Below are 56492 nucleotides of genomic sequence, written 5' to 3' on the forward strand. Positions count from 1 at the left end.
CTCGGTGCCATCGACGATCGGCTGGATCAGAACGGCGTCATAGTATTTCATCACCCTACGGCGGCGAATTTACGCCGCAGCAGCCGCCGTCACCACCTGCGCCAGCAGGGCCTCGCGCTTGGCTTGCGTGCGATAGCCTTTCATCGTCGCGGCAAAGCGCTCGAGGATCCCGTCTTCGAACGCGGTGACGATGGTGTCGTGGACATAGCTCTTGCGGCAGATCGCCGGCGTGTTCGAGAGTTCGTCAGCCGCCGCGCGCACGGCTTCGAGCACCTGCTTCTTGCGGCCGCGGGCGCTCGCCGCCGGTGAAACCCGCGACAATGATTCCAGCACCACGGCCGATGCCATCAGCGTGCGGAAATCCTTCAGCGAAATCTTGATACCGGCGATCTCGCGCAGGAACGCATTTACGGCCGTGGTCGAGGCGGCGCGCACGACGCCAGACCTGTCGCGGTACTGGAACATGCGCTTGCCTGGCACGGTGCGCAGGATGCCGATCGCGCGCACCAGCTTGGCGGCGTCGCATTCCTTGCGCACCGCCTTGCCGCCCTTGGCCTTGAAAGTCAGGACGAGGCAATCGTCTTCCAGCGTGACGTTCGATTTCAGCAGCGTGGTAGCGCCGCGGGTGCCGTTGAGACGAGCATATGACTCGTTGCCGGGACGGATCGCGGTACGCGCGATCAACTCGATCACGGCCGAGAGCGCAAACTCCCGCGTCGGCTCCTCGCCCGACAGAAACGCAGAGACCTTCCGCCGGATCTTGGGCAGCGCCGCGACGAGTTTGGCCAGGCGATGCGCCTTGCGGTGCTCGCGGACCTTTTCCCAATCGGCGTGGTAGCGGTATTGCAACCGGCCAGCGGCATCAAAGCCGACCGCCTGCAGATGCGAATTCGGATCGGCCGAATAGCGAACGTCGCGATAGGCCGGCGGCACCGCCATCGAATGCAGGCGCCGGATCGTTCCGGCGTGACGGATCTGCGTGCCATTGGCGCGAATGAACGAATAGCTTTTTCCGCGCTTGATGCGGCGGATGGTCAGGCCGTTTTGATCGCCGAGTTTGAGGCCAAGTTCCTGTGCCAGCGCTTCGACGGTGATGTGCGGCTTTGCCGCGGACGAGTTGGCAGGTTCCTTCGGCAGTTGCCCGAGCGCTTCGGCCAATGCGACGGCAGGATCGGCGGAAACGGGCCGCGTAGCCTCGAAATTCTGCTGATCCATCATGTCCGTTGTCGCCTTGCTCCGCCTGTTTCGCCGGTAATGCCGTTTGTTATGGCTTGTTCCGGGAGGCCGCCGGCCCCGGGGAGGCCATTTAGGGGGTAACGAACCACTTTGCGAGTCCCGATTCCGTCATTGAAGGTTATTAGATACCATTCATGGGTGCCATTCCGCCGATAGCGTTGATTTGCCCTGAGCGGAACCCGCAAAAAACGGCCTGACTTTGATCCGCGACAAGGCCGGAGACCGGCTGGCCGACCAAGGTCGCAGACGTTCCGCCTTGTCCGGGCATCGTCCCGCGACGCATAATCGCTTCAACAATCAGGGACGACTTGTGGCCGCCGAGCATCCGGCCGCGATGAGTGGGAGGGTAAATATGTCCGAGAAGATCTACGACGTATCCACCGATTGGGCCAAACGCGCCTATATCGATGACGCCAAGTACCGCGAAATGTACGCCCGCTCGGTCTCGGACCCCAATGGTTTCTGGGCCGAGCAAGCCAAGCGCATCGACTGGATCAAGCCCTTCCACAAGGTCGAAAACGTCTCCTTCGCCCCCGGCAACATCTCGATCAAATGGTTCGAGGATGGCGTCCTGAACGCCGCCTGGAACTGCATCGACCGGCATCTCGACAAGCGCGGCAACCAGACCGCCATCATCTGGGAGGGCGACGATCCCTCTCAGTCCACGCACATCACCTATCGCCAGTTGCACGACGAAGTCTGCAAGATGGCCAACATCCTGCGCACGCGGAACGTCAAGAAGGGCGACCGCGTCACGATCTATCTGCCGATGATCCCGGAAGCCGCCTACGCGATACTGGCCTGCGCGCGGATCGGCGCCATTCATTCGGTGGTGTTCGCCGGCTTCTCACCGGACAGCCTCGCCCAACGCATCACCGACTGCCAGTCCAAGGTGATCATCACCGCCGACGAAGGACTGCGCGGCGGCAAGAAGGTGCCGCTGAAGGCCAATGTCGATGCGGCGATCGAGAAAGCCGGCGGCGTCGATTGGGTTGTCGTCGTGAAGCACACCGGCGCGGCCGTCGACATGAATCCAACGCGCGATTTCTGGCACCACGAAGTGGCCAAGCTGGTGACGACGGAATGTCCGTGCGAGCACATGCACGCGGAAGACCCGCTGTTCATCCTTTACACGTCAGGCTCCACCGGCCAGCCCAAGGGAGTGCTGCACACCACCGGCGGCTATCTCGTATTCGCGTCGATGACGCATCAATACGTGTTCGACTATCACGACGGCGACATCTACTGGTGCACCGCCGACGTCGGCTGGGTCACCGGCCACAGCTACATTCTCTATGGCCCGCTGGCGAACGGCGCCACCACGCTGATGTTCGAAGGCGTGCCGAACTATCCGGATAATTCACGATTCTGGAACGTCATCGACAAGCACAACGTCAACATCTTCTACACCGCGCCGACCGCAATCCGCGCGCTGATGCAAAGCGGCGACGAGCCGGTGAAGAAGACCTCCCGCAAGAGCCTGCGCCTGCTTGGCTCGGTCGGCGAGCCGATCAATCCGGAAGCATGGGAATGGTATCACCGCGTGGTCGGCGACGGCCGCTGCCCGATCGTCGATACCTGGTGGCAGACCGAGACCGGCGGCATCCTCATCACGCCGCTGCCGGGCGCGACAAAACTAAAGCCGGGTTCGGCGACGCGGCCGTTCTTCGGCGTGGTGCCCGAAATCGTCGATGCCGACGGCAAGGTGCTCGAAGGCGAGTGCACTGGCAATCTCTGCCTGGCCAAATCCTGGCCGGGGCAGATGCGCACGGTCTACGGCGACCACGCGCGGTTCGAGCAGACCTATTTCTCGACCTACAAAGGCAAGTATTTCACCGGCGACGGCTGCCGCCGCGACGCCGACGGCTATTACTGGATCACCGGCCGCGTCGACGACGTCATCAACGTTTCCGGCCACCGCATGGGCACCGCCGAGGTCGAAAGCTCGTTGGTGGCGCATGCCAAGGTGTCGGAAGCGGCCGTGGTCGGCTATCCCCACGACATCAAGGGCCAGGGCATCTACGCCTATGTGACGTTGATGGCCGGTACCGAGCCGACCGAGGAGTTGCGGAAGGAGCTGGTCGCCTGGGTGCGCAAGGACATCGGCCCGATCGCGTCCCCCGACCAGATCCAGTTCGCGCCAGGCCTGCCGAAAACCCGCTCCGGCAAGATCATGCGCCGCATCCTGCGCAAGATCGCCGAGGATGAGCCCTCCAGCCTCGGCGACACCTCGACGCTCGCCGACCCCGCTGTGGTCGACGACCTCGTGAAGAACCGGCAGAACAAGAAGGGCGCACCGGTGTAAGGCGCCGCCTGGCACAAGCATCTCGTCCCGGGACCCGGGACGAGATGATGCCGAATTTTGCGGCAATCCCATCGCTCACGCGTTTGTCAGTGGCGAGCCTCACCGGGCTTGTCGCCGCTGCGTGGTGTTACGGTCATTTTACTTTGTTTCGAACATTCCCTTGGTTGCCCCATCGAGAATAATCTCGAAGGCTGGCGTTGAAACCAGCCGGTCAGTTCGCGCGACTAAACTGAAAACGCGTGGACGAGACAGCGGGCCGTCAGGCTTGAAAGGACATTTGAGGGCCCCCGAGAGGGGCGAGCAAAAGCGGAGCTGGGGAATGTCGAAGAGGATTGCGGTGGCGTTGGCCGCCACCTTGGCTGCGGGCACTATGATGTCGTCGCAGGCACAAGCGAGGCCGGAACTGGTCGATGTCAGCGGCGAGTACGCGCCGGGCACGATCGTGGTGAAGACCGGCGAGCGACGTCTCTATCTCATTCTCGAGTCCGGCCGCGCCATGCGCTATCCGGTCGGCGTCGGCAAGGCCGGCAAGCAATGGTCGGGCACCACAAAGATAGACGGCAAGTATCTCAACCCGGCCTGGTCGCCCCCGAGCGAGGTCAGGCGCGACAAGCCCTATATGCCCGACGTGATTCCCGGCGGCTCGCCGCGCAACCCGATGGGCGTCGCGGCGATGACGCTGGCTGGCGGGGAGTATGCCATTCACGGCACCAACGTGCCGGGCTCGGTCGGCGGCTTCGTCTCCTACGGTTGTATCCGCATGCTCAACGACGACATCTCCGATCTCTATCAACGCGTGCCGGTCGGAACGACGGTGACTGTCATGCACTGACTTTCGGATTGAATTGAATGCAAAGGCCGCGCGATCGCGCGGCCTTTTCAGTTCGGCAGTGCCTGGCCCGCGTTCGCACACCAGCCGTTGCGGTGCCCGCCGCCATAGTTTCGCGCATGACCTGCCGCGAGCATCGCCGCCGAAACATTTCCGGTGCGTCGCGTCGCGGCCTCCGCCACGACCCGGCCGTTATATTTGTCCGGTCCAATGTTGAAGATCGTGACGCCGCCTTCGCCGAGCAGCGCGCGCAGGGCACCGGTCGCGGCCTCCGCCATCTGCAATTCCCCAGGGCACGATGCCTTCAATTCGGGCGCGTCGATGCCGCGCAGGCGTATGCGCGTGGTCGGCTCAACGCCGGGCGACAAATGCACCCGCGCCTCAAACGTGTCACCATCGATCGTCCGGATGACATCGACGGGATGGCGCACGTCAGGACTTCCAGCGCGCTTCCAGACCATCTCGGCATCGCGCGCCGCTTGGCTGTCGGCGAAGTCAGGCAACGACCGGCGTACCCAGTCGCGGACCGGCAGCATCGTCGCCGCAGCGACGCAAAGCACGAACATCCACGGCAAGGCCGCCGCAAACCAGCGGCGCCGCGGACCCCGGCGCGAGGTCCGGTAAGCAGTTATCTTCTCGTATGGAGGCATATTCCCGACTAAGGGCTGAGTCGGGCCGTCCGGCAAGAGCCGGTGCCGTCAAAAATCCGAAGCGATCCCTTTGCGCTCCCAATCGCCGTAGCGAGTCGGTTCCGGGCCCTTCGGGCCCTGGAATTCTTTCTGCTGCGGCATGGCGCAGGCGTCAGTGGCCTTGCGGCGCGCTTCGGCCTCGGCAAGCGCGCGCTCGGCTGCGGGCGTCAGCTTCTTGCGTTCCGCAACCGGCGCGGGGGATGAAGAATTGTCGGTCATCGCAACTCTCCCATAGCACGGGATGAGCGCACAGATGACATCACAATCGGGAAATTGTCTGTGGCGATTCTTACATTTGGCATATTCGCATGCCAAATGAGTGTTTCATTTCATTGGCATGAGCCGAACCCTTTCCGCCTTCCGAGATATTCCTGCTTCATGCCCTCTTCAAGATTCGCAGTACCTTCAGAAGTGCCCGGCCTCGCGGCGCGGCGGATCGCGGCTGATATTCTCGACGGCGTGCTGCACAAGCATCGCACCCTCGACGACCAGCTCGACGGCGCAGGCGCCCATCCCGGACTGAAGGCGCTCGCCGATCGCGACCGCGCACTGATGCGGCGGCTGGTAGCGACGATTTTGCGGCGGCTCGGCACGCTCGGCCATTTGCTGTCGCGCCTGCTCGATCGCGGCATTCCGACGGATGCGCCGCGGGCACAGAGCGCGCTTCTGATCGGCGCTGCGCAGATTCTCTGGATGGATGTGCCTGATCACGCCGCTGTCGACCTTTCGGTGCGGCTGGTGCAATCGGACCGACGCGCCGCAAAGTATGCCGGCCTAGTCAACGCCGTGCTGCGCCGCTGCGCCCGCGAGGGACAGCCGCTGATCGAGGAAGTCAAGTCGCAGACGCTTGATGTTCCGCCGTGGCTGTTGACGCGCTGGATCGGCGCCTATGGCGAGACCACCGCGCGGGAGATGGCGCGCGCCATCGGCCACGAACCGTCCCTCGACATCACCGTGAAGACGGACGCGGCGCAATGGGCGAGCCGCCTGCATGGCGAAACCTTGCCGACCGGAACCGTGCGCACGCTGCTGCAGGGTTCGGTGACCATGCTGCCCGGCTTTTCCGAGGGACAGTGGTGGGTGCAGGACGCCGCCGCCGCACTGCCGGCGCGCCTGTTCGGCGATGTTGCCGGCAAGAGCATCGTCGACCTCTGCGCCGCGCCCGGCGGCAAGACCGCGCAGCTCGCGCACGCCGGCGCGCGCGTCACCGCGGTCGATCGCTCGCCGGCGCGCATGGCACGGCTGCGCGAAAATCTGGCCCGGCTTTCGCTGCAGGCCGATGACGTGGTGACTGATGCGGCCGAATGGCAAGGCAGCGGCAATGGCGGTTACGACGGCGTGCTGGTGGATGCGCCCTGCACCTCCACCGGCACCATCCGCCGTCACCCCGATGTCGCCTGGCTGCGTCAGGAAGCCGACATTGCGGCGCTGTCCGCGCTACAGAAACGGTTGCTGCAAAAGGCGGTCGCCCTACTCAAGCCGGGCGGAACGCTGGTCTATTGTACCTGTTCGCTGGAGCCCGAGGAAGGCGAACAGGCGGTCGCGTCCCTGCTCGCTACCGAACCGGGCATGCGCCGTGTCCCGGTCGAGGTGGACGAGGTCGCAGGCCTCAGCGAAATCGTGACCGCAAGCGGCGATTTACGCACCCTTCCCTGCCATTTGCCCCATGACGACCCCCGGCTCGGCGGGCTGGATGGATTTTACTCGGCGCGGCTGGTTAAAACCTGATTTTAGACCGGAATCACCCTGCCTTTGGGTGATTCGTCGATTTTCAAGATGGTGTCTTACCGGCGTTTCCGGATTAAAAGGATTCGCCAGAATACCCCTCCCTCCCTAAGCCCAAGGCACGGCGTGTCGGTCGCTCAACGCAGACGCATCTCGACGCTTATCATGAGCCGCTCGGCGCGGACCGTGATCGCGCGCGCGACCGGCGCCACGGTGGCGGTATCGCGGCTGTGGCCGGGCCGCGCCGACCGGCTGATCATCGCCCCGCACGATCTGCGCACCGCCGACGCCACCCGCGCCGCGGAAATCTATGCCGGCCGCTTCGTGTTCGCCGGCAAAATCGTCACCTGCCACGGCCGCTCGATCTTCGATCTCGAGCCGCCGTCGGAAGATTGGGAAGTCGCGCTGCTCGGCTTCGGCTGGCTGCGGCACCTGCGCGCCGCCGACACCGCGCTGACCCGCGCCAATGCCCGCTCGCTGGTCGACGACTGGATCTCGAATCCGGCGCGCAAGCGGCCGCTCGAACGCCGCCCCGACGTGCTGGCCCGCCGCGTGATCTCGCTGTTGTCGCAGGCGCCGCTGGTGCTCGGCGACACCGACGGAAAATTCTATCGCAAATATCTGCGCGGGCTGACCCGCGAAATTCGATATCTTCGCTACACGATGCTCGACATCGCCGACGGTGTGCCGCGGCTGCAGGTCCTGATCGCGCTGTGCTACGCCTCGCTGTGCCTGGCCAATCAGGCGCGACACATCCGCTCCGCCACGCGACGGCTTTCCGACGAATTGCAGCGCCAGATCCAGCCCGACGGCGGGCATATTTCGCGCAACCCCGGTGCGCTGGTCGAATTGCTCAGCGACCTCCTGCCCCTGCGACAGACCTTTGCCGCCCGTAATATCGCGCCGCCGCCCGCGCTGTTGAATGCGATCGACCGCATGATGCCGATGCTGCGCTTCTTCCGTCATGGCGACGGCAGCTTCGCGCTCTTCAACGGCATGAGCAACGCGCCCTCGGACCTGGTGGCGACACTGCTTGCTTATGACGACACGCACGGCGTGCCGATGGCGAACATGCCGCATACCGGCTTCCAGCGTCTCGACGCCGGCACGACGACCGTCATCATCGACACCGGCCCACCGCCGCCGCCGAATGTCAGCCAAGAAGCGCACGCCGGATGTCTCTCGTTCGAACTGTCTTCGGGGCCGAGCCGGATCGTGGTCAATTGCGGGATGCCCGCGACCGGCAGGGATAACTGGCGCACCTTTGCCCGCAGCACCGCGGCGCATTCGACCCTGACCTATCACGAGGCGTCCTCGTGCCAGTTCGTCGAATTGTCGGCGATGAAGCGCCTGCTGCAGGGCGCGCCGGTCGTCAGCGGTCCGGCCAACGTGGAAAGCTACCGCGAGGCCGTGGCCGACGGCGATCTCCTGACCACCTCGCATGACGGCTATCTCGCACGCTTCGGCGTCGTGCATCGCCGGGTGCTGATGATCTCCCATGACGGCGCAAGGCTCGACGGCGAAGACACCGTGTCGCCGGCGCCGGGGACGCGCATCAAGGGCGCCGAGACCGATTATGCGCTGCGGTTTCATCTTCATCCCGCGGTGAAGGCCAGCCGCCTCAGCGATGCGCGCGGCGTCATGCTGGTATTGCCCAACCGCGACGTCTGGACCTTCGAGGCGCTCGACGACAAGGTCGATCTCGAGGACAGCGTGTTTTTGGCGGGCAATGACGGCCCGCGCCGCACCGCCCAGATCGTGATCCGCCAGGATTCCCGCCACGCCTCCTCGATCCGCTGGAGCTTTGTCCGCTCGAGCACGTCGGCGGGCGCCACCAACGCCCGGCGCACTGCGCGGCGCGAGCCGGAATTGCCGCTCTGAGCCCTTCCCGGCCAGATTTCCACACCCGGATTTGGCGCCTTCTGGCGGTTTCATGACCGGTCAATCCATGCTACCGGGCTGGCCTTAACAGCCAGGAATCCAGCCATGACCGACCATCCGCGCCGCGTGACCCGCGCTCTGTTGTCCGTTTCCGACAAGACCGGCCTGATCGAATTTGCCCAGGCGCTGGCGGGACATGGCGTCGAACTGGTCTCGACCGGCGGCACGGCGAAGGCAATCGCCGGCGCGGGGCTGAAAGTCAAGGACGTCTCCGAACTCACCGGCTTCCCCGAAATGATGGATGGCCGGGTCAAGACTCTGCATCCGAAGGTGCATGGCGGCCTGCTCGCGATCCGCGACAACAAGGAGCACGCCGACGCCATGAAGGCGCACGGCATCGCGCCGATCGACCTGCTCGTCGTCAATCTCTATCCGCTCGAGGCGACCGTCGACAAAGGCGCCGCTTACGAAGACTGCATCGAGAATATCGATATCGGCGGGCCCGCGATGATCCGGGCGGCCGCCAAAAACCACGACGATGTCGCCGTCGTCGTCGAGGCGCAGGACTATCAGGCCGTGCTCGACGAACTCGCCGCCAACAAGGGCGCGACGACGCTCGGGCTGCGCCGCCGCCTCGCCGCAAAAGCCTATGCGCGCACTGCCGCCTATGACGCCGCGATCTCGAACTGGTTTGCTACGCAGCTCAAGGATAACGCGCCGGATTTCCGCGCCTTCGGCGGCCGGCTGATCCAGTCCTTGCGCTATGGCGAGAACCCGCACCAGACCGCGGCGTTTTATGCGACGCCCGACAAGCGGCCCGGCGTCTCCACCGCGCGGCAATTGCAGGGCAAGGAGCTGTCCTACAACAACATCAACGATACCGATGCGGCTTACGAATGCGTCGGTGAATTCGATCCGAAGCGCACCGCGGCGTGCGTCATCGTGAAACATGCAAACCCCTGCGGCGTCGCGGAGGGACCTGATCTCGTCACCGCCTATCGCCGCGCGCTCGCCTGCGACTCGACGTCGGCCTATGGCGGCATCATCGCGGTCAACCGCACGCTGGATGCGGAGGCCGCGCGCGCCATCATCGGCATTTTCACTGAAGTGATCATCGCCCCCGACGCCACCGAAGAGGCCATCTCGATCATCGGCAGCCGGCGCAATTTGCGCCTGTTGCTCGCGGGCGGCCTGCCCGACCCGCGCACGGTCGGCCTGACCGCCAAGACGGTTGCCGGCGGCTTGCTGGTGCAGAGCCGCGACAATGCGGTGGTTGAGGACATGGACATCAAGGTCGCAACCAAACGCGCGCCGACCGACGCCGAACTGCGCGATCTCAAATTCGCCTTCCGCGTCGCCAAGCACGTCAAGTCGAACACCATCATCTACGCCAAGGATCTCGCCACTGTGGGCATCGGCGCCGGCCAGATGAGCCGGGTCGATTCGGCGCGTATTGCCGCCCGCAAAGCACAGGATGCTGCGGCCGAAATGAAGCTCGCTGAACCGCTGACCAAAGGCTCCGTCGTCGCATCCGATGCGTTCTTCCCCTTCGCCGACGGCATGCTGGCCTGCATCGAAGCCGGCGCAACGGCGGTGATCCAGCCCGGCGGTTCGATGCGCGATGAAGAGGTCATCAAGGCCGCCGACGACCACGGCATCGCCATGGTGTTCACCGGCGTCAGGCATTTCCGGCACTGATGCGCGTCGTCCCTGCGAACGCAGGGAGCCATAACCACAGGCTTGCGTTGTTGACGGAGGCCGTCTACTCGCGCGCGAAATAATATACGCCGCGGCGTATGGGTCCCGGGTCGCGCTCGCGTTGCTCGCTTGCCCAGGACGACGGACTGATTTGCCGCGCACGCAAGCGCAATCATGCAACGACCTGGGACAAGATAACCCGACGGGCAAATCACTTCTGATTTTCAGAAATGGTGTCAAGCCCGGGAATCAAAAATATTTCGCTTCACGCGAGAGGCAAATCAGCCGCATATTTCCGCCCGTCTCACCCAATTGAGGGGCGCTCGCGATCGTCACGAACGTGCGGTGAGATGCGATGGACGTGGATGGCGCACAAGACGTAGGCGCCTGACGCGTACGGCGAAGTCGTGTGGTTCGGGCGCCGCGGTGCTGGCGTTAAGCTGCGTGAAACTATTTTGCGCAGCGACGGAGGCAAAAGAGCCGTTCTCCGGGAAGAGCACGAAGTAAGCCGTAAAGCCATTGCGCAGGGAAGGCCGGGATGCTCCCGCTATACCTGTATGCTCGTGTGCGCGTTCTTTATGCGCAATTGCACACGGGACCGCGGGTGCAGCAAGCACCCGGTCTTCCCTGCGCCCTCTGAGTGAGAGGGCGGGAAGTCGAGAGCAAAGCTCGGGCAGATGATGCCGCGAGATCGCGAAAGCTTATCTGCGTAGGATGGGTAGAGCGAAGCGAAACTCATCGTCACGTGCATCGGCATTGATGGGTATCGCTCCACCCATCCTACGGGACTGGTTTTGCAACGTGTACGTACGCTCATACGGTCGTCTACCCTCACTCCCGCACGCGCGTCAGCAGCGCCAGGCCGGCAGCGAAGAACACCACCAGCAGCGCCATGCCGGCTTTCTGGCTCGCGGTAACATAGGTGATCGCGCCGATCAGGAGCGGGCCGATGAACGACGTCACCTTCCCGGTCAGCGCGAACAGTCCGAAATATTGCGCGATACGATCCTTCGGCGCGAGGCGTATCAGCAGCGTGCGCGACGCCGCCTGCAGCGGACCGCCGGCCGCGCCGATCAGGCATCCGAGCACGAGATAGGCGCGCTCGGCGGCGCCGGAAAACAGCGCGCCGCCCGGCGCCGGCGGCGCGACCTTCACGAACAGGATCGAGTCCTTGTCGACCAGCAAAATCGTGCCCAGCGCAAGCAGCAGGATCAGCAGGCTGCCGGCGATGACGCGCTTGGGTCCGAGTTTGTCGTCGAGCTTGCCGCCGAGCCACGCCCCGAATGTGCCGGCGATTGCCAGCAGAATTCCAAACGTGCCGATCTGGATCGTATGCCAGCCGAAAGTGCCGGCGGCGTAGATGCCCCCGAACGTAAACAGCGACACCAGCCCGTCGGTATAGATCATGTTGGCGAGCAGGAATGTCGCCACCGATTTCCGCTTCGGCAGTTCGCCGAGCGTTCGCTTCAGTCCGCTCAATCCTTCACGTATCGCCTCGCGGATCGGGCGCTTGGCCGGGTAATCCGGCGTCAGCAGAAACATCGGCAACACGAAGATGATGAACCAGATGCCGGTCAGCGGGCCGGTGATGCGATCGCCCTGGTGGGATACGGGATCGAGACCAAACAGCGGCGCCAGGCCGAAAAGTGTACGCCCGGTGTCGGGGTTAGCCGCCAGAAAGCCGAGCACCAGGATGAGGCTGAGGATGCCGCCAATATAGCCGGTGGCCCATCCGGTGCCGGACAACCGCCCGATTCGATCCGGCGGCACCAGCGTCGGCATCATCGCGTTATTGAAGACCGTGGCGAATTCGACGCCGACGCTCGCGATCGCATAGGCGAGCAGCAGCGGCGCGATGATGCTGGGGTCACCGGGCTTTCCGAACCACATCAGGCAGGCGCCGATCACCAGCAGCGAGCCGAAGCCGGCGATCCACGGCTTGCGGCGGCCGCTGGCGTCGGCGATCGCACCCAGCACCGGCGACAGCAGCGCGATCATCAGGCCGGCGGCCGCGGTGGCAAATCCCCACAGCGCCTGTCCCCGCTCCGGATCCGGCGCGACGAAGCCCGCGAAATAGGGTGCAAATACAAACGTGGTGATCAGCGTGAAATAAGGCTGCGCGGCCCAGTCGAAGAAGATCCAGCTCACGACGGCGGCGCGGCGCGGATATGCCTGCGGAATCTCGGCGCCAACTGCCTCGGAAGCGATCACCGCCATGTCGGATATTTCCTTCAAAAGTCTCGCGAAGCGTTTTGCGTGCCGAAACCGAACCCATATAGCATGCGTCACCAACGCTGGCGCTGTTGCCCACGCGCCACACAGGCTCAAACTGCGGCGGATTTTCGATGACAATCTTTCAGATCAGCCGGCGCAAGGCGATTGCCGCAATCGTGCTGGCATTCGCCTGCGGCACGACCGCCTTTGCGCAGGATCGGCGAGGCTTCCATTCGTCCCTCGACCTCTCCGCCGTTCGCTCCATTCCAGCCGAACACGGCATGGTGGTCGCCCAGGAAAGGATCGCGGCGGAAGTCGGCGCCGATATCCTCCGGCAGGGTGGCAACGCGGTTGATGCCGCAGTCGCCACCGGCTTTGCGCTTGCCGTCACCTATCCGCGCGCCGGGAACATCGGCGGCGGCGGCTTCATGGTGATCCATTCAGCCGAGCGCAATGAAGACGTCGCCATCGACTATCGCGAGACCGCACCGGCCGCGACCACGCGCGATATCTTTCTGGGACCGGACGGCAAGCCCGATACCGACAAGTCGCGCAATTCCGCGCTTGGTATCGGCGTGCCCGGCACGGTGGCCGGACTGGCACTGGCGCTGGAGAAATACGGCTCCGGCCGCTTCACGCTCGCGCAAATCCTCAAGCCCGCCATCGAGCTCGCACGAGACGGTTTCGTGATCGCCGACGACACCGCCGACACGCTACCGGACATGTATCGCCGGATGGCGCGCTGGCCGAACCCGGCCAAGGCGTTCTCCCGTGACGACGGCACGGCGCTGCGGGAGGGCGACCGTCTGGTTCAGGCCGATCTCGCGGCAACGCTGTCGGCGATTGCCGAGCAGGGACCGCGTGGATTTTACCAAGGGCCGGTCGCCGAACGGCTGGCAAAAGCCGTCCGCGATGCCGGCGGCATCATGACGGCGGACGATCTCAAATCCTACGAGGCGGTGATCCGCGGTCCCGTGCGCGGCAGTTATCGCGGCTACGAGATCGTGTCGATGCCGCTGCCCTCGTCCGGCGGCACGGTGCTCCTGGAGGCGCTGAACATTCTCGAAGGGTTTGCGATGGCGGACATGAAGCAGGGCTCGGCGCCCTCATTGCATGTCATGATCGAGGCCATGAAGCGCGCTTACGCCGACCGGGCGCGCTATCTCGGCGATCCCGCCTTCGTCAATGCGCCGGCGAATATCCTGATCGCGAAGGATTACGCGGCGAAGCAACGCGCCAGCATCGACATTGCGCGCGCTACGCCCGCCGAGGCGTTATCCGCGAGCTTGCCGCGCGAGGGCAGCAATACCACGCATTATTCCGTCGTTGATGCCGGCGGCAATGCCGTCAGCAACACCTATACGCTGAATTTTTCCTATGGCGTCGGCCTCGTCGCCGATGGCACCGGCGTGCTGCTTAACAACGAACTCGACGACTTCACCGCAGCACCCGGCGCGGCGAACGCGTTCGGCCTGGTCGGCTTCGAGGCCAATTTGCCGGGCCCAGGCAAAAGGCCGCTGTCGTCGATGTCGCCCACGATCGTGCTGAAGGACGGCAAGCCGGTGCTGGTGACGGGTTCGCCGGGCGGCAGCCGCATCATTTCAGCCGTGCTGCAGGTCGTGGTCAACGTGCTCGATTACAAGATGGACGTCGCCACCGCCGTGGCCGCACCCCGGCTGCACCATCAATGGATGCCGGACGTGGTGCGCGTGGAGCGCGGTTTTCCGCAGGAAACGTTGGATGCGCTAAAGGAGAAGGGCCATCAGGTGATCGAGCCGCTCGGCCAGACCTCGGCCAATTCGATCGCGGTCACGCCCGACGGCCTGCTCGGCGCCCCCGATCCGCGGACGAGAGGGGCGGCGGCAGTGGGGCATTAAGAACGATACGGCAGGAACCGATGTGCACACATGAGGGACGCTGGCTTTTAAGGGAGGCACTGGCGGATGGGTTCACTCCCCCTTGCGGGAGCCCGGGCAGTATGCGTCCCTCACGTAGTATGCTTCCTTCGCAGGAGATTTTCAGATGACATCCCTCAAAGGCAAGACGTTGTTCATCTCCGGCGCCAGTCGCGGCATTGGGCTGGCGATCGCGCTTCGCGCCGCGCGTGACGGTGCCAATATCGCGATTGCGGCGAAGACCGCCGAGCCGCATCCGAAACTCAAGGGCACGATCTACACCGCGGCGGAAGAAATTAGCGCCGCCGGCGGCAAGGCGCTGCCGGTGCTGTGCGATATCCGCGACGAGGCGCAGGTGATGGCGGCGATCGAGCAGACCGTCGCCGAATTCGGCGGCATCGATATCTGCGTCAACAACGCCAGCGCCATCAGCCTGACCAACTCGCAAGCAACCGACATGAAGCGGTTCGACCTGATGATGGGAATCAACACCCGCGGCACGTTCATGGTGTCGAAATACTGCATTCCGCATCTGAAGAAGGCGGAAAACCCGCACATCTTGATGCTGTCGCCGCCGCTCGACATGAAGGCGAAATGGTTCGAGCATTCCACCGCCTACACGATGGCGAAGTTCGGCATGAGCATGTGCGTGCTGGGCTTGTCGGGTGAGTTGAAATCTGCCGGCGTCGCCGTCAACGCGCTATGGCCGCGCACCACCATCGCCACTGCCGCGGTCGGCAACCTGCTCGGTGGCGAAGCGATGATGCGCGCCAGCCGCACGCCCGAGATCATGGGCGACGCCGCGCACGCGATCCTGACCAGGCCGGCGCGGGAATTCACCGGACAGTTCTGCATCGACGACAAGGTGCTGTACGCCTCCGGCGTCAGGGATTTCGAGCGCTACCGCGTGGATCGGTCCGTGCCGCTGATGTCGGATTTCTTCGTCCCCGACGACGACGTGCCGCCGCCCGGCGTCTCGGTGCAGGCGCTGCCCTCGGTCGGCGCCGCGCAGACGTCGCGCTAGGCTGACAACAATGACGAGGAGATGTCACCGCCCGACCACATACGGCCCGCCCTTCTCCAGCGCGCGCGCATAGGCCGGCCGCGCGTGGATGCGTTCGAGAAACGCCATGGCTTTGGGATGGCCCTGCTCCAGCCCGCCGCGCGCCGCGGCGGCTTCCAGGGGAAAGCTCATCTGGATATCGGCGGCGGTGAATTCATTGCCGGCGAACCATTCGCTCTTGCCAAGCTCGCTCTCCCAGTAATCCATGTGCTGCTTGAGCTGCGGATTAACCAGGGTAGTCAGCGCCGTGTTAGAGACCTTGCGCACCAGCGGCCGCAGCAGCGCAGGCGCGCGCTTCGGCATCAGCGTGAACAGCAGCTTCAAAAGCAGCGGCGACATCGCGGAGCCTTCCGCATAGTGCAGCCAATAGGTGTAGCGCAGCCGCTCAGGCGTGTTCGGCGGCGGGATCAGGCGGCCGTTGCCGTAGGTGCCGACGATGTATTCGCATATCGCTCCGGACTCGGCGATCGTATTGCCGTTGTCGGTGATGACGGGCGATTTGCCGAGCGGGTGAATGGCGCGCAGTTCCTTCGGCGCGCGCATGTCCGGCTGGCGCTGATAGCGGACGATCTCGTAAGCGACGCCGAGCTCTTCGAGAAGCCAGAGCACGCGCTGGGAGCGTGAGTTGTTGAGATGATGAACCGTCAGCATGGCGTCCCCCCTGGAGTTGGCGTGGCGTTGGTGCCAGCCGGGGGATGGAAAGTCGAGACGGCCCGAGCCAGGTCATATTTTATCCGGGGGATATTGACTCTAAATTTATCCGGGTAAATATAGCGCACTGAAGATCCAGAGTATCTCCAATGGCTGACCCGTCTCGCCCCCTGTTCACAGCCTTCATCGGCCCGCAACGCCTGGCGGCCGGTCCGCTCGCCGAGGTCGCGCTGGCGGTCATGCAGGCTTCCCGCAGGCCTGCCGTGCTGCCGATCATCATATTCAACGACGCGACTGGCCAACCGATCGATCTCGACCTTCGCGGGACCGAGGGCGACGTTATTGCCCGCCTGCCGCAACTGGCCTCGCCTCCGGAAGTCGAGGCCGACGAGGCTGCTGCGGCGACTGAGCCGCGCGGACGGGGGCGGCCCAAGCTCGGCGTGGTCGCGCGCGAGGTGACGCTGTTGCCGCGCCATTGGGAATGGCTCGGGGCGCAGCCCGGCGGCGCGTCGGTGGCGTTGCGCAAGCTCGTCGACGAGGCGCGCCGCGCCAATGGCGATGCGGATCGCGCCCGCGCAGCAAGGGACGCCGCCTATCGCTTCATGTCGGTGATGGCCGGCAATCTCGCCGGCTTCGAGGAAGCCTCGCGGGCGTTGTTCGCCGATGACCGGCGGCGCTTCGTCGCTCTCGTCGCCGGCTGGCCCGACGATATCCGCGACCACGTCGTCAAGCTCGCCTTCAGCGATCGCGCCGAGCCATAGGCGCGGTCACAATGCGCCAAAACATAAGGAGACTGCCGTGAGCTCAAATCCGCAATTCCTGTTCGATTTCGGCAGCCCCAACGCCTTCCTCAGCCATGAAGCGATTCCGGCGATCGAAAAACGTACCGGCGTCAGGTTCGAGTACGTGCCGATCCTGCTCGGCGGCATCTTCAAGGCCACCAACAACAAGTCGCCTGCCGAAACGCTCGCCGGCATCAAGAACAAGCGCGAATTCCACGCGCTGGAAACCGAACGCTTCGTGAAGCGCTTTGGGGTCAAGCCCTACGTCTGGAACCCGTTCTTCCCGGTCAACACGCTGAACCTGATGCGCGCGGCGGTGGCAGCCCAGTTCGAGGGCGTGTTCGAGAAATATGTCGATGCTGCCTTCCACCACATGTGGGTCGAGCCAAAGAAGATGGATGATCCCGAAGTCGCAGCCAAGGCGCTGACCTTGTCCGGCCTAGATGCTGCCAAGCTGCTGGCGCGATCGCAGGATGCGGATGTAAAGGCCAGGCTGATCGAGAATACGCAAAACGCGGTCGACCGTGGCGCGTTCGGCTCTCCGACGTTCTTCGTGGGCAAGGAAATGTTCTTCGGCAAGGAGCAGCTTCGCGAAGTCGAGGAAATGATTTCGGGGAAGTAGCTGCCCAGATCAGACCACATGGTAGGCAAGCGAATGGTGAGTAGCGAATAGCGAATAGTTGGGAGTAGATTGCAGCCGGCACCTTCCTACTCGCCATTCGCTACTCGCTATTCGCCGGTTCCAAAATCAACAATAAGGAAAGTTGATCCATGCGTATTCTCGTGGTCGGGGCCGGCGCCATCGGCGGCTATTTCGGCGGCAGGCTGCTTCAGGCAGGAAACGACGTGACGTTCCTGGTCCGGCCGAAGCGCGCATCCGAACTCGCAAGCGCCGGTCTCGTCATCAAGAGCCCCGCCGGCGACGTGACGCTCGAGAACCCGCCGACCGTGCAGGCCGACAAACTCTCCGAGACATTCGACGTCGTGCTGTTGAGCTGCAAGGCGTTCGACCTGGAGGATGCGATCAAATCTTTTGCTCCTGCGATCGGGCCGCAATCCGCAATCATCCCGCTGCTCAACGGCATGCTGCACCTCAACGTGCTGGACAAGAAATTCGGGGCCGACCGCGTGCTCGGCGGTCTCTGCGCGATCGCGGTGACGCTCAACGAGGCCCGCGAGGTGGTCCAGCTCGCGCCGATGCAATCGCTAAATATTGGCGAGCGCGACGGCTCGATGTCGGAGCGGGTGCGTGCGATTGCAAAAGTATTCGACAGCGGCAAGTTCGGCGCCGCGGCCAGCGAACACATCATGCAGGACATGTGGGAGAAGTGGGTTTTCCTTGCTTCGCTCGCAGCCTCCACCTGCCTGATGCGCACCTCAGTCGGCAACATCCTGGCAGTCGCCGGCGGCAAGGATTTTCTGCTCGGCATGCTCGATGAATGCAGCGCGATTGCAAAGGCTTCAGGCTACGAGCCGACGGGACCATTCTTCCAGCGTACCAGCGGCCTGCTGACCACCGAGGGCTCGCCAATGACCGCCTCGATGTTCCGCGATATCAAGGCGGGACTGCCGGTGGAAGCCGACCATGTGATCGGCGATCTCGTCGCACGCGCCGACGCGGCGAAGATTCCGGTGCCGAAGCTGCGCATCGCCTATACGCATCTTAAAGCATATGAGAAGCAGCGCTCAGCGTAGTCATCCGACTTTATCTCGGTCGTCCGTGCGTTCGCAGGGACGACGAGCCACTCAGAGATGCGCGAGATAATGCGCCAGTGCCTCGATCTCTTCCTCGCTGAGGGAATAGGCGACGTCCGTCATCGCAGCCATCGCGCCGCCGGATCGCACTCCCGATTTGTACTCGCGCAGCGCTTTGACCAGGTATTCCTCGCGCTGGCCGGCGACGCGGGCGACCCCCTTGGTGCCGGCGTAGTTATCGGTGTGACATGACGCGCAGCGCCGGCCAGCGGCCGCCTGCGCGCCCTTTTTGGAGAGATCGGGGTTTTCGTCGGGCTTGGGCGCTTTCGGCGGTTCGAGCGAGGCGTAGTAGGCGCCGAGATTGCGAATATCCTCATTATTGAGCTGTTCGACGATCGGCTGCATCTGCTCGTTCTTGCGGGTGCCGGCACGAAAGAACACGAGTTGCCACTGAATGAATTGATCAGGCTGCGCCGCCAGCGAAGGAATGTTCTCGATCTGCGAAATGCCGCCCTCGCCATGACAACCGACGCACAGCTCGGCTTTCGCCTTGCCGGCGGCGATATCGGCGGCGCGGGCGAGCGGCACGCAAATAACGAGCGCCAGCAACCCCATCAATGCACTTCGCATTTCAACTACTCTCCGCCCTGTGCACCAAACAGCAAAGGCTGCGGCCACCCGTTCCCCAAGCAAACCACAGCCTCTGCCAGCTCAAATCCTACTTCTTGGTGTAGCTGATGCGATAGATCGCACCGGCCCAGTCGTCGGCCACGAGGATCGAACCGTCCTTGTCTAGCAAGATATCGTTCGGCCGGCCGAGATAGCCCTGGTCGCCTTCGAGCCAGCCAGAGGCAAATATCTCGGATTTAGCGTTCTTGCCGTCGGCATCGACGATGACGCGCTTGATCCGGGCGCCCTGGTATTTATGCCGATTCCAGGAGCCGTGTTCGGCGATCAGAATGTTGTTCTTGTACTCGGCCGGGAATTGATCGCCGGTATAGAACTTCATGCCCAGCGGCGCGACGTGCGCGCCCAGATTGACGACGGGCGGCGTGAATTCCGAACACTTGTGGCCCATCGCGAATTTCGGGTCCGGCATATCGCCCTGGTGGCAATAGGGATAGCCGAAATGCTCGCCGATCCTGGAGATCATGTTGAGCTTGTCGCTCGGCATGTCGTCACTGATCCAGTCGCGGGCGTTCTCGGTAAACCAGTATCGCCCGCTGCGTGGATCGATGTCGCCGCCGACGCTGTTGCGGACGCCAAGCGCCCAGATTTCGGCATTGCCGGTCTTGGGATCGACGCGGCGTATTTGCGAAACGCTGGTCGGCGGAATGCCGATGTTGAAGGGAGGACCGAACGGCAGGTAGAACCAGCCATCCTTGTCGACGGTGATGTATTTCCAACCATGGGCGATGTAGGACGGCATGTCGTCATACACCACCTTGCCGGCGCCGAGGTTGTCGAGATTGGCCTCGGCGTTTTCGTATTTGATCAGCTTGTCGACCGCGATGACGTAGAGCGCGCCATCGAGAAAGGCGAGGCCGGTCGGCATCTTGAGGCCCTTGAGAATGGTCTTGACCTCTTTCTTGCCGCCATTGTCCTTGATCGCATAGACATTGCCGAGGTCGAACGAGCCGACGAACAGGGTGCCCTTGTCGCCCCAGGCCATCTGCCGCGCGGACAATACGCCAGACGCATAAACTTCGATCTTGAAGCCGTCGGGCAGCTTGATCTTCTTCATCAGAACCGCCAGTTCTGCGTCCGAGGCGCCGGTCGGCGGCCCTGACGGCGGAGCGAGGCCCTTTTGTTGTTCGGTCTCATCGCCGAGGAACCAGTCCGGCGGCGGATTATTCCAGAAGTCCTTGGTGCCGGACTCGTATTTCTTCAGAGCCTTCTGTTGCGCGGGAGCCTGGCTGGCCCCCGCGACAACGAGAATGGCTGCGAGCGTAAGAATAGATCGATTGAAAGCCGCTTTCATCACGTCACTCCCTATGCGGCCGGATGGGCCGCGCCTGTTTGTTATTTTGGACTTCGAGAGGCGAATTTGGTCTGGTGAAGTGTGGCAGACCGAAAAATGGTAGCACATCAATTGCGGCAGAGAAGCGCGCGCCGCGCGGCCCAGTACGATCAAGACAAATTGTGAGACGGATTGCCAAGCCGCGCGTTCAACCGCTCTTGCGCCCCGCTGCATCGCAATATCCGCGTCGAGCTGATACGCGCAAGGCGCACGAGTGGGCGGCGTTCCATATCAAGCGGACCCCTTGCGCTGTCACCCAGTTGATAAACGAACAGCGCAATTGTGGTCCATTTCATACAGGAGTGGATCAAACCCTGAGAAACTATTCGGCATATCCCTCGACGTCTGTCTCCCCTCGCCCGGGTTTGAGCGAGCGTCCGTATGGCCAACAAGCGGATCATTCTGCTCTCGGACGGCACCGGCAATTCCGCCGGCAAGGTCTGGCGGACGAACGTCTGGCGTGTGTTCGAATCGCTGGACCTGACGAGTTCGCAACAGATTGCGTTCTATGACGACGGGGTCGGCACCTCGTCCTTCAAGCCGTTCGCGATCCTGGGCGGCGCCTTCGGCTTCGGCCTGAAGCGGAACGTGCTCGATATCTACAAGTTTGCCTGCCGCAACTATCGCTCGCATCTGGACTATCTGGCGCTCGAGGCTGCCGCTGCAAAGGCCGAGGGTCGCGAGGAGAGATACGGTCCCTGGCAGAGCGACGACATCTTTGCATTCGGGTTCAGCCGGGGGGCCTTCACCATCCGCGTGGTGAACGGTCTGATCTGCGAACAGGGCCTGGTGAAGTACCAGACCGAAGAAGAACTCGATCGAAAGGTCGCGGCGGCCTACCGGGCGTACCGGGCAGAGACGTTCAAGTCGCGGTTTCAAGTCGAATGGGCTTTTCGAAAGCTGCGTAACCTGTTCGTGTCAGCCAAGCACGACAAGAACGAGCGCCCGGTCGATCACATCGCCTTCCTCGGCCTTTGGGATACCGTCGCCGCTTACGGCCTGCCCATCGACGAAATGACTCGCGGCGTGAGCCGCTATCTCTGGCCGCTCGAACTGCCGGACCGGCAGCTTCATCCACTGGTGCGAAAGGCCTGCCATGCGCTCTCGCTCGACGATGAGCGCACCACGTTTCATCCGCTGCTGTGGGACGAGAGTCCGGAGACCGTTGTCACCGGTACCCGGAAGACCAGTTCGGAACGGATCACTCAGGTCTGGTTCGCCGGCGTGCATTCCAACGTGGGCGGTGGATATCCGGACGACTCGCTCGCCCATGTGTCGCTGACCTGGATGCTATCAGAGGCGCGCAGCCGCGGCCTTACCTTGAAGGCGGCGCCGGGAGCCGATCCCGACGCATTTACGCGGGTGAAATCGACCCAGGACAAGGACGGCCGCATCTACGATTCCCGCAATGGGCTCGGCGGCTACTACCGCTACGGGCCACGGAGCGTGGCCGCGCTGTCGGATACGAAATTTTCTGACGACAAGCGCGATTGCGTGAAGATCGCAATGCCCAAGATCCACGAAAGTGTATTCGACCGGATCTCCGTCGATGCGCATCTCTATGCGCCGGTCGCACTGCCACCGGTCTATGAAGTATTGACCTATGACGAGAGGATCGTCACCCCGGACAAGCTGACCGTCCCGCCGGGCAGACCGAAGTATGAGAGTCCGGCCTCCGCCCGTCAGCGTGAGCTCACCCAGGAGCACGTCGTCGGAAGTTCGATCTGGCGGCGACGCATCATCTATTTCCTGACCGTCATCGCGTCGCTCTATTTGCTGACCTATCCGCTTACATCCACCGCGCCGGCGGCCGCCGAATTCACCACGCCGCTGCGGCCGCTTTCCGATCTCATTCGGATGGTCGGACTCGCCTTGCCGGGCGCGGCCTCACGCTGGATCAATGCCTATGCGAGGGAGCCGCTCTGGTTTGTGCTTTGCGCCAGTCTTGTTGCGCTGCTGCTATGGTTGAGCGCCAGCCTTAAGGACCGAATCACCGATCAGATGCGCCGCGCGTGGCGGGTGAGCCTTGCAAAGATCGAGTTGCACCGGGGCGAATCCAAACCAAGGATCGGCCTGAGCACATCGCAAATGGTGGTGCTGGCTGGCCTGCTCTTTGTCGCGCTCTATCCGCTACCGGGCTGGACCGGCTACAGCTTGCCAAAGCTGTCTGCCTCGCCGCAGACCTTCATCGACCGGATCACCCACCCCTATTTCCAGTTCTTCGCCTTTGCCGTCCTGGTCACCATGTTGCTCCCCGACAGGACGATCGCGCGCTTCAGACTGAAGGACGCCTACCGGCGATTGCTCACCAACATCAAACTCAAGGTCGCGCCTGCATTCTTTGCAGTTTTCTTCCTGGTCGGCGGCATCGCTTTCGCCAGCCACTATCTTTTCAACATTCGCGACAGCCTTGGCCACTTCTGCCAGCCAGCGGAAAAGCCAATCACGCTGGAGGTGTGCGACCCCGATGATATGAAGCTGTGCAAGCGCGCGCCCGACGGCAGCTTCCCTGGCACCTGCACGTCGGCGGCGTGCCGGGGGGTCGACCTGGCCGCATTCAACACCGCCGACCTTTGCACGCCTGTTGGCGTCATGCTCGAGCGGCGCGGACATTATCAGTTCATTCTGGAAAAGGGTGGCGACTGGTCATTTCTCGGCGCGCCTTCCGGCCCGGGTGGAATGCCGCTCCGCGCGTTCCTGCCCAACTGGAAGAAGAACGGTGTAATGACCGATCCGACCGTTCCGCTGGGCCGATTCGCTTTGCTGGCGGCAGCTTACCCGCTCAAGCGAACGCTCGACCGGCCCTTTGGCCACGTTATCCTCCGCTACGGCGAGACCGGCAATGAGGAGAACTTCATTGATGGCGAGCCAGTGAACGGCCGTCTTGACGAGAAATTCAGAGCGACCCGCGACGGGCAGTTGTTCGTCTATCTGAACCAGCCGGTCAGCGGCGTCTTCCCAGGTCTGTTTCGCAACGTGAATTCGGGAAAGGCCCGGATCTGGGTCTATCGCATCCCGCGGTGAACCACCCGTCAGGAGATGCCGCCGCCGGAGGCGCACCCGTTGCCGGCGGTAAACGAAAGGCCGCCAAATGGCGGCCTGTCGTTTGGATCCAGTGTTTGCTGATTTTAGAAATCTGGAGCGGGCGAAGGGGCTCGAACCCTCGACCCCGACCTTGGCAAGGTCGTGCTCTACCACTGAGCTACACCCGCATCCGAGATGGCGGCGATCGCTCGCCGTCAACGGCAGACCTATGCCAAATGCGGGCTGCGAATGCAACAGTCCGCGCACGGTCCGAAGCTTTTCCGGATAATCCGATTTCTTTGACTAAATAGGCTCGAATCGGTCCGAAACAACAGCAAAACGGAACTATCGGGCTGCGGGGAACCCAGAATCACCTGTCAGGGCGCGATAGCCCGATTCGCGGGAGCCAATGGCCCCGGGCCACCCGGACGGTTCGGAACGCCGGCCGGAGCGGCGGTTGCACCCTACATTCGCCGAATGTCCCACGGTCAGCACAGCTTGCAGAAGGCGGCGACGCCCGGACCGATTGATTTTTGCGGCCAAGGCGCCATCTAGCGAACGAGAACTTGGTTCCGGACCGTGCTAGAAGCAGCCCGACCCGCAGCCGATATTCTGCGTTCCTTCTCGAGACATCAGGCGAGGATACCGTGACGATAGTTGAGCAGGGCGGCGGCCCGGCACCGCAGGCAGTACCCGATCTGATCAAGGAGACGACTACCCAGACCTTCGTGAAGGATGTCATCGAGGAATCGAAGCGCCAGCCGGTGCTGATCGACTTCTGGGCGCCCTGGTGCGGCCCCTGCCGTCAGCTCACGCCGGTGCTGGAAAAGGCGGTTCGGGCCGCCAAGGGTAAGGTCAAACTGGTCAAGATGAATATCGACGAGCATCCGGCCATTCCGGGCCAGATGGGTATTCAGTCGATCCCGGCGGTGATCGCGTTCGTGGGCGGCCAACCCGCCGACGGTTTCATGGGCGCGGTGCCGGAGAGCCAGGTCAACGCCTTCATCGACAAGCTCACCAAGGGCATGACGGCGCCGGGTGAGCCGAACATTGCGGAAATCCTGAAAGAGGCTGAGGCCGTGCTGGCGGAAGGCGATCCGGCCGCCGCAGCACAGATTTATGCCGAGATACTCGGTTTCGATGCCACCAATATCGCCGCACTGGCGGGACTGGCGAAGTGCTACGTGACGACGGGCGCCGTCGAACAAGCCAAGCAGACCCTCGCGATGGTGCCGGAATCGAAGCGCAATGATGCCGCCGTCAAGGCGGTGCAGGCCTCGATCGATCTCGCCGAGCAGGCGCAGTCAGTCGGCCCGGTGACCGAGCTCGAACAGAAGGTCGCCGCAAACCCGCTCGACCATCAGGCGCGATTCGACTTGGCGACGGCGCTCAATGCGCTCGGCAAGCGTAACGAGGCGACCAACCAGTTGCTGGAAATCGTCAAGCGCGATCGTAAGTGGAACGACGACGGCGCGCGCAAGCAGCTCGTGCAGTTCTTCGAGGCGTGGGGCGGCACCGACGAGGCAACCGTCGAGGGACGCAAGCGGCTGTCGACGATCCTATTCTCGTAGGACGTATTCCGCACGTTTGGACCATGGTTTTGTGAAAAGAACACCCACCGAACCAACGAACTGACCGGGACTGCAGATGCCGATCAATGCCGAATACCGCGGACCCGGCGAGCTTCCCGAAGTCATTCCGGTATTTCCGTTGCCGGGCGCGCTGTTGCTGCCGCGCGGCCAGATGCCGCTCAATATTTTCGAGCCGCGCTATCTGGCTATGGTGGACGACGCGCTGCGCGACGGCCACCGGCTGATCGGGATGATCCAGCCGGACATTTCCCACTCCAGGGACGAGACAAGGCCGGTGCTGTTCCAGGTCGGCTGCGTCGGCCGCATTACCCAGCTCGCCGAATCCGGCGACGGCCGCTACATCCTCGAATTGACCGGGGTCGCGCGCTTCAAGGTGGTCGAGGAAATCGCAGCACTGACGACGTACCGGCAATGCAAGGTGGACTTCTTCCCCTATGCCGACGATTTCGTCGCGCGCAAAGGCGAGGAGGAAGTCGACCGCACGGCGTTGCTCGACGTGCTGAACGATTTTCTAAAAGCCAACAATTTGAAGGTGGATTGGGAAGGTATCGAGAGCGCGCCGAACGAGGCGCTGGTCAACGCGCTCGCGATGATGTCGCCGTATGGTCCGGCGGAGAAGCAGGCGATGCTGGAGGCGCCGGACCTGAAAACCCGCGCCGAGATCCTGATTGCGGTGACCGAAATGGACCTCGCCAAGAAGCGCACCAGCGGCGACACCGGGCTGCAGTAGATGCAAGCCACTCGCCGAAGCGGTTCAGGCGCGTTGCGATGCCTGTGCGCCGCTAATCCACATGTACCCTGCTTGACTCCCCTTCAGTGCGCCATGCTCCGAGCACTCTTGCGCCGTCGCGCCGGTTGAGCCTGGGGGCGCACCATCGACAGAACGCTGGCGCCAGTCATTGGTCGGCCAAGATAATAGCCCTGCATTTCGGTGCATGCCTCCGCATGAAGGATTTCGAGCTGTTCCTCGGTTTCGACTCCTTCGGCCGTTGTCGTCCTGCCGAGATTGACCGCAAATCGAACCACCGCGCGGGCAATCAGGCGCGATTCCTCCTTTGCATCCGACAATGCGTTGACGAAGCTGCGATCGATCTTGATCTTGTCGAATGGAAACCTCTGAAGGAGGCTTAGTGATGAATAGCCGGTCCCAAAATCGTCAAGGGCTATTCGCACACCCAACTTGTGCAACTGATCGAGCGCAGCGAACACAGCCTCGCTGTCATGCATGGTGACCGTCTCGGTGACCTCGAGCTCAAGTCTTTGTGGCGCAATTCCCGAATTCGCGAGCGCCGCCACGATGATCGAAACCAGCTCTTTGCTTCTGAATTGAGCGGGTGACAGGTTTACTGCGATCCGCAGATCGGTGGGCCATTTGGCCGCCTCGGCACAGGCGGCCTTCAGCACCCATTCTCCGAGAGGCACGATCAAGCCTGTTTCTTCCGCAAGCGGGATAAAATCGGCAGGCATGACCAGGCCGCGCTGAGGATGATGCCAGCGCAACAGCGCCTCAAAGCCGCTGGGTTCTCCGCTCGCAACATTGACAATCGGCTGGTAGTGGAGCTCGAATTCACCCTTGGCAAGCGCATCACGCATATCGCGCTCCAGGTTGCGCCGGGCACGCATGAGCTGGTCCAGCTCGGGCTCGAAGAAGCGGAATGCGCCGCGTCCGCCACTCTTGGCGGAATAGAGCGCGAGATCTGCGCTCTTCAGGATCTCGTCAGGGCTTGTTCCGTCGCGCGGCGCGATAGCAATGCCGATGCTGGTGCCGATGGTCACCCGATGGTCGCCGAGATCGAAAGGTTCGCAGAGCGCGTGGCTGATTTTCTCGGCGAGGGCCGTGGCTTCGACGACGGGATTAGTCACGTAGTCGATAACGGCGAACTCGTCGCCGCCCAGCCGTGCAATCAGGGCCGTATCGCGGATGCATTCGAGCAGCCGCGCGGCGACGGCTTGCAGCAGCTTGTCACCTGTAGGATGACCGAGCGTGTCGTTGACTTCCTTGAAGCGATCGAGATCGAGCATCAAGACGGCAAGACCGGATCCGCCCTCGCGGATGATTGCAAGCGCATGCTCCATGCGCACTCTCAGCCGCACACGATTTGGCAGGTCAGTCAGCGCGTCATGCTGGGCCATATGGATGATCCGGGCTTCGGAGCGCCGCTGCTCGGTGACGTCGAGGTGCGTCGCCACCCACCCGCCGCCTGCCATTGGCTGTCGGGTCACGCAGATCAGCCGGCCATCGGCAAACTCGTCAATGCGGCTTGCGGTTGCGTTCACCGGCAGGGCGTTAATGGTCGAGACTAATTGCTGCGCAGCCTCGCCCTTGAGGATACCGGTGGCGATGCGATGCTGGATGATCTCGCGGTGCGGTGTCCCCGCTCTCAGCAGTTCCGGCGGCAGCCTGTACATTTCGGCATAGCGGGCATTGCAGACGACGAGCCGCTTTTCTGCATCGAACATGCAGAGGCCCTCACCCATGTGATTAATGGCTGTGTCCAGCCTGAGCTTCTGTTCTTGCAGTTCTCGCTGGGAGCGTTCGACCTGCTGCCGGGCGACCGAAAGCTGGTTGATTATTTCCTCGAATTGGCTGGTGCGGCTGGCGAGGCGGCGATCCGCCAACACGCCAATCAGGCTCATTCCGAGCACCGATAAAGCCACGCCGGCGATCGCCAGGGCAAGGAAGCCGGGAGAGAGCGACAGCGTGTGGGACGTCTGCGTCGGGTCGGGAACGATCTGCACCGCGCCCATGGCGGTGAAATGATGCGAGACAATTGCAAGCGTCAGCATGAGCGCCGCTGCCAGCGTGCCCCAGTTTTCCTTATGGCCAAGCGCAATCGCCAGCGCGGCAGAACTGAAGAATATGCCGAGGCCGATCGAGACAAGCACGAGGTCGAGCGACCAGGTTACGTAGCCCGGCACTTCGAGCGCCCACATGCCGAGATAATGCATGCTCGCAATGCCTGCGCCTATGACGGCACCGCCGGCTGCCGCGCGCCACCGTCCGGAATCCTGACAGCAAGTCCAAAGCCACTGGATGTCAGTATCATCGCTGCGGCAAGCGACAGCGCCGTCAGGACGAGGCCGTAGTCGGTTGATACGCCAGGCTCGTAAGCGAGCATTGCGACGAAATGCGTCGCCCAGATTCCGTATCCGATCGCAGCGCCGGCAATTGCAATCCAGATCAGCCGCGTTCGGGCCTGTGAAGCAATTGCGCGATGAAAGATGTTGACGGCAACGGTGCTGGAAACGAGGCAGACCAAACCAGCGAGCAGAACAAGCCGCCAATCGTGCTCGGCAATAAGGCAATTAAAAACGCGGAACATATTACGCGCCCCATCGTCAATACTGCCGATGAAAGCGCGCAACAGGCATCGTCCCGTTAATTTTGTGCAATACCGAGTTGCATGCTTATTGGGCCGTAAATGCAATCGGCGCAATAACGGCCGAATTCCCGTAAAACCACCGGAAACTTGTTACCGTACTACCGTATTGATTGCGCAACAGGTCGAGCGACGTAGCGCTACTTGCCAGGAGCGTGGGCTAATATCCCGCAATTGCCAGTACCACGACGGCGCCAAGGGCTTTCCAGCCGAAGCCGCGGCCGCGCGACCACCACGCATTGGCGGCGGCGGCAAAGGCGTAGACCGCGACGGTTGTTGCGACGATCCAGTGCCGCGCGCTCTCCGATCCAAACGAGGGCGCGGCAATCAGCAGCACGCCGCCGCCGATCCAGGCCACCGTGCCCGCCTGCCATACCAGGCGGATGAGGGTGCGCAGGCTTTCGGGCTGAATGGTCGCCTTGGCGAACACCTTGGTTTCCCCGAGCACGCCATGGATCAGGGCCACCGCTATGCCGGCGATGCCGGCGCATTGCAAAATGAGATCCCGCATCGATAGCGTCTCCATACACTGCTGTATGGCATGCGCTGCATTCTGGCGCCTGTCAATACAGTGGTGTATGGTAGTAAGATCGCGGAACCCAGCATGAGCAATCAACTATCGGCAACGGACTGGCTCGATCAGGGCCTGAAGACGTTGGCAACCCGTGGCTTCACCGCGCTGAAGGCGGAGCCTTTGGCCAAGACGATGGGCGTGTCGCGCGGCAGCTTCTATTGGCATTTTGCCGATATCGGCGCGTTCCACGCCGCCATCCTCGCGCGCTGGCATGAGGTCGCGGCCGAGCAGATCATCGCCAATGTCGAGGCGGCCTCGAAGGACGAGAATCCGCTCGCGCTGCTGCTGCGCCGCGTGTTCGGCGAACGGCTGATGCTGGAACGGGCGGTCCGCACCTGGGCGAGCGTCGATCCCGCCGCCCGCGCCGCCGTGCAGGCGATCGACCGGCGCCGGCTCGGCTACGTCGAAGGTCTTCTGACGCAATCCGGATTGTCGGCGGATGTGGCCCGCGCCAGGGCGCAAATCCTGTATTGGGCATTTCTCGGCTTTGCGCTGTCGGATCAGCCATTGCCGAAGGCACGACAAGAGGCCGTGGTCAACGAATTGGTACGGATGTCAGCGTCATGACACCCCGCGATTTGGATGCTAAGGGGCTACGCATATCTGGAGAGAGTAAATGACAGCCCCACCCGAACGCCTTGACGTCACCGTCGATCGAAAGTTGCTGGAGATCCTGGTCTGTCCGGTGACCAAGGGTCCGCTCGAGTTCGATTCGAACCGGCAGGAATTGATTTCACGTTCCGCCAAGCTCGCCTATCCGATCCGCGATGGCATCCCGATCATGCTGCCGGAAGAGGCGCGGAAGATCGAGTGACGAAGCCGGCGAATGGTGAGTCGTGAATAGCGAATGGTCCCTTCGCCACTCCCTATTCGCCATTCGCCTTCTACAGAGCCTCGCCCTTCAACAGCCGCGGCACCTCGCCCGACAATCCCGCCGCCTGGCGGATGAACAAGTTTTTCAGCGGCGGCGCACGATCGACGAGGCCCAGCCCGATATCCCGCACAGTGCGAAGCAGCGTCGATTCGTTCGAGAACAAAAAATTCAGCGAGTTGGTCGCAACGCCCATCGCCATAGTGTCGAACCGCCGCCAGCGCTGATAGCGGTCGAGCACATCGGCCTGCCCGGGATCGATGCCGAGCCGGGCCGCGTCGACCATGACTTCGGCCAACGCCGCGACGTCCCTCAGGCCCATATTGAGCCCCTGCCCCGCGATCGGATGAATCACATGCGCGGCGTCGCCGACCAGTGCCAGCCGCTCGGCGATGAATGAGCGCGCAACGAAATAGCCGAGCGGAAACGCGCGCGGCTTGTCGAGCGCCTTGACCTCGCCGAGGTGCAGCCCGAAGCGCTTCTCGAGCTCATCGTGGAATTCGGCTTCGCCAAGCGCAGTGATGCGTGCGGCCTCGGTGCGGCTCTCGGTCCACACCAGCGACGAGCGCTTTCCACTCAGCGGCAGGATCGCGAACGGACCCGCCGGCAGAAAATGCTCTTCGGCGCGGCCGTGATGATCCCGCTCATGGCCGACCGTGACCACGATGCCGGATTGATCGTAGTCCCAACCATTTGTGGCGATGCCGGCGCGCTCGCGCAGTTTTGAGCGCGCGCCGTCGGCGGCGACCAGCAGGCTTGCCTCGATGACACCGCCGTCGGCGAGCGTCACGGTGACGCCATCGGAACGTGAATCGTAGGTCGAAACGGCGGTAGCCCGGAGATCGATGCCTTCGGCTTCGGCGCGCTCCACCAGCGCGTCGATCAGGCGGCGATTCTCGACCATATGGGCAAACGGCTCGCCGGGTTCGACATCTCCCGCAAACGTCAGGAATACCGGGCGTGTCGCGTCATCCAGCCTGGAATCGGTAACGACCATGTCGAGGATGGCTTGCGAATCCGACACCTGATTCCAGACGCCGAGCGTCTCGAAAAGCCGCCGGCAGGCCGCCACAATGGCGGTCGCGCGTGGGTCGCGGCTCGGCCGCACCCCGAGCGCAGGATCGGCGACGACAACGGGAATCTCGGCGCCAAGGCCCTGGCGGAGCGCCAGCGCCAGCGCCAGCCCGGCAAAGGCGCCGCCGCAGATGACAATACTTCGCTGTGTCGCCATGCGATCCGTACCCGGTTACGCCCTCAGACCAGACTTGCTACCCGATAATAGCTGGGCGAAACAGGGCTGAGAAACAAGGTTAAGCCGTTATTCCGGGGCGATACGCAGTATCGAACTATGGGGCGCCCCTTGCGCCCCTGAGAATCTCGAGATTCCGGGTCTGGTCCTTCGGACCATCCCGGAATGACGCTGGAATCCAACCGAAAGCACCACCATGTCCAAAGGCCTGATTGACCTGATTTCCATCCTCGATCTGGAGCCGCTCGAGGTGAACCTGTTCCGTGGCAACAGCCCGAAGACGAGCTGGCAGCGGGTGTTCGGCGGACAGGTGATCGGGCAGGCCATGGTCGCGGCATGCCGCACTGTCGAAGGCCGCCTGCCGCATTCGATCCATTGCTATTTCATCCTGCCCGGCGATCCGCAGATTCCGATCATCTACGAGGTCGAACGGCTGCGCGACGGCAAGAGCTATTCGACAAGGCGCGTCACCGCGATCCAGCACGGTAATGCGATCTTCTCCATCATGGTTTCTTTTCATGCCGAGGAGGAAGGCGCCTTCGACCATCAGGACAAGATGCCGGACGTGCCGCCGCCGGAAAAACTCACCGCGGAGGAAGTGGCAAAGCAGCCGATGTTCCGCGAGATGCCGGAATTCATCCGCCGCTATTACGAATCCGACCGGCCGATCGAACTGCGCCCGGTCGAGCTCGGCCGCTATTTCGGCCAGAAGATCGAGGACGGGCGCATCCACGTCTGGATCCGGACAGCAGCCAAGCTGCCCGACGATCCGGCGTTGCACATGTGCGCGCTGGCCTACGCGTCGGATTTCTCGCTGCTTGACGCGGTGATGGCGCGCTACGGCCGCACGCTGTTTGACAAGCGCATGATGCCGGCGAGCCTCGACCACGCGATGTGGTTTCACCGGCCGTTCCGCGCTGACGAATGGCTGCTCTACGCGCAGGATTCGCCGAGCGCGCAGGACGGCCGCGGACTGACCCGCGGCCTGATCTTCAAGCCTGACGGCACACTGGTGGCGTCGGTCGCCCAGGAAGGCTCGGTTCGCCAGCGCAAGTAAGAGCTCGGGCGCGCTACACGTTCGCCAGCGTTCCGCGCTCGGCCAGCGCGAATTGCGACGCGTACCAGCGAGCGTACCAGGCCAGCATCCAGGGGATCGGAATGATGAAGATGCAGGCGATCACGAACACGATGGTTCGCCACAGCACTTCCAGTCCGGACGCGATGAAGATGACTTCGCGCTGTGTGCCGTCGATGTTGCGGCAGATCCAACGCATCCAGGCCGTGACCACCCAGGCCCAGCCGACGATGGTAATGAAGGACACATACAACAGCACATGCCAGCCGACATAACCCAACGCGCTGCCGTTGAAGGCGATCGGAAGCGGCTGATCGTTGGAGCTCAGGTTGGAGGCGATCCAGCGAATGACCATCCAGGTCAGCACGGCCTGAATCGGGATCGAGAGGTATTGCAGGTAATAGAGGTCGGCCGAGCCTACATAGGTCAGAATGCCGATGGCGATGAAGACGTACCAGATGTCGAGAGGCTGGCCGGTGAAAACAAGGTTCGGCCGGCCCGGCACGTAGAGCCGGGAAAATATCCAGCGATAGAACCAGGTCGCAACCCAGGGTGCCGGAATCACCAGCACCATCCCGATGACGAACACAAGGCTGCGCCCGAGGAGTTCCCACAGCCCGACATCGATCGATAGCGCACCGCCGCCGTAACCTCCACCTGCAGCCGTAGATGGGCCACCGGGTTGCGGGAAGGCGGGCGGACCTGATCCGCCGGGTATCATCCCCGGAATTTCTCCTGCCCGCTGCCAGCCCGACATTCCCTCGGTCCAGACCAGCGTATCCGCCCCGACCATGCCGCGGGTGATGAGGTCGCGAAGCTGGGACTCCGGATAAGGACCCTGTTGCTGTCCGTTGGCTGCATAAAACCACGATCGGTTCGACATTTTATTTCCTTGAGCCGTGGAAAATGGAGGTAGCCGGCGGGCGGCTGGGGGTGAAACCGCATTTTGGCGGACGTTACAGGTGCCTGTACAGTGATCGACGTCACCAGCTCGAAATGTTTTCCCCTTCTACCTGCAACTTTTTTGTGCCATTTGCCCAGAAAGATGCCAGATTTGCATCGGCGGTCCGCCGTCGGGGCACCCAGCCTGTCGCATGCTCAAAAATACCCCAGAGAAATGAAGGCCTGACCATGAAGCTCGTCGTCGCGATCATCAAACCCTTCAAGCTTGACGAGGTACGCCAGGCGCTGACCGCCATCGGCGTCCACGGCATGACGGTGACGGAGGTCAAGGGTTACGGCCGCCAGAAGGGCCACACCGAAATCTATCGGGGCGCCGAATATGTCGTGAACTTCCTGCCCAAGCTCCGAATCGAAATCGCGGTCGCCTCCGACGTTGCGGATAAAGCGGTCGAGGTCATTACCGCGAACGCGCGTACCGGGCAGATCGGCGACGGCAAGATCTTCGTCACGCCGATCGACCATGCGCTGAGAATCCGCACCGGCGAGACCGATAGCGACGCGCTCTGAGACATCACGGAATTCAAGGCGCGGCGGCAACGACGCTGAACGCGCGAAGCCAGAAGCGGCAACGAAACGACAACAGGCCGGGGGATTTTTATGGGGGCACCATCGTATCGTGCAGCAGGCAATGCTGCGCTCATTGCTCTTGCGGCGAGCTTCGCACTCGTCACGCCGGCGCAGGCCGAGACGTCCACCATCAGTGCCGCCGACACCGCGTGGATGATCGTCGCCACCGCGCTGGTGCTGATGATGACGATACCGGGCCTGGCGCTGTTCTATTCCGGCATGGTGCGCAAGAAGAACGTGCTGGCGACCATGGCGCAAAGCCTCGCCGCCGTCGCGATCATCTCGATTCTCTGGGTGGCCTTCGGCTATTCGCTGGCGTTTGTCGGTGATGGCGCCTGGATCGGCACGCTCGATCGCTGGTTTCTGATCGGCATGACGATGGAGAGCGTCAATCCGGCGGCGAAGACGATTCCGGAAGCGCTTTTCATGCTGTACCAGATGACGTTTGCGATCATCACGGTGGCGCTGGTGGCGGGCGCAGTGGCCGACCGGATGCGGTTCTCGGCCTATCTCCTGTTCTCCGTCGGCTGGTTCATGTTCGTCTATGTGCCGCTCGCGCACTGGGTATGGGGCGGCGGCTTCCTTGCCAGCATGGGCGTGCTGGATTTCGCCGGCGGTCTCGTCGTGCATCTTTCCGCAGGCGTGGGCGGACTGGTAGCTGCGATGGTGATGGGCCGGCGTCACGGCTATGGCAGCGAGAACCTCGCGCCGTTCGACCTCTCGCTCGCCGTGATCGGCACCGGATTGTTGTGGGTCGGCTGGTTCGGCTTCAACGGCGGATCGGCGCTGGCCGCGAACTCGCGCGCCATCATGGCGATCACCGCGACGCATCTGGCCGCCTGCGCCGGCGCGCTGACTTGGGCCGCGATCGAATGGGCGACCCGGCGCAAACCGTCGGTACTCGGCATGATCTCGGGCGCGATCGCGGGCCTCGGCACGATCACGCCGGCGTCAGGATTCGTCGCGCCGTGGCACGGCATCGTCATTGGCATTGTCGCGGGAACGCTCTGCTTCTGGGCCTGCACCTGGCTCAAGCAGCGCTTCAAATATGACGACTCGCTCGACGTGTTCGGCATTCACGGCATCGGGGGATTGACCGGCACATTGCTCGCCGGCGTCTTCGCGGTGAACGCGATCGGGGGTACTGCCGGCCTGATCGAGGGCAATGCGCAGCAGGTACTGACCCAGCTCTATGGCGTAGCGGTTACCCTCGTCTGGTCTGGCGGCATTACCTTTATCCTGCTCAAGCTGGTGGGCGTGTTCGCGCCGCTGCGGGTCTCGTTGCAGCAGGAGCTGGAAGGCCTCGACATCTCGCAGCACGGCGAAGCCCTGCAATAGGCCACCCACCTTATTACCGTTTTCGTGCCCTGCTGCTGAGCACGATTGCGTCGGCCGTCAGACTCTGCCCACGTTTTGGGCAGGCCTGACTACGCTTTGGGCGCGGCGGAATGGCGCAGGAAGATGCATTTCTCGCTGAGGGCGAAAAGGTCCGGATTCATAGTCTGTTAGGTAACGATCCCGATCTGGCACGGCATTTGATTCTAAGGGTCCCGGCTGTGCCCGCGTAGTGAACATCTCCGCGTGGTGAACCTCAGTCGAGAACGCCCGGTCCGCCTGACCCGGGCCCAAGCGGGGGACCAAGACCCATGAAAATTGTTATGGCGATCATCAAGCCATTCAAACTCGAAGAAGTCCGGGACGCCCTGACCGCCATTGGCGTTCACGGTCTCACGGTGACGGAAGTCAAAGGCTATGGCCGCCAGAAGGGCCATACAGAAATCTATCGTGGCGCCGAATACGCCGTGAGCTTCTTGCCCAAGATCAAGATCGAGGTCGCGATCGCCTCCGACCAGGTCGACAAGACCATCGACGCCATCACATCGGCTGCCAAGACAGGACAGATCGGCGACGGCAAGATCTTCGTCATCAACCTCGACCATGCGGTACGCATCCGCACCGGCGAGGCAGATGCCGCGGCCCTCTGATTTCGCGCACAAACCTACCACTCAGGAGTAAAATCAAATGACGTTTAAACGTCCCTATAGCGCGGGACTGGCGGCCCTCGCAGTCGGCCTGTTCGCCGCGACCGCTGCCTACGCCGAGCCGACCGTCAACAAGGGCGACAACGCCTGGATGCTGACATCGACAGTGCTGGTGCTGTTGATGACCATCCCGGGCCTGGCGCTGTTCTATGGCGGTCTCGTCCGTGCCAAGAACATGCTCTCGGTGCTGATGCAGGTTTTTTATACCGTCTGCATCGTCGTCCTGCTCTGGGCGCTCTACGGCTACAGCCTCGCCTTCACCGGCGGTTCCGACTTCATCGGTGGCTTCTCCAAGGCCTTCCTGATGGGCGTGACGACGGATTCGAAAGCGGCGACCTTCAGCGTCGACGCCAACATCTCCGAGCTCATCTATATCTGCTTCCAGATGACGTTCGCGGCGATCACCCCCGCCCTCATCGTCGGCGCCTTCGCCGAACGCATGAAATTCGCCGCGATTGCCCTGTTCGTGCCGCTCTGGGTCACCCTGATCTACCTCCCGATCGCGCACATGGTTTGGTATTGGCCGGGACCGGACCTGATCACGGACGCAGCCAAGGCGCTTGCCGCGGCGACTGACGGTGCGGCGAAGACCGCGGCGCAGGCCAAGCTCGACGAGATCAACGCCGATGCCGGCTGGATCTTCAAGAAGGGCGCAATCGACTTCGCCGGCGGCACCGTGGTGCACATCAACGCCGGTATCGCCGGTCTGGTCGGTGCGCTCCTGATCGGCAAGCGTGTCGGCTACGGCAAGGAGCTGATGGCTCCGCACTCGCTGACCATGAGCATGATCGGCGCTTCGCTGCTCTGGGTCGGCTGGTTCGGCTTCAATGCCGGATCGAACCTCGAAGCCTCAGGCGGCGCCGCGCTTGCCATGACCAACTCCTTCGTTGCGACCGCAGCGGCGGCGATGGCCTGGATGTTCGCGGAGTGGATCGTCAAGGGCCATCCTTCCGTGCTCGGCGCGCTGTCGGGCGCGGTCGCGGGCCTCGTGGCGGTCACGCCCGCAGCCGGCTTCGCCGGTCCGATGGGCGCGATCGTGCTCGGCCTCGTGGTCGGCGTCGTCTGCCTGTTCTTCTGCACGGTGGTGAAGAACTCGCTCGGCTACGACGACTCGCTCGACGTGTTCGGTGTCCACTGCGTCGGCGGCATCGTCGGTGCGCTCGGCACCGGCATCCTGGTGAATCCGGCGCTTGGCGGCACCGGCGTCATGGATTACGTCGCCGGCAAGATCGCCGACTACGACTTCGTTGCGCAAATGACCTCGCAGCTCTGGGGTGTCTGCACCACGCTGGTGTGGTCCGGCATCGGCTCGGCGATCCTGTTCAAGGTCGTCGACGTCATCGTCGGGCTGCGTGTCAACGTCGAGACCGAGCGTGAAGGCCTCGACGTCACCGAGCACACCGAGCGCGCCTACAACATGTAAGTTCTCCCGGGGTGCGATCTCTTAGAAGGGATCGCATCCACAACTCCGGTTCGGGCACATACCCGGCAATGCCCTGACCGTTGAGGGGCTCCAGCGCAAGCTGGAGCCCCTTTCTTTTTGTGCCGCTACTGTTCCCGTTCCGGCGCGATCAGTTCGACAGTCGGAAAATAGGTTCGATAACGCCTTGCATCGCGTGTCAGCAGAGATAGCTGTTCGACGGCGGCGTGAGCGCCAATGAAGAAATCCGCCAGCACGCCAGTGCGAAGGCCCCCGGCGCCACGATACCCCAGGTAAGCTTTGCCCGCGAGAAAGAGCGCGGTGCGCGGGATCGCCGCCAGTTCGATGTCCAAATCGCGGAGCATCGCGTCCACGCTTTCGACTGTGGCGTAGCGCGTCGATATCTCGGCGTAGATGACATCGTTGATGATAAGCGGCCCGGACGAGGCCGCTTGTTCGAGCCGTTGTTGCGACCAGTCCGCCCATGTTTCACCGTCGGTGACGACATCCAGGAGGACGTTCGAATCGACGAGCGTCATTCCGGTTCGCCACGCAAGAGAGCCATCAGCTCATCGGTCGTCATGCCCGGCCCAGCCGATCCTCGCGCTTTGGCAAACCTGCTAGGCGGCCGAGGCCCATCGGCTTTTTCGATCACCACACCACCATCGGCGCTGCGGCGGAAATCCACCTGGCTGCCAGGCTGAATCCCCAAATAGTCGCGGACACGTTTCGGAATTGTCACTTGGCCCTTGCTCGTAACTGTCGTCGCCATCGCAGAACTCCCGGAAGTAATACCCGCTCAAAATATGGTAATACCCTGCAAATTGTCCAGACCAGCCGATGGTTAATCGCGTCTTAACCTCGCCGTATCTATGGTGGTTTGATGGGTTTGCGGGGCTCGCTTAAGCCCTTTGACCGCTTTTGAAAGTGCTGGCGTTTCAGACATGGCAATGATCGCCTCTTCCGGCGTGGCGCAAGGCGCTGGCAGTGCAACCTCTGCCGGTCAGGCCGAACGCTCGCCGTTCCTGCGCACGACCGAGCTGCTGGCGCCTTACCAGCCGGCCAAGCCATTGATCACGCTGTCATTGGGCGAGCCGCAGCACCCGGTGCCTGGCTTCGTCGGGCCGGTGCTGGCGAAACACATTGCCGAATTCGGCCGCTATCCATTGGCCAAGGGCATCGAGCCGTTCCGACGCGCCGCCGCCAACTGGCTTTCGACCCGGTTCCAGCTCCCCCGCCCGATCGACCCCGAGAGCGAAATCCTGGTGCTGAACGGCAGCCGGGAGGGGCTGTTTTTCGCGGCGATCACCGCCGCCCGCTATGTTGGCCCGCGCAAGGGCAGGCCCGCGATCCTGATGCCCAACCCGTTCTATCCGGCCTATGGCGCAGGCGCCCGGGCCGCTGGTTGCGAACTGATCTACCTGCCGACCACGCTCGCCAACGGATTCCTGCCGGACCTCGATACGCTCGACGAGGCGACGCTGGCCCGAACCGTCGTGATGTTCATTGCCTCGCCCGCCAATCCGCAAGGCGCCGTCGCCTCGCGCGATTACTTCACGCGGCTGAAGACCCTCGCCGACCGCTACGGCTTCATGATCCTGAGCGACGAGTGCTATTCGGAAATCTACACCAGGCAGGCGCCGGGCAGCGCGCTCGAATGCGCCGGGCCCGACTTTACCAATGTCGTTGCGTTCCAGTCGCTGTCGAAGCGCTCCAATCTGCCCGGCATGCGCGTCGGCTTTGCCGCCGGGGATGGCAAGTTCCTCGCCGCCTTCCATGAGTTTCGCAACGTCGCAGCACCGCAGGTGCCGGTGCCGCTGCAGCACGTCGCGGTCGCCGCCTATAGCGACGAGACCCATGTCGAAGAAAACCGCAGGCTGTATCGCATCAAGTTCGATCTTGCCGACCAGATCCTGGGCAGCCGCTACGGCTATGTGCGGCCCGCCGGGGGATTTTGCGTCTGGCTCGACGTATCCGAACGCGGTGGCGACGAGGCGGCGGCGGTGAAACTCTATCGAGATGCGGGTGTCCGTGTGATCCCCGGAAGCTATTTGTCGCGGCTGCAGCCTGACGGCTTCAATCCCGGCGCCGGCTACATCCGCCTGGCGCTGGTCTCCGATAGTGAATCAACGGCCGAGGCATTGCACCGGCTGGTCGAAATTCTGGATTAATCGCAGGGCCCCATGAGCATGCCAGCGATCGAACGTGTCATTCCCCTGGTCGGTCATCTGCCGGTCTCGATCCGCGAGGCACTGGCGCGGCGGCTGCGCGAGCTCGCCGGCCTCAGCCTGATCGCATTGTCCGGCGTGGCGGCGGCGGCGCTGATGACGTGGTCGGTGCAGGACCCGAGCCTGAGCCACGCGACGTCGCGCCCGATCCGGAACGTTCTCGGCTACCCCGGCGCAATCGGCGCCGATCTGTTGATGCAGATTCTCGGCCTCGGTGCGATCATGCTGATCCTCCCCGTCGCGGTGTGGGGCTGGCGCATGCTGACCCATCGCGCCTTCGACCGCGAAGCGCTGCGTCTTGGGTGCTGGATTCTATCCACGGTGATCGCGGCAGGCTTTGCGAGCTGCTGGCCGCATGGCGGCGCGTGGGCGCTGCCGACCGGCCTTGGTGGCGTCGTCGGCGACGCGCTGGTGCGTGCGCCCGCCGTCGTGTTTGGCCCGGCCGGCTTCACCTTTCGCCTCGTGCTCGGCATCGTCCTGTTTGCGGCGATGGCTGCGACCTTTCTGTTTGCCAGCGGCTGGGGCTCGCGCCCGAAAGAGGAAGAGCTGACGCCGATAGAGGACGATGATGCGCCCTTCGTTGAAGAAGAGGATCGCAGTTCGGTATCGCTCGGTTGGGTGTACCATGCCCTGATGAGCGCAAAGGCTCGGCTCGGATGGCTGATGGGCGTGGCCTACCGATCATTGGTGTCGAGTTCGCCGCCGCCTCGCAAGTCCTCGTTCGAACGTCAGGAACCGAGCCTCGGCGGCCGAGGCGCACCGGCATTGGCCCCGCAGCAAGAGGAATTCGAGGACGAAGAAGAAGAGGAAGAGGAGGACGAGGAAGTCCCGGCCGCACGCGCTCCGCGCAAGAAGCCTGCACCGCGTGCAGCGGCGCGCAAGTCCGACAAGTTCGAACTCCCTTCAGTCTCGATGCTGACGGCGCCGAAGGCGTCGGACCGGCAGCCGCTCAGCAAGGCCGAATTGGAGGCCAATTCGCGCGCGCTGGAAGGCGTGCTTGGCGATTTCGGCGTCCGCGGCGAGATCGTCAAGGCCAATCCCGGCCCGGTCGTGACGCTATACGAACTCGAACCGGCGCCCGGCATCAAATCCTCGCGCGTCATCGGCCTTGCCGACGACATCGCTCGCTCGATGAGTGCGCTTTCGGCGCGCGTCGCCGTGGTTGCCGGCCGCAATGCCATCGGCATCGAGCTGCCGAATGCGCATCGTGAAAAAGTTTACTTGCGTGAATTGCTGACCACAAAGGACAGCAACGAGTCGACGGTGAAGTTGCCGCTCTGCCTCGGAAAAAATATTGGCGGCGAATCCATCATCATCGATCTGGCCCGTACGCCGCACATGCTGATCGCGGGCACCACCGGCTCCGGCAAATCCGTCGCCATCAACACCATGATCCTCAGCCTGGTCTATCGCCTGAGGCCGGATCAGTGCCGCCTGATCATGGTCGATCCGAAGATGCTCGAGCTCTCTGTCTATGATGGCATCCCGCATTTGCTGACGCCGGTCGTGACCGATCCGAAGAAGGCGGTGGTGGCGCTGAAATGGGCGGTGCGCGAGATGGAGGAGCGCTACAAGAAAATGGCCAAGCTCGGTGTGCGCAATATCGACGGCTATAACCAGCGCCTCGTCGAAGCCAAGGCCAAGGGCGAGGAGCTGACGCGCACGGTGCACACCGGCTTCGACAAGGAAACCGGGAAGGCGATCTACGAGGAAGAAAAGCTCGAGCTCGAGCCGCTGCCCTATATCGTCATCATCGTCGACGAAATGGCCGACCTGATGATGGTGGCCGGCAAGGACATCGAAGGCGCGGTGCAGCGCCTGGCGCAGATGGCGCGCGCCGCCGGCCTGCACGTCATTCTCGCGACGCAGCGTCCGTCGGTCGACGTCATCACCGGCACCATCAAGGCGAACTTCCCGACCCGCATCGCATTCCAGGTCACGTCGAAAATCGACAGCCGCACCATTCTCGGCGAGATGGGCGCCGAGCAACTGCTCGGCCAGGGCGACATGCTCTATATGGCCGGCGGCGGTCGCATCAGCCGCGTGCACGGACCATTCGCTTCAGACGAAGAAGTCGAGAAGGTGGTGCGTCACCTCAAGACGCAAGGCGCACCCGAATATCTGGAAGCGGTCACTGCGGAGGAACCGAGCGAAGAAGACGGGGCGGTATTCGATTCCACCGGCATGGGCGGCGATGGTGGCGGCGACCTGTTCGCGCAGGCGGTTGCGATCGTCAAGCGCGACCGCAAGGCCTCGACGTCCTATATTCAGCGCCGGCTGCAAATCGGCTACAACCGCGCCGCTTCGCTGATGGAACGAATGGAACAGGAAGGCATCGTTGGGCAGGCGAATCACGCCGGCAAGCGCGAAATTCTGGTCGAGGAGGAAGAGGGCGGATTCTAAAGCGCCGAACCTGGATTCGGCGCAACGATTTCACGGAAAAACGATATCTCCTTCGGTCGAAGCGCGATAAACTGGCCGGCAGCGGGATGCCTCGTCGAATAGAGATCCGAAATATCTGATGACACAACAATCCACCCATCGCGGGCTGCGCTCCGGACTGGCCCTTTTGATCGCCATATCCATCGCCGGCTTCGCGACATCGGCCCTCTCACAGACCGTGCCGGTTCCGAAGCCCGCGCCCAAGGCTCGCGACGGCGGCATGCAGATGAGCGCACAGGAAAAAGCGCCGATGACCACCGGCGCCACCCAGGCGCCGCCGAATCCGGTGCTTCCGGATCCGCGCCGCAATGTCCCGACCAATGTTTTCGCAACCTTTGATGCCAACCAGAAGGCACAGGCTGCGCGGGTAAGTTCATATCTATCGTCGCTGCAGACGCTGGTCGGGAATTTCGTGCAAGTCGGCCCTGACGGCAGCAGGACCAAGGGCGATTTCTACATCCAGAAGCCGGGCAAGGTACGTTTCGAATATGACGAGCCGAGTCCGATCGCGATTATCGCCGACGGTTCATCGCTGGCCGTGCGCGATCGCAAGCTCGCGACCCAGGACATCTATCCGCTGTCGCAAACGCCGCTGCGTTTCCTGCTATCGGACCGGATCGATCTATTGAAGGATACCAATGTCGTCAGCGTCACGGCCGATGACGTCTACATCAGCGTCACCATCGAGGAGAAGCAGGCCCTGATCGGCACCAGCCGATTGATGCTGATGGTTGGCGTCAAGGACGGGCAGCTCAAGCAATGGACGGTGACCGACCCGCAGGGTTACGACACCACGGTAGCGGTCTACAATCTGGACTCGTCCAAGAAGGTCGATCCCGGCCTGTTCAAAATCGACTTCACCAACTACTTCACTCCGGCGAACTGAGCGACGCGCTTTCCCCATTCTTTCTGTGGAGAGGAGGAAATGCGCGCCAGGAACCGTGGTAAGACACGGCTCACATGCGTTTTTCCCTGACAACGTGGAACATCAACTCGGTGCGCCTGCGCATCGATATCGTCGCCAAATTCCTCAAATCGGCGCGACCGGATGTGCTGTGCCTGCAGGAAACCAAATGTATCGACGATGCTTTTCCGCTGAAGCGGTTCAAGCGTCTCGGCTATGAGCATGTCGCGCTGAACGGGCAGAAGGGCTATCACGGCGTCGCCATCGTCTCGAAACTGCCCTTCGACGCCACCGATATCAGAACCTTCTGCGAAAAGATCGATTCGCGGCATATTTCGGTGGCTTTCGGCGAGAAGGCTCAGCTTGCAAAGCCACTGGTGCTGCACAATTTCTACGTTCCGGCCGGCGGCGACATTCCCGATCCCGCGCTCAATCCGAAGTTTGATCACAAGCTGAAATTTCTCGACGAGATGAAAGCCTGCGAACCGCTGCATCCGCGTGGTGACGACCGGCATATCCTGGTCGGCGATCTCAATGTTGCACCACATGAAAACGACGTGTGGTCGCACAAGCAGCTTCTGAAGGTCGTTTCGCACACGCCGATCGAATGCGAAAAGCTCCTGGCCGCGCAGGCCCATGGCGAATGGTTCGACGTCGCGCGCGAGCGGATCCCGCTTTCGGAAAAGGTCTATACGTGGTGGAGCTACCGCGCCGCCGACTGGACGGTGGGCGACCGTGGCCGTCGGCTCGACCACATCTGGGTCTCGCGCGCGCTGAAGGACGCCGTCAGCGATTTCAGGATTACCCGCGATGCGCGCGGCTGGGAGCGTCCATCGGATCACGTGCCTGTCACGGTGACGCTGGAGGTGTAGGTCCTCCGTCGCCCCTGCCAATGTGGGGGCCGATAACCACAGGCCTTCGTGTTACGAAAGCCATCTACCCAAATTGCCCAAAAGAGAAGCCGCGGCGTATGGGTCCCGGATCGCGCTTCGCTTGTCCGGGACGACGGGGCTCAGATACTCAGTTTCGCGCCTGCCATCAGGATATCGCTGGCGAGCTGGCTGGTCCGGGTGGCGAGTTCGTCGCGCAGGCGGCGCGCCGCGGCGGGGTCACTTTCGAGCACACGCTGAAACAGGCTGCGCGACACCCGGATAACCGAGGAATGATCAAGCGCGACCGCGCTGGACGGTCGCTTCATGGCCACGATCAGCGCCAACTCGCCGATCAGGGCCCCGGGGCCCGCAACGACTTCAGCGCCGCCGTCCTCGACGCGGAACGAACCGCGCTGAACGATATAGCCCGCATCCGCGTCGTCGCCCGCATTGAACAGATAATCGCCGGGAGAGAAATCGCGCTGCTCCGAGCCGATCGCCAGCATGCGCAGCGCCGCCGTTCCCAACAGGCGTAATGTCGGGACCCGCTCAAGCAGGGCTACATCATCGTCGATCGACATGGACCGTTGACCGGGATGCGCGAAAATTACGAATCGTGGTTGCGAATCGTATCACGGCACCAGTTTGTAACCACCGGCTTCCGTCACCAGGATTTCCGGGTTGGCCGCATCTTTCTCGATCTTCTGCCTGAGACGGTAGATGTGGGTTTCCAGCGTGTGCGTGGTAACGCCCGAATTGTAACCCCAGACTTCCTGCAGCAGCGTCTCGCGCGACACCGGCAATTGGCCGGCGCGATAGAGGAAGCGCAGGATCGCGGTTTCCTTCTCGGTCAGCCGCACCTTCCTGGCATTGGCGGCGGTCAGCATCTTGGAGCCGGGCCGGAAACTGTAAGGGCCGACGGAGAATACCGCGTCCTCGCTGGCCTCGTGCTGGCGGAGCTGCGCCCTGATACGGGCGAGCAGGACGGCAAACCTGAACGGCTTGGCGACGTAGTCGTTGGCGCCCGATTCGAGCCCCAAAATGGTGTCGGAGTCGGTGTCGTGGCCAGTCAGCATGATGATTGGCGCCTTGAAGCCACCCTTGCGAAGGCTGCGCACGACCTCCCTTCCATCGGTATCGGGCAAGCCGACGTCCATCAGTACCAGATCGGGGGAATTGGCTTTGGCGGCGCTGGCGCCCTTGGCGCCGGTATCGACTGCGGAGGCTTCGAATTCCTCATGCAGCGACAATTGCTCCACCAACGTATCGCGCAGATCGGTGTCGTCATCCACGATCAGGATCTTGCGGGCATTGGGCATAGGATACGATCCTCTTGAGGCAGGCGGCGACACAAGCGAGAGCGTCTCAAGCCGGGTCTTGGTCGATAACAACCTGATTCGCGGGCAAACTTCACAAGCAAGCCGGGTTATCAGGCACTGATTCGCATTGAGGTAGGAGATTGTTACAATTTCACAAGCCGAACCGCAGTCTATCCCAAATTTGAGGCGCGTTTGGATGAATGTCCTGTAATGCCGCCAAATAGGACAATTGAGGCAGGGCAAGCAACCCCAGGATTCGGGCATTGGCATGGAAAGTAACGGTACTTCAATCACTTATCAGAAAGTTGCGCGTGATCGGCCGTTGACGGCAATCCGGGTCCACAGGGCTGCCGGCAACCCCTGCCGGGGCTGGCTGACGGCGGGCGGCTGGACCGTGCCGGTGGCACTTGGCCGCGGCGGCATCCTCGCCAACAAACGGGAGGGCGACAGCGGCACGCCGCGAGGCATCTATCATCCGCTGCAATTGTGGTGGCGCGCCGACCGGCATCCCAGGCCGCGGACATATCTGCCGGTTCGGCCGATCCGGCCCGAAGATGCCTGGTGCGAGGACCCGCAGGATCGCCGTTATAACCAGCCAATCCGTCTGGTCCGGGATCAGGCTGGTGATCGGCTGACGCGCGAAGATCACCTCTACGACTTCATCGTCGAGATCGATCACAACAGCTCGCCGCGAATTGCCGGCCGTGGCAGCGCCGTGTTCCTGCATTTGGCGCGAACCAATTTCTCGCCCACGGCGGGATGCGTCTCAATGACGAAATCCGCCATGCTTCGGCTGTTGCGGCGAATGGGTCCGCAGACGAAAATCATGATCGGCTGATGGGAAAGCAAAAACAATGTTCGACAGGAACGCAATAACGGCCGCGTCAAAGATCCTGCACGACCACTGGCGCGACGGCACCAAATTTTCCGGCCTCGACGAATCGCTGCGGCCGCGCGACCGCATTGAAGCCTACGCGATCCAGGCGGGAATCGAAAAATACTCGTCCGATAGTTTGTTCGGCTGGAAGATCGCGGCCACCAGCGAGGCCGGACAAAAACACATCAACGTCGACGGCCCCATGGCTGGACGCATTCTGGCGGAAACCGTCATCCGCGACGGCGGAACGGCTTCGATGGCAGGCAACGAAATGCGCGTCGCCGAACCCGAATTCGCCTTTCGCATGGGCGTGGATCTGCCGGCGCGCTCCGCACCCTATACGACGCAGCAGGTCCTCGATGCGGTCGACACGCTGCATCCGGCCATCGAAATTCCGGATTCGCGGTTTGCCGATTTCGTCGGTGCCGGCGAAGCCCAGCTCATCGCCGACAATGCCTGTGCGCATCTGTTCGTGTTGGGGCTGGCGGCAACCGCCGACTGGCGTTCAATGGACCTCGTCGAGGAACGGCCGGTTATCACGATGCGCGGCCAGCAATTCGTTGGCCACGGCAAGAACGTGTTGGGCGATCCGCGCATTGCGCTGACTTGGCTCGCCAACGAACTGCGCCAGCTTGGCGTGACGCTGAAAGCCGGCCGCGTCGTCACCACCGGCACCTGTCACCCACCGCTGCCAATTCAGTCAGGCGATTTTTGCGCTGTCGATTTCGGCGCGCTCGGTAAGGTGTCGGTCGGGTTCGAATAAGCGCTGCTCACAATCGATGTCGTCCCTGCGAACGCAGGGACCCATAACCACCGATGCTTGTTGACTGAGGACGTCTGGCCGCGTGCTATTCAGTGCCGCCGCGGAGTATGGGTCCCTGCGTTCGCAGGGACACGGCACAGACTTTCAGCGCGCGCCAAAAATTGCCGAGCCGATGCGCACATGCGTCGCACCCATCTGGATCGCGACTGCAAAATCGGCGCTCATGCCCATCGACAGATTTTTCAGCCCGTGGCGCGCGGCGATCTTGGCCGTCAACGCGAAATGCGGCGCCGGCGCCTCGTTGACCGGCGGAATGCACATCAAGCCGGAAATGACCAGACCGTATTTGTCGCGGCAGTTCGCGATAAAGGCATCTGCCTCGCCGGGTGCGATGCCGGCCTTCTGCGGTTCCTCGCCGGTGTTGATCTGAACGAACAATTCCGGACGTTTGTTCTGCGAATTGATCTCCTTGGCGAGCGTTTCGCAGATGCTGGGTCGGTCGACCGAGTGGATGGCATCGAACAGCGCGACGGCCTCCTTCGCCTTGTTGGATTGCAGCGGCCCGATCAGGTGCAACGCAGTTCCGGGATAGGCCGACACCAGCGCCGGCCATTTCGCTTTGGCCTCCTGCACGCGGTTTTCGCCGAACACGCGCTGCCCAGCATCGAGGACAGGCGAAATGGCTGCGGCGTCGAATTTCTTCGACACCGCGATCAGCGTCACCGATGCGCGCTCACGGCGCGCCTCCTTGCAGGAGCGCGCGATTTTTAGCTCCACCTGAGCAAGACCATTTGGTAAAGACTTGGTTAGCATGTCGGCATCTCTCTCGCGTCATGTCCCGATTTCAGCCGAAAATTTTACGGCATTTCCTCTAATTTTACCAAGTTCGGGAAAGGCTTTTTGAACCCTTCACACTACCTTGCCGTGTGGGGGGGCAGAATGTCTGGCGTTACTTTCAACCGCAAACGGGTCAAACTCAAGAAGCTTCTGGGAATCCGGGCGCGGCTTGCGCTGCTCGCCGTGATGTTGGTGGCGCCCTTGATGCTGGAACGGGTCCGTTCGCTCGAAGACGCGCGCGCCAAGCAGATCGCGATGGCTTCGGAGGAATACGCCAACACTACGCTGCACACTGCGGAGACCCAGCGCGAGGTCGTCTCCTCGGTCGAAACCATGCTGAAATCGGCCGCCTATATCCGCGCATCCAGCGGCATCGGGCGCAGTTGCGAAATCTTGCGCGCCAGCCTGCCGACCAACCTGCCCTGGATCCGCAGCATCATGATCGTCAGCAAGGACGGCGCGGTGCAGTGCTCGACGCTGAACATGCTGGTCGGCCTCAACATCGGCGACCGTGAGTATTTCCGAAAGGCACAACAGACCCGCGACTTCGTCTTCAGCGATTATCTGTTCGCCAGGGTGAGCAATAGACCGATCCTGATGGCGGCCTATCCGGTAGCCGCAATTAATCCGGAAGAAGACGCTGTGGTGGTCGCCGGCATCAATCTCGACTGGATGTCGAAGATCATGGCCAAGCTCGGCGGGCGACCGGGCATTTCGGCGCTGCTGGTCGACGGCGCCGGCGTCGTGCTGGCTGCGCCGGCCGATGAGGCCAGCATGATTGGCAAGCCGCTCAACAACGTGCCGCTGCTGACGGCCATCGCTCACAAGGCACTCGTTTCCGACACCCCGATGGGTTCGCTTTCCTTCACCGCAGCCGACGGGTCGCAACGCGCGATCAGTTTCGCGCGCATTCCCGGCACGCAGTCCCGCCTGATCGTCAGCATCGATGAGGCCAAAATCACGGCGGAGATCAACCGCGATATCCGCACCGCCTATCTGCAACTCGGACTAGTCTGCCTGTTCGTGCTGCTCGGTGCGCTGATCGGCGCGGAAAAGCTCATCATCAACCCGATCGAAGTCATGACCGGCATGGCCAGGCGATTCGGCGAAGGCGACTGGTCGGCCCGCGTCTCGCATAGCCGCCTGCCGTCGGAATTCATGCCGCTGGCCCGCGCCTTCAACGCGATGGCGGCGCAACTCAGCCAGCGCGAACGCGAGCTCGTTGCCACCAACGACCGGCTCACCGTGATGGCCTCGATCGACATGCTCTCCGGCCTCGCCAACCGGCGCGGCTTCCAGAGCCGGCTCGATTTCGAATGGATGAAGGCGCAGCAGTATCATAGCGAGCTGTCGCTGCTGATGATCGATGTCGATCACTTCAAGCTGTACAACGACACCTATGGCCACCCGGAAGGCGACGCCTGCCTCACCCGGATCGGCGAAGCGCTGGCCGGCATCGCCGCCGATAATCTGGGCTTTGCCGGCCGCTATGGCGGCGAGGAGTTCTGCCTGCTGCTGCCGAACACCGGCCTTCAAAAAGCGCTGGAGATCGGTGAATCTGTGCGCGCCACCGTTCAAGGTCTCGCCCTGCCGCATATCACCTCGAGCTACTGCACCGTCACCGTCAGCGTCGGCGTCGCCGCAACGCTCCCGAACGACGCCCAAACCCCCGGCGAGCTGATCGAGGCGGCGGATGCCGCCCTCTACGCCGCCAAACACCGCGGGCGAAATACCGTGGTCGAGCACGGCTTTGCAAAGCTGGTAGACCAGTCGGGGATCGCGATGGCCGGGTGAGCGGACGCTCCACGCCATCGGCTAAAACGCCCCATCCCACTGTCCCAACCCGTTGACCCCGCGGCCGCTTTTGTGGCCTAGTCCGCCGTCCTCTGGACGGGACCCAAATCCACAAGAAGCCTGCGATTCCATGACCTCCGAACGTTACAACGCCCGTGATTCCGAGCCGCGCTGGCAACGCCAGTGGGACGAAAAGGCGATCTTCGCCTCGAAAAACGACGATCCGCGGCCGAAGTACTACGTGCTCGAGATGTTCCCCTACCCGTCCGGGCGCATCCATATCGGGCATGTCCGGAACTACACGCTGGGCGACGTGCTGGCCCGCTTCATGCGCGCCAAGGGTTTCAACGTGCTGCACCCGATGGGCTGGGACGCCTTCGGGCTGCCGGCCGAGAATGCTGCGATCGAGCGCAAGGTCGCGCCCAAGGCCTGGACCTACGACAATATCGCCGCGATGAAGAAGCAGTTGCGATCGATCGGGCTGTCGCTCGACTGGTCGCGCGAATTCGCGACCTGCGATCCCAGCTACTACAAGCATCAGCAGAAGATGTTTCTGGACTTCTTGCGCGCGGGACTGGCCGAGCGCGAGAAGCGCAAGATCAATTGGGATCCGGTCGACATGACCGTGCTCGCCAACGAACAGGTGATCGACGGCCGCGGCTGGCGCTCCGGCGCCGTCGTCGAGCAGCGCGAAATGAACCAGTGGGTCTTCAAGATCACGAAGTACTCGCAGGAACTGCTGGACGCGTTGGATGGGCTGGATCGCTGGCCGGACAAGGTCCGGCTGATGCAACGCAATTGGATCGGCCGCTCCGAGGGTTTGCTGATCCGCTTCGCGCTCGATTCCGCAACGACGTCGGCCGGTGAGACGGAGCTGAAGATCTTCACGACGCGTCCCGACACGCTGTTCGGCGCAAAATTCATGGCGATCTCTGCCGATCATCCGCTGGCGCAGGCTGCGGCTGCGAAAAATCCAAAGCTCGCCGAGTTCATTGCGGACGTGAAGCGAATCGGCACCGCGCAGGAGATCATCGACACCGCCGAGAAGCAGGGCTTTGATACCGGCATCAAGGCTGTCCACCCGTTCGATCCGAGCTGGAAGCTGCCGGTCTATGTCGCGAACTTCGTGCTGATGGAATACGGCACCGGCGCCATCTTCGGCTGCCCCGCGCACGACCAGCGCGACCTCGATTTCGTCAACAAATACAATCTCGGCAATACGCCGGTCGTCTGCCCGGAAGGCCAGAACCCGAAAAGTTTCGTCATCACCGACACCGCCTATGACGGCGATGGCCGCATGATCAATTCCCGCTTCCTCGATGGCATGACCATCGAGCAGGCCAAGGAGGAAGTCGCGAAGCGGCTGGAAAAGGAAATGCGCGGCAACGCACCCGTCGGCGAGCGGCAGGTGAACTTCCGCCTGCGCGATTGGGGCATCTCCCGCCAGCGCTATTGGGGCTGCCCGATCCCGGTGATCCACTGCCCGAAATGCGACGTGGTGCCGGTCCCCGACGACCAGCTGCCAGTGACGCTGCCGGAGGATGCCACCTTCGACAAACCCGGCAATGCGCTCGACCATCACCCGACCTGGAAGCACGTCACCTGCCCGAAATGCGGCGGCAAGGCGCAGCGTGAAACCGACACCATGGACACTTTCGTGGATTCGTCCTGGTATTTTGCGCGCTTCACCGATCCCTGGAACGAGAAGGCGCCGACCACGCCCGATGTCGCCAACCGGATGATGCCGGTTGACCAGTATATCGGCGGCGTCGAGCACGCGATCCTGCATCTGCTCTATAGCCGCTTCTTCACCCGCGCGATGAAGGCGACCGGCCACATCGGCATGGACGAGCCGTTCGCCGGCATGTTCACGCAAGGGATGGTCGTGCACGAGACCTACCAAAAATCCGACGGCTCCTATGTGACGCCAGCCGAGGTGAAGGTCGAGACCGGCGGCAATGGTCGCCGGGCCACGCTGCTCGACAGCGGCGAAGAGGTCGCGATCGGCGCGATCGAAAAAATGTCGAAGTCGAAGAAGAACACAGTCGACCCCGACGATATCATCGCGACCTACGGTGCCGATGTCGCGCGCTGGTTCATGCTGTCGGACTCCCCGCCCGATCGCGACGTGATCTGGAGCGACGAGCGCGTGCAGGGTGCCTCACGCTTCGTGCAGCGGCTGTGGCGACTGGTCAATGAATCCGCCGAAATCGCCAAGGTGGCCCCGGCCGCGCGGCCGGCTTCGTTCGGGGCGGATGCGCTTGGCTTGCGCAAGGCGGCCCATGGCGCGCTGAACAAGGTGTCGTCAGGTATCGAGCGGCTGCATTTCAATGTCTGTCTTGCTCACATCCGTGAATTCACCAATGCGCTGGCCGAGGTGCTGGGCCGTGAGGAGAAGCCGGCGCCGGATCTGGCCTGGTCGGTCCGGGAGGCGGCAATCATCCTGGTTCAATTGTTCGCGCCGATGATGCCGCATCTGGCCGAGGAGTGCTGGCAGGTTCTGGGGCAGCCCGGGCTGATTTCGGAGGCCAACTGGCCCCAAATCGAACGCGATCTGCTGGTTGAAGACACTGTGACGCTGGTGGTCCAGGTCAATGGCAAGAAGCGGGGTGATGTTACCGTGCCACGGGTCGCCCAAAATCCGGAAATTGAGGCTGCCGTTTTGGCGCTCGATGCGGTAAAACTCGCCCTCGGCGGCAAGGCCGTCCGCAAGGTAATCGTAGTTCCCATGAGGATCGTGAATGTCGTTGGCTAGGACCCGGATCGCCGTTCGGCTGATCGCCGTCGCCGCTCTGGCGGCACTCACGGCCGGCTGTTTCCAGCCGATGTATGCCGAACGTACCGACGGCAAGCCCGGCCTTCGCGAAAAGCTGATGGGCGTGGAAATCCCGCCGGTCGACAAGAACAACGCCTCGCGGGAAGCCCGAATTCAGGTCGAAATCCGCAACGCACTGGCGTTCAAGCTCTACGGCAACGCCACCGGCATGCCGCCGACCCATCGCTTGGTGCTGCGGTTCAACACCACCCGCTCTTCGCTGATTCTGGATCCGGCCACCGCCCTGCCGTCGAGTGAAAACTACGGCATCGACGCGCAGTACAATCTCATCGACCTCGCCACCAACAAATCGGTCATGACGGGCACCACGTTCTCCCGCGTGTCCTATGACGTCCCCGGCCAGTTGCAGCGCTTCGCCCGCGCCCGCGCCTTCCGCGACGCCGAGGACCGCGCCGCCAACGAGATCGCCGAAAACATCCAGACTCGGCTCGCGTCCTACTTCTACGCCGGCACCTGATGTTCCGTCGTGGTCGCGCTCCGCGGAAAAGACATCGACGCTTTTCTCGCCCGGCCTGATGCCGGCCGCCCTATCATCCTGCTGTACGGTCCCGACGCCGGTCTCGTGCGCGAGCGCGCCGACGCGCTGATTGCATCGGCGGTCGACGATCCCAATGATCCCTTTTCGCTGGTGCGGCTCGACGGCGACGAGCTGGCCGCCGAGCCATCGCGACTGGTCGATGAGGCGATGACGATCCCGATGTTCGGCGGCCGGCGGGCGATCCGTGTGCGCGCCGGCTCCCGCAGTTTTGCCAGCGGCGTCGATACGCTGGCTGATTCGCCGATCAAGGATTGCCGCATTGTGATCGAGGCCGGCGAGTTGCGGCCCGAGTCGCCGCTGCGCAAGGCCTGCGAGCGCGCCAAGAGCGCAGTCGCCATCGCCTGCTATCCCGACACCGAGCGCGACCTTGCTCGATTGATCGACGAGGAACTACGGACTTCCAATTTGCGCATCGCCGCGGATGCCCGCGCCGTGCTGATGTCGCTGCTTGGCGGCGACCGCCAGGCCTCGCGCAACGAGCTCCGCAAGCTCGCGCTCTATGCCCATGGCAAGGGCGAAATTTCGCTCGACGACGTCATGACCGTCGTCTCCGATGCGTCCGAGCTAAAGCTCGATCCGATCGTCGATGGCGCGTTTGCCGGCAAGCCGGATTTGGTCGAAAGCGAATTCGCCAAGGCGATGGTCGCCGGCACCTATCCCCGCGTGATCATCTCGGCCGCGCAGCGTCAGGCCGCGTGGCTGCATAAATCGGCGCTTGCGGTTGCTGACGGAACGCCCGTCTCCAGTTTGCTCGAGGGCGGCTATCCGCGCTTGCACTTTTCGCGAAAGGGCGCCGTCGAAATCGCGCTGCGCAATTTCAGTGCGGCGCGGCTTGCCGGGATCATTGACCAGCTCGGAACCGCCGCGCTCGACATGCGCAAGCAGGCCTCGCTGGCATCAGCCATCGCGCTACGCACGCTGCTGTCGATTGCGGCGAATGCCAAGCGGCGGGGGTGAGCTATCAGGCGCCAGAATCTCGGCGTCGTCCCTGCGAACGCAGGGACCCATAACCACAGGATCTTGTTGACTAGGAAGGCCGTCGAGCAGTTCGCCTAATAAATTCCGCCGCGGCGTATGGGTCCGGGTCGGGCTTCGCTTGCCCGGGACGATGGAGATATCTCAACTCCCCTTCTCCAGCCGCCGCATCACCTCGTCGAGCTGTTCGAGGTTGCGATAGCTGATCTGGACTGTGCCGCCGGGATCGCGGTGGTTGACGATCACTTTGAGGCCGAGCGCGTCGCTGACGCGTTTCTCCAGCGCGATGGTGTCGGGATCCTTTGTTTTGCCGCCACCGCTGCGCGCCTTCTGCGGCTTGCGCTCTGGCACGCCCTCTTCGTGGGCAAGCGCCTCGGTCTGACGGACGTTGAGGCCTTCGGCGACGATGCGCTTGGCGGCCGCCAGCGGATCGGGCACGCTGATCAGCGCACGGGCGTGTCCCGCCGACAATTCGCCGCTCGCGATAAGAGCCTGCACCTCCGCCGGCAGCTTCGTCAGCCGCATCATGTTGGCGACGTGGCTGCGGCTCTTGCCGACTTCCTTGGCGATGTCTTCCTGGCTCCGTTTGAATTCGTCGGCCAGCGCGTGATAACCCTGCGCCTCTTCCATCGCGTTGAGGTCTTCGCGCTGCACGTTCTCGATGATCATGATCTCGAGCGCGTCGCCGTCGCTGACATCGATGGGAACGATCGGCACCTCGTGCAAGCTGGCGAGCTGCGCCGCGCGCCAGCGCCGTTCGCCAGCGATGATCTCATAGCGGTCCTGCGTGCCCTTCACCGGCCGCACCACGATCGGCTGGATCACGCCGTGCTGCTTCACGGAGGAGGCAAGCTCGCCCAGTTCGGCATCGGAAAATGTCCGGCGTGGGTTGCGCGGATTTGGTTTTAGAAATTCGATCGGTACCTTGCGCTGGTTGCGCGGCCGTTCGACATGCGCGGCCTCGCCGCCGACGTCCCCGATCAGACTTGCGAGACCACGACCCAGTCGCGAACGCGTTTCGTCGGCCATCGCCGCCAACTCCCTAGGATTCACTTGGCTACTCCACTACAGAATTCGATTGCTCGGTTGGGTGGGCAAAGCGACGCGTGCCCACCAGCTTTCGCGACGGCGCGCGTAGGATGGGTAGAGGAAGCGAACCCATCACCATCATCGCGCGCTTTGATGGGTATCGCTGCGCTCAACCCATCCTACATTCCCTCTAATGCGTCCTCAGCTCGCGCTCGCGCTGGATCACTTCCGTCGCAAGCTTCAGATACGCTTCGCTGCCAACGCATTTGAGATCGTAGACCAGCACCGGCTTGCCGTAGGACGGCGCCTCGGAGATGCGGACGTTGCGCGGAATCATGGTGTCGTAGACCTTGGAGCCCATGAATTGCCTGACGTCGGCGACCACCTGGTTCGACAGGTTGTTGCGCGAGTCGAACATCGTCAGCACGATGCCGTGGATCGACAGGTTCGGATTGAGTGTCGAGCGCACCTGCTCCACCGTCTGCAGCAATTGCGACAGACCCTCGAGCGCGAAAAACTCGCACTGCAACGGCACCAGGATCGCGTCCGACGCTGCCATCGCGTTGACGGTGAGCAGATTGAGCGACGGCGGACAATCGATCAGCACATAAGTGTAGTCGGTGTCGGGCGCCGCGTTTTTGTTCAACGCCGCGATCGCATCGCGCAGGCGGAACGCGCGGCCAGGCGTGGTGCCGAGTTCGAGCTCGAGGCCCGACAGATCCATCGTCGAGGACGCGATGTGCAGCCGCGGCACCGCGGTGGCAACCACCGCGTCGCGCAGCGGCGCTTCACCGATCAGCACGTCGTAGGTCGAGCAGTTGCGGTTGCGTCGATCGATGCCAAGGCCTGTCGAAGCGTTGCCCTGCGGATCGAGATCGACGATCAGAACGCGCTCGCCAATCGCGGCGAGCGCGGTGCCAAGATTGATCGCTGTGGTAGTCTTGCCGACGCCACCCTTCTGGTTGGCGAGCGACAGGATGCGTGGATGAGGCGGCGGAGTTGGTTCCCTATCATCTTGATATAATTCATCTAATTCGGTCATGCCCGATCGCCATGTGTGATCGCGGAGGGGTTGCGCCGCTCGATCCGATCGAGTTCGACGATCCAGCCGTGCCCGCCCGTTCGGCTGGAATGGAGTCGCGGTTCAATACTCCAATATTTGGTGGCCTCGGTCAATTCAGCCTCTACATCTTGACCTTTGAGAAACAGCGCTTTCGCGCCACTGCTCACAAACGGTTCCGCGAAACCGACAAGCTGATGTAACGGAGCCAGCGCCCGCGCAGTGACGCAATCGACGCGGCTACCGATTCTATCCACAATATCCCCGATTCCCGCCAAATGCACGGTTGCGACCGCAGAAGTTACGCGGACCGCCTCGCGCAGAAAGGCTGCCTTCTTGGCGTTGCGCTCGACCAAATGGACGTTGGCGCCCGGCGTCTCCGCCAATGCGCAAGCGAGCACCACGCCGGGGAAGCCTCCACCGCTACCGAGATCGACCCAAATTTTTGCGGACGGCGCCAGGTCGAGGAGTTGCAGCGAATCGGAGATGTGACGGGTCCACAGATTCGGAAGCGTCGATGGCGCCACGAGATTCGTTTTGGTTTGCCATTCGATGAGGAGATCGACATAGAGATTCAG

50 protein-coding genes and 1 tRNA gene (1 of these 51 running past the window's edge) are annotated in these 56492 nt (G+C 62.7%); 30 read left to right on the forward strand and 21 right to left on the reverse strand.

What is annotated here, in order from left to right; translation table 11 throughout:
* Positions 1–69: 69 nt before the first annotated feature.
* Positions 70–1218: a DNA topoisomerase IB gene (locus tag KJQ96_RS10600; RefSeq protein WP_213286583.1), complete on the reverse strand. Its 1149-nt coding sequence runs from the start codon at positions 1216–1218 to the stop codon at positions 70–72.
* 370 nt (positions 1219–1588) lie between these two features.
* Between KJQ96_RS10600 and acs the strand changes: the two genes are divergently transcribed.
* Positions 1589–3541, forward strand: coding sequence for an acetate--CoA ligase (acs, locus tag KJQ96_RS10605; protein ID WP_213286584.1), 1953 nt, complete (start codon positions 1589–1591; stop codon positions 3539–3541).
* 319 nt (positions 3542–3860) lie between these two features.
* A complete protein-coding gene (locus tag KJQ96_RS10610) occupies positions 3861–4373 on the forward strand; it encodes a L,D-transpeptidase (RefSeq protein ID WP_213286585.1) in 513 nt (170 codons plus the stop codon).
* A gap of 47 nt (positions 4374–4420) precedes the next feature.
* On the opposite strand, the gene KJQ96_RS10615 is transcribed toward KJQ96_RS10610, so the two are convergent.
* Positions 4421–5020 carry a thermonuclease family protein gene (locus KJQ96_RS10615; protein ID WP_375293160.1) on the reverse strand — a complete coding sequence of 200 codons (600 nt, stop codon included), beginning with the start codon at positions 5018–5020 and terminating at the stop codon, positions 4421–4423.
* A 48-nt stretch (positions 5021–5068) separates the two neighbouring features.
* Positions 5069–5278 (reverse strand): DUF1674 domain-containing protein, encoded by a 210-nt coding sequence (locus KJQ96_RS10620; protein WP_057842690.1) that lies wholly within the window; start codon positions 5276–5278, stop codon positions 5069–5071.
* A 159-nt stretch (positions 5279–5437) separates the two neighbouring features.
* Here KJQ96_RS10620 and KJQ96_RS10625 point away from each other — a divergent pair, with 159 nt between their 5' ends.
* From KJQ96_RS10625 to purH, 3 genes are all read left to right on the forward strand, one after another.
* Positions 5438–6787, forward strand: a complete 1350-nt coding sequence (locus KJQ96_RS10625) for an RsmB/NOP family class I SAM-dependent RNA methyltransferase (protein ID WP_213286586.1) — start codon at positions 5438–5440, stop codon at positions 6785–6787.
* Between the two features lie 162 nt (positions 6788–6949).
* A complete protein-coding gene (locus KJQ96_RS10630) occupies positions 6950–8665 on the forward strand; it encodes a heparinase II/III family protein (protein WP_213286587.1) in 1716 nt (571 codons plus the stop codon).
* A 105-nt stretch (positions 8666–8770) separates the two neighbouring features.
* A complete protein-coding gene (gene purH / locus KJQ96_RS10635; RefSeq protein ID WP_213286588.1) occupies positions 8771–10363 on the forward strand; it encodes a bifunctional phosphoribosylaminoimidazolecarboxamide formyltransferase/IMP cyclohydrolase in 1593 nt (530 codons plus the stop codon).
* A gap of 831 nt (positions 10364–11194) precedes the next feature.
* Here the strand turns inward: purH and KJQ96_RS10640 are convergent.
* Complete coding sequence (locus tag KJQ96_RS10640; RefSeq protein ID WP_213286589.1) at positions 11195–12580, reverse strand: MFS transporter; 1386 nt, start codon at positions 12578–12580, stop codon at positions 11195–11197.
* 128 nt (positions 12581–12708) lie between these two features.
* On the opposite strand from KJQ96_RS10640, the gene ggt reads away from it, so the two are divergent.
* Complete coding sequence (ggt, locus tag KJQ96_RS10645; protein ID WP_213286590.1) at positions 12709–14454, forward strand: gamma-glutamyltransferase; 1746 nt, start codon at positions 12709–12711, stop codon at positions 14452–14454.
* Positions 14455–14599: 145 nt separating this feature from the next.
* Positions 14600–15496, forward strand: coding sequence for an NAD(P)-dependent oxidoreductase (locus tag KJQ96_RS10650; protein WP_213286591.1), 897 nt, complete (start codon positions 14600–14602; stop codon positions 15494–15496).
* Between the two features lie 24 nt (positions 15497–15520).
* Here the strand turns inward: KJQ96_RS10650 and KJQ96_RS10655 are convergent, their stop codons facing one another.
* On the reverse strand, positions 15521–16186 hold the full coding sequence (locus tag KJQ96_RS10655; protein WP_213286592.1) for a glutathione S-transferase family protein: 666 nt from the start codon (positions 16184–16186) through the stop codon (positions 15521–15523).
* Between the two features lie 149 nt (positions 16187–16335).
* On the opposite strand from KJQ96_RS10655, the gene KJQ96_RS10660 reads away from it, so the two are divergent.
* The 3 genes from KJQ96_RS10660 (at position 16336) to panE (ending at position 18663) form a co-directional block, all read left to right on the forward strand.
* Positions 16336–16947: a DUF2239 family protein gene (locus tag KJQ96_RS10660; protein WP_213286593.1), complete on the forward strand. Its 612-nt coding sequence runs from the start codon at positions 16336–16338 to the stop codon at positions 16945–16947.
* A 37-nt stretch (positions 16948–16984) separates the two neighbouring features.
* Positions 16985–17590, forward strand: coding sequence for a 2-hydroxychromene-2-carboxylate isomerase (locus KJQ96_RS10665; RefSeq protein WP_309142395.1), 606 nt, complete (start codon positions 16985–16987; stop codon positions 17588–17590).
* A 149-nt stretch (positions 17591–17739) separates the two neighbouring features.
* A complete protein-coding gene (gene panE / locus KJQ96_RS10670) occupies positions 17740–18663 on the forward strand; it encodes a 2-dehydropantoate 2-reductase (protein WP_213286595.1) in 924 nt (307 codons plus the stop codon).
* Positions 18664–18714: 51 nt separating this feature from the next.
* Here the strand turns inward: panE and KJQ96_RS10675 are convergent, their stop codons facing one another.
* Both KJQ96_RS10675 and KJQ96_RS10680 read right to left on the reverse strand, forming a co-directional pair.
* Positions 18715–19293 carry a cytochrome c gene (locus tag KJQ96_RS10675; RefSeq protein WP_213286596.1) on the reverse strand — a complete coding sequence of 193 codons (579 nt, stop codon included), beginning with the start codon at positions 19291–19293 and terminating at the stop codon, positions 18715–18717.
* 88 nt (positions 19294–19381) lie between these two features.
* On the reverse strand, positions 19382–20644 hold the full coding sequence (locus KJQ96_RS10680) for a sorbosone dehydrogenase family protein (RefSeq protein WP_213286597.1): 1263 nt from the start codon (positions 20642–20644) through the stop codon (positions 19382–19384).
* A 420-nt stretch (positions 20645–21064) separates the two neighbouring features.
* On the opposite strand from KJQ96_RS10680, the gene KJQ96_RS10685 reads away from it, so the two are divergent.
* The gene (locus KJQ96_RS10685) at positions 21065–23707 is read left to right on the forward strand and encodes a DUF2235 domain-containing protein (RefSeq protein WP_213286598.1); all 2643 of its coding nucleotides are present in this window, start codon (positions 21065–21067) and stop codon (positions 23705–23707) included.
* A gap of 113 nt (positions 23708–23820) precedes the next feature.
* Here KJQ96_RS10685 and KJQ96_RS10690 read toward each other — a convergent pair.
* Positions 23821–23895 (reverse strand) — tRNA-Gly (locus KJQ96_RS10690).
* Between the two features lie 459 nt (positions 23896–24354).
* Here KJQ96_RS10690 and trxA point away from each other — a divergent pair.
* The gene (gene trxA / locus KJQ96_RS10695; protein WP_213286599.1) at positions 24355–25278 is read left to right on the forward strand and encodes a thioredoxin; all 924 of its coding nucleotides are present in this window, start codon (positions 24355–24357) and stop codon (positions 25276–25278) included.
* Positions 25279–25354: 76 nt separating this feature from the next.
* Positions 25355–26029, forward strand: coding sequence for an LON peptidase substrate-binding domain-containing protein (locus tag KJQ96_RS10700; RefSeq protein WP_213286600.1), 675 nt, complete (start codon positions 25355–25357; stop codon positions 26027–26029).
* Positions 26030–26112: 83 nt separating this feature from the next.
* On the opposite strand, the gene KJQ96_RS10705 is transcribed toward KJQ96_RS10700, so the two are convergent.
* The 3 genes from KJQ96_RS10705 to KJQ96_RS10710 all read right to left on the reverse strand — a co-directional run bounded on the left by KJQ96_RS10705 (position 26113) and on the right by KJQ96_RS10710 (position 29190).
* Positions 26113–28248 (reverse strand): EAL domain-containing protein, encoded by a 2136-nt coding sequence (locus KJQ96_RS10705; RefSeq protein ID WP_249733934.1) that lies wholly within the window; start codon positions 28246–28248, stop codon positions 26113–26115.
* Positions 28249–28265: 17 nt separating this feature from the next.
* Positions 28266–28622: an MHYT domain-containing protein gene (locus tag KJQ96_RS40160; protein WP_249733936.1), complete on the reverse strand. Its 357-nt coding sequence runs from the start codon at positions 28620–28622 to the stop codon at positions 28266–28268.
* A 217-nt stretch (positions 28623–28839) separates the two neighbouring features.
* Complete coding sequence (locus KJQ96_RS10710) at positions 28840–29190, reverse strand: hypothetical protein (RefSeq protein ID WP_213286601.1); 351 nt, start codon at positions 29188–29190, stop codon at positions 28840–28842.
* A 93-nt stretch (positions 29191–29283) separates the two neighbouring features.
* Here KJQ96_RS10710 and KJQ96_RS10715 point away from each other — a divergent pair, with 93 nt between their 5' ends.
* Positions 29284–29820 (forward strand): TetR/AcrR family transcriptional regulator, encoded by a 537-nt coding sequence (locus tag KJQ96_RS10715; protein WP_213286602.1) that lies wholly within the window; start codon positions 29284–29286, stop codon positions 29818–29820.
* A gap of 49 nt (positions 29821–29869) precedes the next feature.
* Positions 29870–30067, forward strand: coding sequence for a Trm112 family protein (locus KJQ96_RS10720; RefSeq protein WP_213286603.1), 198 nt, complete (start codon positions 29870–29872; stop codon positions 30065–30067).
* A gap of 70 nt (positions 30068–30137) precedes the next feature.
* Here the strand turns inward: KJQ96_RS10720 and KJQ96_RS10725 are convergent, their stop codons facing one another.
* A complete protein-coding gene (locus KJQ96_RS10725) occupies positions 30138–31355 on the reverse strand; it encodes a ubiquinone biosynthesis hydroxylase (protein WP_213286604.1) in 1218 nt (405 codons plus the stop codon).
* A 214-nt stretch (positions 31356–31569) separates the two neighbouring features.
* On the opposite strand from KJQ96_RS10725, the gene tesB reads away from it, so the two are divergent.
* A complete protein-coding gene (gene tesB, locus KJQ96_RS10730; protein WP_028348353.1) occupies positions 31570–32430 on the forward strand; it encodes an acyl-CoA thioesterase II in 861 nt (286 codons plus the stop codon).
* Between the two features lie 13 nt (positions 32431–32443).
* On the opposite strand, the gene KJQ96_RS10735 is transcribed toward tesB, so the two are convergent.
* Positions 32444–33331, reverse strand: a complete 888-nt coding sequence (locus tag KJQ96_RS10735; protein ID WP_213286605.1) for a DUF4339 domain-containing protein — start codon at positions 33329–33331, stop codon at positions 32444–32446.
* Positions 33332–33579: 248 nt separating this feature from the next.
* Here KJQ96_RS10735 and KJQ96_RS10740 point away from each other — a divergent pair, with 248 nt between their 5' ends.
* From KJQ96_RS10740 to KJQ96_RS10755, 4 genes are all read left to right on the forward strand, one after another.
* Complete coding sequence (locus KJQ96_RS10740) at positions 33580–33918, forward strand: P-II family nitrogen regulator (protein WP_028348351.1); 339 nt, start codon at positions 33580–33582, stop codon at positions 33916–33918.
* A gap of 90 nt (positions 33919–34008) precedes the next feature.
* Entirely contained in the window at positions 34009–35316 is a 1308-nt protein-coding gene (locus KJQ96_RS10745) for an ammonium transporter (protein WP_213286606.1), read from the forward strand.
* A gap of 308 nt (positions 35317–35624) precedes the next feature.
* A complete protein-coding gene (locus KJQ96_RS10750; protein ID WP_028348349.1) occupies positions 35625–35963 on the forward strand; it encodes a P-II family nitrogen regulator in 339 nt (112 codons plus the stop codon).
* A 37-nt stretch (positions 35964–36000) separates the two neighbouring features.
* Positions 36001–37443 (forward strand): ammonium transporter, encoded by a 1443-nt coding sequence (locus KJQ96_RS10755; protein WP_213286607.1) that lies wholly within the window; start codon positions 36001–36003, stop codon positions 37441–37443.
* A 125-nt stretch (positions 37444–37568) separates the two neighbouring features.
* Here the strand turns inward: KJQ96_RS10755 and KJQ96_RS10760 are convergent, their stop codons facing one another.
* Together KJQ96_RS10760 and KJQ96_RS10765 are read right to left on the reverse strand one after the other, a co-directional pair.
* Entirely contained in the window at positions 37569–37979 is a 411-nt protein-coding gene (locus KJQ96_RS10760; RefSeq protein ID WP_213286608.1) for a type II toxin-antitoxin system VapC family toxin, read from the reverse strand.
* Positions 37976–38212: an AbrB/MazE/SpoVT family DNA-binding domain-containing protein gene (locus KJQ96_RS10765; RefSeq protein ID WP_057844908.1), complete on the reverse strand. Its 237-nt coding sequence runs from the start codon at positions 38210–38212 to the stop codon at positions 37976–37978. The genes KJQ96_RS10760 and KJQ96_RS10765 overlap by 4 nt, the downstream gene beginning before the upstream one ends.
* Before the next feature lie 172 nt (positions 38213–38384).
* On the opposite strand from KJQ96_RS10765, the gene KJQ96_RS10770 reads away from it, so the two are divergent.
* The 4 genes from KJQ96_RS10770 to KJQ96_RS10785 all read left to right on the forward strand — a co-directional run bounded on the left by KJQ96_RS10770 (position 38385) and on the right by KJQ96_RS10785 (position 43886).
* Positions 38385–39611, forward strand: coding sequence for an aminotransferase class I/II-fold pyridoxal phosphate-dependent enzyme (locus tag KJQ96_RS10770; protein WP_213286609.1), 1227 nt, complete (start codon positions 38385–38387; stop codon positions 39609–39611).
* 12 nt (positions 39612–39623) lie between these two features.
* Positions 39624–42071, forward strand: coding sequence for a DNA translocase FtsK (locus KJQ96_RS10775; protein WP_213286610.1), 2448 nt, complete (start codon positions 39624–39626; stop codon positions 42069–42071).
* A 118-nt stretch (positions 42072–42189) separates the two neighbouring features.
* Positions 42190–42996 (forward strand): outer membrane lipoprotein carrier protein LolA, encoded by an 807-nt coding sequence (locus tag KJQ96_RS10780; protein WP_213286611.1) that lies wholly within the window; start codon positions 42190–42192, stop codon positions 42994–42996.
* A 74-nt stretch (positions 42997–43070) separates the two neighbouring features.
* Complete coding sequence (locus KJQ96_RS10785; protein WP_213286612.1) at positions 43071–43886, forward strand: exodeoxyribonuclease III; 816 nt, start codon at positions 43071–43073, stop codon at positions 43884–43886.
* A gap of 140 nt (positions 43887–44026) precedes the next feature.
* On the opposite strand, the gene KJQ96_RS10790 is transcribed toward KJQ96_RS10785, so the two are convergent.
* A complete protein-coding gene (locus tag KJQ96_RS10790; protein WP_028348341.1) occupies positions 44027–44467 on the reverse strand; it encodes a cyclic nucleotide-binding domain-containing protein in 441 nt (146 codons plus the stop codon).
* Positions 44468–44518: 51 nt separating this feature from the next.
* Positions 44519–45205 (reverse strand): response regulator transcription factor, encoded by a 687-nt coding sequence (locus KJQ96_RS10795; RefSeq protein WP_028348340.1) that lies wholly within the window; start codon positions 45203–45205, stop codon positions 44519–44521.
* 268 nt (positions 45206–45473) lie between these two features.
* Between KJQ96_RS10795 and KJQ96_RS10800 the strand changes: the two genes are divergently transcribed.
* Positions 45474–46043, forward strand: a complete 570-nt coding sequence (locus KJQ96_RS10800) for a L,D-transpeptidase (RefSeq protein WP_213286613.1) — start codon at positions 45474–45476, stop codon at positions 46041–46043.
* Positions 46044–46059: 16 nt separating this feature from the next.
* Entirely contained in the window at positions 46060–46845 is a 786-nt protein-coding gene (locus KJQ96_RS10805) for a 2-keto-4-pentenoate hydratase (RefSeq protein ID WP_213286614.1), read from the forward strand.
* Positions 46846–46989: 144 nt separating this feature from the next.
* On the opposite strand, the gene KJQ96_RS10810 is transcribed toward KJQ96_RS10805, so the two are convergent.
* Positions 46990–47658: a YggS family pyridoxal phosphate-dependent enzyme gene (locus KJQ96_RS10810; protein ID WP_213286615.1), complete on the reverse strand. Its 669-nt coding sequence runs from the start codon at positions 47656–47658 to the stop codon at positions 46990–46992.
* Between the two features lie 126 nt (positions 47659–47784).
* Here KJQ96_RS10810 and KJQ96_RS10815 point away from each other — a divergent pair, with 126 nt between their 5' ends.
* The 4 genes from KJQ96_RS10815 to holA all read left to right on the forward strand — a co-directional run bounded on the left by KJQ96_RS10815 (position 47785) and on the right by holA (position 53807).
* Complete coding sequence (locus tag KJQ96_RS10815) at positions 47785–49476, forward strand: diguanylate cyclase (protein ID WP_213286616.1); 1692 nt, start codon at positions 47785–47787, stop codon at positions 49474–49476.
* 130 nt (positions 49477–49606) lie between these two features.
* The gene (leuS, locus tag KJQ96_RS10820) at positions 49607–52231 is read left to right on the forward strand and encodes a leucine--tRNA ligase (protein WP_213286617.1); all 2625 of its coding nucleotides are present in this window, start codon (positions 49607–49609) and stop codon (positions 52229–52231) included.
* Positions 52218–52769 carry an LPS assembly lipoprotein LptE gene (lptE, locus tag KJQ96_RS10825; protein WP_213286618.1) on the forward strand — a complete coding sequence of 184 codons (552 nt, stop codon included), beginning with the start codon at positions 52218–52220 and terminating at the stop codon, positions 52767–52769. The genes leuS and lptE overlap by 14 nt, the downstream gene beginning before the upstream one ends.
* A gap of 9 nt (positions 52770–52778) precedes the next feature.
* The gene (holA, locus tag KJQ96_RS10830) at positions 52779–53807 is read left to right on the forward strand and encodes a DNA polymerase III subunit delta (RefSeq protein WP_213286619.1); all 1029 of its coding nucleotides are present in this window, start codon (positions 52779–52781) and stop codon (positions 53805–53807) included.
* 162 nt (positions 53808–53969) lie between these two features.
* Here the strand turns inward: holA and KJQ96_RS10835 are convergent, their stop codons facing one another.
* From KJQ96_RS10835 to rsmG, 3 genes are all read right to left on the reverse strand, one after another.
* Positions 53970–54854, reverse strand: coding sequence for a ParB/RepB/Spo0J family partition protein (locus KJQ96_RS10835; RefSeq protein WP_213286620.1), 885 nt, complete (start codon positions 54852–54854; stop codon positions 53970–53972).
* A 190-nt stretch (positions 54855–55044) separates the two neighbouring features.
* Positions 55045–55896, reverse strand: a complete 852-nt coding sequence (locus KJQ96_RS10840) for a ParA family protein (protein ID WP_213286621.1) — start codon at positions 55894–55896, stop codon at positions 55045–55047.
* A protein-coding gene (gene rsmG, locus KJQ96_RS10845; RefSeq protein ID WP_213286622.1) for a 16S rRNA (guanine(527)-N(7))-methyltransferase RsmG crosses the window boundary here: on the reverse strand, positions 55893–56492 show its 3' portion. 99 nt of this gene lie beyond the right edge of the window; only the last 600 of its 699 coding nucleotides appear in the window; its start codon lies off the right edge, out of view; its stop codon occupies positions 55893–55895. The genes KJQ96_RS10840 and rsmG overlap by 4 nt, the downstream gene beginning before the upstream one ends.

This window comes from Bradyrhizobium sp. sGM-13, from assembly GCF_018398875.1.
GTDB lineage: Bacteria > Pseudomonadota > Alphaproteobacteria > Rhizobiales > Xanthobacteraceae > Bradyrhizobium.

Excerpts from the sequence above, each read along its gene's own strand:
- KJQ96_RS40160 (WP_249733936.1), bottom strand. The coding sequence starts at position 28,622 with ATGTTCCGCGTTTTTAATTGCCTTATTGCCGAGCACGATTGGCGGCTT.
- KJQ96_RS10630 (WP_213286587.1), top strand. The coding sequence starts at position 6,950 with ATGAGCCGCTCGGCGCGGACCGTGATCGCGCGCGCGACCGGCGCCACG.
- KJQ96_RS10600 (WP_213286583.1), bottom strand. The coding sequence starts at position 1,218 with ATGATGGATCAGCAGAATTTCGAGGCTACGCGGCCCGTTTCCGCCGAT.
- KJQ96_RS10620 (WP_057842690.1), bottom strand. The coding sequence starts at position 5,278 with ATGACCGACAATTCTTCATCCCCCGCGCCGGTTGCGGAACGCAAGAAG.
- KJQ96_RS10740 (WP_028348351.1), top strand. The coding sequence starts at position 33,580 with ATGAAGCTCGTCGTCGCGATCATCAAACCCTTCAAGCTTGACGAGGTA.
- KJQ96_RS10745 (WP_213286606.1), top strand. The coding sequence starts at position 34,009 with ATGGGGGCACCATCGTATCGTGCAGCAGGCAATGCTGCGCTCATTGCT.
- ggt (WP_213286590.1), top strand. The coding sequence starts at position 12,709 with ATGACAATCTTTCAGATCAGCCGGCGCAAGGCGATTGCCGCAATCGTG.
- KJQ96_RS10800 (WP_213286613.1), top strand. The coding sequence starts at position 45,474 with ATGGAAAGTAACGGTACTTCAATCACTTATCAGAAAGTTGCGCGTGAT.
- KJQ96_RS10780 (WP_213286611.1), top strand. The coding sequence starts at position 42,190 with ATGACACAACAATCCACCCATCGCGGGCTGCGCTCCGGACTGGCCCTT.
- KJQ96_RS10835 (WP_213286620.1), bottom strand. The coding sequence starts at position 54,854 with ATGGCCGACGAAACGCGTTCGCGACTGGGTCGTGGTCTCGCAAGTCTG.
- KJQ96_RS10640 (WP_213286589.1), bottom strand. The coding sequence starts at position 12,580 with ATGGCGGTGATCGCTTCCGAGGCAGTTGGCGCCGAGATTCCGCAGGCA.
- KJQ96_RS10685 (WP_213286598.1), top strand. The coding sequence starts at position 21,065 with ATGGCCAACAAGCGGATCATTCTGCTCTCGGACGGCACCGGCAATTCC.
- KJQ96_RS10750 (WP_028348349.1), top strand. The coding sequence starts at position 35,625 with ATGAAAATTGTTATGGCGATCATCAAGCCATTCAAACTCGAAGAAGTC.
- KJQ96_RS10680 (WP_213286597.1), bottom strand. The coding sequence starts at position 20,644 with ATGAAAGCGGCTTTCAATCGATCTATTCTTACGCTCGCAGCCATTCTC.
- KJQ96_RS10715 (WP_213286602.1), top strand. The coding sequence starts at position 29,284 with ATGAGCAATCAACTATCGGCAACGGACTGGCTCGATCAGGGCCTGAAG.
- KJQ96_RS10650 (WP_213286591.1), top strand. The coding sequence starts at position 14,600 with ATGACATCCCTCAAAGGCAAGACGTTGTTCATCTCCGGCGCCAGTCGC.
- KJQ96_RS10735 (WP_213286605.1), bottom strand. The coding sequence starts at position 33,331 with ATGTCGAACCGATCGTGGTTTTATGCAGCCAACGGACAGCAACAGGGT.
- KJQ96_RS10785 (WP_213286612.1), top strand. The coding sequence starts at position 43,071 with ATGCGTTTTTCCCTGACAACGTGGAACATCAACTCGGTGCGCCTGCGC.
- KJQ96_RS10725 (WP_213286604.1), bottom strand. The coding sequence starts at position 31,355 with ATGGCGACACAGCGAAGTATTGTCATCTGCGGCGGCGCCTTTGCCGGG.
- acs (WP_213286584.1), top strand. The coding sequence starts at position 1,589 with ATGTCCGAGAAGATCTACGACGTATCCACCGATTGGGCCAAACGCGCC.
- KJQ96_RS10840 (WP_213286621.1), bottom strand. The coding sequence starts at position 55,896 with ATGACCGAATTAGATGAATTATATCAAGATGATAGGGAACCAACTCCG.
- KJQ96_RS10660 (WP_213286593.1), top strand. The coding sequence starts at position 16,336 with ATGGCTGACCCGTCTCGCCCCCTGTTCACAGCCTTCATCGGCCCGCAA.
- KJQ96_RS10615 (WP_375293160.1), bottom strand. The coding sequence starts at position 5,020 with ATGCCTCCATACGAGAAGATAACTGCTTACCGGACCTCGCGCCGGGGT.
- KJQ96_RS10655 (WP_213286592.1), bottom strand. The coding sequence starts at position 16,186 with ATGCTGACGGTTCATCATCTCAACAACTCACGCTCCCAGCGCGTGCTC.
- tesB (WP_028348353.1), top strand. The coding sequence starts at position 31,570 with ATGTCCAAAGGCCTGATTGACCTGATTTCCATCCTCGATCTGGAGCCG.
- KJQ96_RS10810 (WP_213286615.1), bottom strand. The coding sequence starts at position 47,658 with ATGCTAACCAAGTCTTTACCAAATGGTCTTGCTCAGGTGGAGCTAAAA.
- KJQ96_RS10610 (WP_213286585.1), top strand. The coding sequence starts at position 3,861 with ATGTCGAAGAGGATTGCGGTGGCGTTGGCCGCCACCTTGGCTGCGGGC.
- purH (WP_213286588.1), top strand. The coding sequence starts at position 8,771 with ATGACCGACCATCCGCGCCGCGTGACCCGCGCTCTGTTGTCCGTTTCC.
- KJQ96_RS10770 (WP_213286609.1), top strand. The coding sequence starts at position 38,385 with ATGGCAATGATCGCCTCTTCCGGCGTGGCGCAAGGCGCTGGCAGTGCA.
- KJQ96_RS10705 (WP_249733934.1), bottom strand. The coding sequence starts at position 28,248 with ATGCATTATCTCGGCATGTGGGCGCTCGAAGTGCCGGGCTACGTAACC.
- KJQ96_RS10675 (WP_213286596.1), bottom strand. The coding sequence starts at position 19,293 with ATGCGAAGTGCATTGATGGGGTTGCTGGCGCTCGTTATTTGCGTGCCG.
- KJQ96_RS10720 (WP_213286603.1), top strand. The coding sequence starts at position 29,870 with ATGACAGCCCCACCCGAACGCCTTGACGTCACCGTCGATCGAAAGTTG.
- KJQ96_RS10815 (WP_213286616.1), top strand. The coding sequence starts at position 47,785 with ATGTCTGGCGTTACTTTCAACCGCAAACGGGTCAAACTCAAGAAGCTT.
- KJQ96_RS10775 (WP_213286610.1), top strand. The coding sequence starts at position 39,624 with ATGAGCATGCCAGCGATCGAACGTGTCATTCCCCTGGTCGGTCATCTG.
- panE (WP_213286595.1), top strand. The coding sequence starts at position 17,740 with ATGCGTATTCTCGTGGTCGGGGCCGGCGCCATCGGCGGCTATTTCGGC.
- KJQ96_RS10760 (WP_213286608.1), bottom strand. The coding sequence starts at position 37,979 with ATGACGCTCGTCGATTCGAACGTCCTCCTGGATGTCGTCACCGACGGT.
- KJQ96_RS10710 (WP_213286601.1), bottom strand. The coding sequence starts at position 29,190 with ATGCGGGATCTCATTTTGCAATGCGCCGGCATCGCCGGCATAGCGGTG.
- KJQ96_RS10805 (WP_213286614.1), top strand. The coding sequence starts at position 46,060 with ATGTTCGACAGGAACGCAATAACGGCCGCGTCAAAGATCCTGCACGAC.
- leuS (WP_213286617.1), top strand. The coding sequence starts at position 49,607 with ATGACCTCCGAACGTTACAACGCCCGTGATTCCGAGCCGCGCTGGCAA.
- KJQ96_RS10765 (WP_057844908.1), bottom strand. The coding sequence starts at position 38,212 with ATGGCGACGACAGTTACGAGCAAGGGCCAAGTGACAATTCCGAAACGT.
- KJQ96_RS10625 (WP_213286586.1), top strand. The coding sequence starts at position 5,438 with ATGCCCTCTTCAAGATTCGCAGTACCTTCAGAAGTGCCCGGCCTCGCG.
- KJQ96_RS10790 (WP_028348341.1), bottom strand. The coding sequence starts at position 44,467 with ATGTCGATCGACGATGATGTAGCCCTGCTTGAGCGGGTCCCGACATTA.
- lptE (WP_213286618.1), top strand. The coding sequence starts at position 52,218 with ATGTCGTTGGCTAGGACCCGGATCGCCGTTCGGCTGATCGCCGTCGCC.
- KJQ96_RS10700 (WP_213286600.1), top strand. The coding sequence starts at position 25,355 with ATGCCGATCAATGCCGAATACCGCGGACCCGGCGAGCTTCCCGAAGTC.
- KJQ96_RS10795 (WP_028348340.1), bottom strand. The coding sequence starts at position 45,205 with ATGCCCAATGCCCGCAAGATCCTGATCGTGGATGACGACACCGATCTG.
- KJQ96_RS10755 (WP_213286607.1), top strand. The coding sequence starts at position 36,001 with ATGACGTTTAAACGTCCCTATAGCGCGGGACTGGCGGCCCTCGCAGTC.